The sequence below is a fragment of the Streptomyces achromogenes subsp. achromogenes genome, from assembly GCF_000720835.1.
GTDB lineage: Bacteria > Actinomycetota > Actinomycetes > Streptomycetales > Streptomycetaceae > Streptomyces > Streptomyces achromogenes.
This window is the reverse complement of record NZ_JODT01000025.1, coordinates 1-57,671: the sequence shown is the minus strand read 5'-3', so window position 1 is coordinate 57,671 and position 57,671 is coordinate 1. Positions and strand designations below refer to the sequence as shown.

Below are 57,671 nucleotides of genomic sequence, written 5' to 3'. Positions count from 1 at the left end.
GCTGTCGGGGTGCGGCGGCGACGACGATCCCGACGCCGGGACCAACGGGGTCGGCAAGCTGCCCCCCGACCGGATCCAGGCGAAGACGCGGGCCGCGGCGGACGCGGCGAGCGCGGTACGGCTGTCCGGGACCGTGGTCACCAGCGGCCGTACGTACCGGCTGGACATGCGGCTCAAGGCCGACGGCGGCACCGGGTCGGTGACCGCGCAGGGGACGACCTTCCAGCTGCTGCGGGCCGGCGAGAACCTGTATCTCAAGGCCGGCGCGGACTTCTGGAACCACGCCGACGGCGGCGACGGCGCCTCCGGCAAGCTGGACGGCAAGTACGTGAAGGTGCCGCAGCGGGATCCGGCGTACAAGAAGTTCAGCGGCTTCACGGACAAGGACGTCCTCCTCGACGGTCTGCTGACGCTGCACGGCACGCTGGCGACGGACGGCCGGCACGCCGACGGATCGGGTACCCGCACGATCCGCATCACCGGCGACCACGGTTCCGGCGGCACGCTGGACGTGTCCCTCCAGGGCACGCCGTACCCGCTGCGCCTGGTCCGGGCCGGGCAGGCGGGGACGCTCAGCTTCTCCGACTGGGGCAGGGACTTCACCGTCGAGGAACCGGCGAAGTCGGAGACGGTGGACTACGGCAGACAGCTGCCGACCTCGTAGGGGGACCGCCGCGAGGCGCCGGGCCCCGTTACTTCTTCTTCCCGCGCCTCGTCAGCAGCTTCGGCAGGCCCGCCGGTACCGGTGAGCGCGTCGTCACCGGAGTCGGCACCGGGCGCTCCGCCAGGTTCCCGTCCGGCAGCGGGGTCACCGCACCCGTCGGCACCAGGCGCAGCACCCGGCACTCGCGGGCCCAGCGGGCCGGCATCTCCTCGCCGTCGGGGGCGTTCAGCCGCTTGCCCTTCAGCTCGGCGACCGCCGCCTCCCACTCCTCGGACCCGGACGCCAGTTCGCTCACGGTGGCCGGGAACGTCACCAGCCGGCCGCCCTTGTCCTTGCTGCGCACGCTCACCTCGGCGAGGCTCCCGTCGGCGAGCCCCGCCAGCGGCTGCTCACCCGGCCCGTCGCCGACCACGCACACCGCGCCCTCGTGCCACACATGCCACAGCGCCCGCGCGGCCGGGGCACCGGCGCCCCTGACCCAGATGAGGCCGGACTTCTTCACGGCCTCCTCGATGAGGGCCCGGTCGAGCAGCTCGCTTGTCATGGGCCCCAGCCTAACCAGGCCGCACCGGCCCGCCGACCGGCCCGCACCGGCCGCTCACAGCCAGCCGTTGCGCTTCAGCGTGCGGTGGATGCCCAGACAGATCGCGGCGGTGACGCCCATGATCACCGGGTAGCCGTACCGCCAGTGCAGCTCGGGCATGTGCTCGAAGTTCATGCCGTACACCCCGCACACCATCGTCGGTACGGCGATGATGGCCGCCCACGCCGTGATCTTGCGCATGTCCTCGTTCTGCGCGACGGACGCCTGGGCGAGATTGGCCTGGAGGATGGAGTTGAGCAGTTCGTCGAAGCCCATGACCTGCTCCTGGACCCGGGCCAGGTGGTCGGCCACGTCCCGGAAGTACTTCTGGATGTCCGGGTCGATCAGCCGCATCGGCCGCTCGCTCAGCAGCTGCATGGGCCGCAGCAGCGGCGCCACCGCGCGCTTGAACTCCAGTACCTCGCGCTTGAGTTGGTAGATCCGGGCGGAGTCCACACCGCGCGAGACCCCGCCCTTGCGGCCGGGTGAGAAGACCTCGGTCTCCACGTCGTCGATGTCGTCCTGCACCGCGTGGGCGACCGCGATATAGCCGTCCACCACATGGTCGGCGATGGCGTGCAGCACGGCCGAGGGGCCCTTGGCCAGCAGCTCCGGGTCGTCCTGGAGGCGGTGGCGCAGGGCGCGCAGCGAGCCCTGGCCGCCGTGCCGGACGGTGATGAAGAAGTCCCGTCCGGTGAAGCACATGACCTCGCCGGTCTCCACGACCTCGCTGTTGGCGGTCAGCCGGTCGTGCTCGACGTAGTGGATGGTCTTGAACACCGTGAACAGCGAGTCGTCGTAGCGCTCCAGCTTGGGCCGCTGGTGCGCCTGCACGGCGTCCTCCACGGCCAGCGGGTGCAGCCCGAACTCGCTGGCGATACCGGCGAATTCCGCCTCGGTCGGCTCGTGCAGGCCGATCCAGACGAACCCGCCGTCGCGGCGCACCTGCCGCATCGCCTCCTGCGGGCTCAGCGGCCCCGCGCTGGGCACACGCGCGCCGTCGCGGTAGACGGCGCAGTCGACGACGGCCGAGGGCGACGCGGGGTCGCGCGTGGTGTCGTACGACGTCCCGGGGTCCTTGCGCAGCGAGACGCGGGACGAGGGGCGGACCACGGCACGCAGGTCGCGGATCATCGACATGGGCAGGCTCCTTCGCGGGCGGGCGGCGAAAACGCGCGCGGCGACGGGTGGAACTACCCGGAATGGGGACGTCCTGGCTGTGTGTGTGGGGCACGTCCACAAAGCGGGGAGCACCGCACCGTCGCGGTGGCGGCTTCACTGCCGATGCAGAACTGATTCAGATCAGACAGATCAGGCAAAGCGAAACGAGATGCTCTTCCGGACGACGATGCGCAAAGGAAGACGGCGGCCAGCCGGTGACCGGATTCAGCGGCCGGAAGAGCGAGTGGTACTGCACGGTCGACTTCGATCCATGGCAGCCCCACCTCCTCCGGCCGGTCCCTCGTAAGGGAGTCTCAACGGTGTCGGGACTTGACAACGACGCATGCGCCTGTCGCCCCGAACCACCGGCTCAGAGTACCAGCCGCCGCTACTGTCAAGGCGCCGCTTTGCCCGCTGCTGACGAGTTCTATGCTCGCCGCATGGCTGATGTTCTTCCTCTGGTCGAGGCCCGGTTGACCACCGCGCTGGGCGAGCCGGACGCGCGCGCCGCCGTCACCTTCCTCGGCACGGACCGCATCGAGGTGCTCCGCTTCCACGAGGGGGACGTCGTCCGGTACGCCACCCTCGGGATGTCCCGGCAGCCCATGACGGACCCCACGGCGGTGCTCGCCGACCCGGTGAAGGGACCCCGCGCCGAACTGGTGCTGACCGTCCGCGCGGGCCTCGCCGACACCGACAAGCTGCTCCGCCCGCTCGCCGTCCTGGCCGCGAGCCCGCAGGTGGAGGGCCTGGTGGTGGCCCCCGGCGCCTCGCTGGACGTGGGGGAGCCGCTGTGGCCCGGCGCCCCCTTCACCTCGGTCCTGGTGGGCGAGCCCGGCGGGCTGGTCGAGGACCTGGAGCTGGACGCCCCGCTGGACCCCGTACGGTTCCTGCCGCTGCTGCCGATGACCCCGAACGAGGCCGCCTGGAAGCGGGTGCACGGCGCCCAGGCCCTCCAGGAGCGCTGGCTGGCGAACGGGACGGACCTCAGGGACCCGTCCCGCACGTCAGTCCCGCTGGACTGACCGGCAACCGGCCACCGGCCACCGCTCGCCGGGAGTGACCGAACTCACCAACGCAAGGCCGGATCCGGTCAGTTGGCGAAGACGCCGACACCGTCCTCGGTCGCGTGCCCCGGCTCGAGCTCCTCGGCTTCGTGTACGAGGGCCCGGCGCCGGACGAGGACCACGAGCGCGCCCAGCACCGCCGTGACGGCCGCCACCACGAACGGGACGTGGATGTCGGTCCACTCCTCGATCTTGGGAGCGAAGTACGGCGCCGCGGCGGCGGCGAACCAGCGCACGAAGTTGTAGCCCGCGCTCGCCACCGGGCGCGGGGCGTCCGACACGCCGAGGGCCAGCTCGGTGTAGACGGTGTTGTTCACGCCGATGAAAGCGCCGGACAGGATGGTGCAGACGATGGCCGCGGTGTGGTTGCCGTAGCCGAGCACGAGCACGTCCGCGGCGAGCAGCACCAGCGAGCCGCCGAGCACCTTCAGCGAGCCGAACCGCTCCTGCGCGCGCGGGGCCACGATCACCGAGAAGACGGCGAGCAGCAGACCCCAGGCGAAGAACACCGCGCCCGACCGGTACGGCGTCATGTCCAGCACGAACGGCGTGAAGGCCAGCACGGTGAAGAACGTGTAGTTGTAGAAGAACGCGGAGACCGCCGCCGAGGCCAGACCGCCGTGGCCGAGCGCCTTGAGCGGGTCCAGGACCGAGGTCTTGCGGGCCGGCCTGGGCTGCTCCTTCAGGAACGCCGTGATGCACAGGAAGCCGATCGCCATCAGCGTGGCCGTGCCGAAGAACGGGTAGCGCCAGCTGGCGTTGCCGAGGACCGCGCCGAGCAGCGGGCCGCAGGCCATGCCGAGGCCGAGCGCGGACTCGTAGAGCAGGATCGCCGCCGCGCTGCCGCCGGCCGCCGCGCCGACGATGACCGCGAGGGCGGTGGAGACGAACAGCGCGTTGCCGAGGCCCCAGCCGGCCCGGTAGCCCACGAGCTGGCCGACCGAGCCGGAGGTGCCGGCCAGGCCGGCGAACACCACCACGAACGCGAGGCCGAGCAGCAGCGTCTTCTTCCCGCCGATCCGGCTGGAGACGAAGCCGGTCAGCAGCATCGCCACGGCCGTGATCAGGAAGTACGAGGTGAAGAGCAGGGACACCTGGCTGGGGGTGGCGTCGAGGCCCCGGGCGATCGAGGGCAGGATCGGGTCGACGAGGCCGATGCCCATGAAGGCGACGACGGAGGCGCCGGCCGTGGCCCAGACCGCCTTGGGCTGCCGCAGGATGCCGCCGGCTCCCGCGTCTAGGGGGTCCATGTGCTTCTCCCGTCCTCACTAGGTAGTTGGGTTATGCACATAGTAAGTTAGCCCACCTAATTAATGCAACATACATCTATCATGGCCGGTCGGGCATATGGTCGGCTCTTCCGTCCGGACGGGTGATCATCCTTGACGTGGGCGGTCGGGGGTAGGACCGTGGAGCCCTATGAGGGGCGAACCCAGTTGCCCGAGATGCGGTGGCCGGGTCAGGGCTCCCGGACTCTTCGCCGATGCGTGGCAGTGCGATGTGCACGGCACGGTGTATCCGCTGCAGCCCGTGATCCCGCCCAGCGTCGAGGCGCTCAACGTCGTCGTGCACCGCACGCAGGTACCGGTGTGGATGCCGTGGCCGCTGCCGGTCGGCTGGCTGTTCACGGGGGTGGCGTACGCCGGGGACGACCGCAGCGGCGGCCGTGCGACCGCGGTGGCCTGCTCGGGCCCCGGACCGCTCGGCGGCCCCGGCGAGCTGATCCTGATCGCCGAGGAACTGGGCGTCGGCCTCGGCGCGCGCTACGCCGGCATCGACGGCCCGGACCCCGGCTCGTACATGAACGTGGAGAAGCCGCCGCAGACCAAGGTGCTGGCCGCCGGCCGCCCGACCCCGCTCTGGCACGTCTACCGCACCCCCGACGACCGCGCCGTCTTCGCCGGGGAGGCGCTCGGCATGTGGCTGTGGGCGGTGATCTGGCCCGAGCAGTCCGGGCTGCTGATGTACGACGAGCTGGTGCTGACGGATCTGCGGGACGCGGGGGCGGAGATAGACCTGGTGCCGTGCGGAGCGCTGTCGCCGCGCTTGCTTCGGCCGTAGCGCCTGCTGGGGTGCCGGGTTCCGTGCGTCGGCGGGTGCGGGTTCGTCGTGGCTGGTCGCGCAGTTCCCCGCGCCCCTTCGGGGGCGCTGAAGTAAAGGTCGCTCCGGTGGTTCAAGTGTGACGGCCGAGGGCGAAAACCCGGCTATCCTTAGGTGTCCGTGTCCCTTACGTCCGTCCGGCTGGAGTTGTCGTGCGCATCGATCTGCACTGCCACTCCACGGCCTCCGACGGTACGGACACCCCGGCCGGGCTGGTGCGGAACGCCGCCGCGGCCGGACTGGACGTCGTCGCGCTGACCGATCACGACACCACCCGGGGCTACGCCGAGGCCATCGCCGCGCTGCCCGAGGGGCTGACCCTGGTCACCGGTGCCGAGCTGTCCTGCCGGATCGACGGCATCTCGATGCACCTGCTGGCCTACCTCTTCGACCCCGAGGACCCCGCCCTGCTCGCCGAGCGCGAGCTGGTCCGGGACGACCGGGTGCCGCGGGCCAAGGGCATGATCGCCAAGCTGAACGCGCTGGGCGTGCCGGTCACCTGGGAGCAGGTCGAGCGGATCGCCGCCGGCGGCTCCGTCGGGCGCCCGCACATCGCCAGCGCGCTGGTGGAGCTGGGGGTCGTGCCGACGGTGAGCGACGCGTTCACCGAGGAGTGGCTGGCCGATGGCGGGCGGGCCTTCGTGGAGAAGCACGAGACCGACCCCTTCGAGGCGATCCGGCTGGTCAAGGCCGCGGGCGGGGTCTGTGTGTTCGCCCACCCGGCCGCGGCCAAGCGGGGCCGCACCGTGCCGGACTCCCGGATCGCCCAGCTGGCGGAGGCCGGACTGGACGGCCTCGAGGTCGACCACACGGACCACGACCCCGACGCCCGGGCCCGGCTGCGCGACCTGGCGAAGGAGCTGGGTCTGCTGGTCACGGGCTCCTCGGACTACCACGGCAGCCGCAAGACCGTGACGCTGGGCGCGTACACGACCGACCCCGAGGTGTACGGGGAGATCACCCGGCGGGCGACGGGCGCGTTCCCGGTGCCGGGCACCGGCGGAGCCTGAGGCCCTCCGGGGCCGGTCCGCCGTACCCCCTCACGCCCGTACTTCCTCTTCCCGCAAGGCCTGCACTTCCCTCATGTTCGACATCGCCGTCTTCGGCTCCCTGTTCCTGACCCTTTTTGTCATCATGGATCCCCCTGGGATCACCCCGATCTTCCTCGCCCTGACCGCCGGACGGCCGGCCAAGGTGCAGAAGCGGATGGCCTTCCAGGCCGTCTGCGTGGCGGGCGGGGTCATCGCCGTCTTCGGCGTCCTGGGTCACCAGATCCTGAACTACCTGCACGTCTCCGTGCCCGCGCTGATGATCGCGGGCGGACTGCTGCTCCTGCTGATCGCGCTGGACCTGCTCACCGGCAAGACCGACGAGCCGAAGCAGACCAAGGACGTCAACGTGGCCCTCGTACCGCTGGGCATGCCGCTGCTGGCGGGGCCCGGCGCCATCGTGTCCGTCATCCTGGCCGTGCAGAAGGCCGACAGCGTGACCACGCAGATCTCGGTGTGGTCCGCGATCCTCGCGATCCACGTCGTGCTGTGGCTCGTGATGCGCTACTCGCTGCTGATCATCCGGGTCATCAAGGACGGCGGCGTCGTGCTGGTGACGCGGCTCGCGGGCATGATGCTCTCCGCGATCGCCGTCCAGCAGATCATCAACGGTGTCACTCAGGTGATCCGGGGGAGCTGACCCGAACCGGCTCGGCTCCCCCGGAAAGCTTGAGTGGCGAACGCCCGCGCGCGGGCTACGAGGCCTGGGCCTCGGCCGGGCGGATCCACAGGCGCTGCCCGACGGCGGCGGCCTGCTGAACGATCCGGTTGACGGAGGCGGCGTCCACGACGGTGCTGTCCACGGCGGTGCCGTCGACCTCGTCGAGTCGCATGATTTCGAAGCGCATGGGCTTCTCCCTTCGTCTGGTCATCCTCCTGCGGAGAACTACTGGTGTGACTGCCGGTGCTCCCGGTGTCGTACCTAGTCAACGCTCCCTTTGTTACGAACATTCCCTACGCTAAAGAAATTTTTCGAACAACTAATAACTGACCGGTAAGCAGAGCGGAAGGGACCGACCGGGACCGGTTGTGTCCGTACGGTGACCGCCGGGACAATGAAGGCAATGAACGACGACCTGGCCGCCGCCCTGACGGCCCGCATCGACCGCACGAACGAGCTGCTGGAACGCATGCTCGCCGAGGTGGCGAAGACACCCTCGACCCACGCCATCTTCGTGGACGCCGGCTATCTGTACGCCGCCGCCGGCCGCCTGGTCGCCGGAACCGAGGACCGCCGGGCCTTCGACCTGGACGCCGAGGGCCTGATCGATGCGCTGATCGACCGGGCCCGCGCGCTCTTCGCGGACAGCCGGCTGCTGCGCGTCTACTGGTACGACGGCGCCCGGCGCCGCATCCACACCGCCGAACAGCAGGCCATCGCCGAACTGCCCGACGTCAAGGTCCGCCTCGGCAACCTCAACGCCAGCAACCAGCAGAAGGGCGTCGACTCACTGATCCGCACGGACCTGGAGTCACTGGCGAGACACCGCGCGATCAGCGACGCGGCCCTCCTGGGCGGCGACGAGGACCTGGTCTCCGCGGTCGAGGCGGCCCAGGGCTACGGCGCCCGCGTCCACCTCTGGGGCGTCGAGGCACCCGAGGGCCGCAACCAGGCCGAACCGCTGCTCTGGGAGGTCGACAGCCAGCGCACCTTCGACCTGGACTTCTTCAAGCCGTACGTCTCCCGGCACACGACCGCCGCGTACGACGCCACCGGCACCGCCCGCCCCACCCGCGAGGACGTCCGCTTCGTCGGCGCCCGGATCGCGGCCGAGTGGCTCGCCTCCCGGGGCCGCGAAGCCCTCGTGGAACTGCTCCCCGGCCACCCCTACCTGCCCGGTTCCGTCGACCAGGACCTGCTGGTCGAGGCCGAGGGACTGCTCCAGTACTCCCTGCGCGGCCAGGCGGAGCTGCGCCGCGCGCTCAGGGACGGGTTCTGGGAACACCTGGGGACCCAGTACTAGGACCGGTTCCGGCGGGCGTCCGCGCCGTCGTCCCAGAAAGCGGCGAGCGCCCGGGCCGTCTCCAGGGGGCGGTCGGTGTTCGGGGAGTGCTCGGCACCCTCGACGACCGTGCGCCGGGCCCGCAGCCGTACGGCCATGTCGTCCAGGAGCGGCAGCGGCCAGGTGTCGTCCCGCTCGCCCGACAGCACATGGAACGGCAGCGGCACGGCCGCCAGCTCGGCGACCCGGTCCGGCTCCGTGCACAGCTGGCGGCCGGTGGCCAGCAGCTGGGCCGGCTTGGTGCCCAGCCAGCGGCGCCGTAGGTCGGCCCGGTCGTCCAGCCCGGCGTCGAGCGCCGGCGCCTCCGTCTCCTCCGGCGGCTCCATCGCCTGGAGCGCCTCCCACACCTCGGCCATGCTCAGCACCGCCAGCGCGTCCCGGAGCAGCTTCACCCGCTCCCGCTGGGGCGCCGAGATCTGCGCCGGGCCCGAGGCCATCAGGGTGAGCGAGAGAAACGGCGAGCGGTCGAGCAGCACGGCCGCGCGCGCGATCTGGCCGCCCAGGGAGTGGCCCAGCAGATGCACCGGGCCGCCGATCGCCTCCGCCTGCGCGAGGACGTCCCGCGCGAGCTCCTCCTGCGCGTAGGCCGACTCGTCCGTCACCGGGCCGTCCGACTCGAACTGGCCCCGGCCGTCGACGGCGACGGTCCGGTAGCCGCGCTCGGCCAGCGGCACGTGCAGCGGATTGAAGTCCTCCTTGCTCCCGGTGAACCCCGGCAGCAGCAGCGCGACCCCCCTGGGCTCGACACCGGCGGCCACCGGGGCGTCGACCACGGCGAACTCCCCGCGCGCCGTCCGAAGGGGATAGGCGCGGGCACCGGGCGGCGGGACGAAGGTGGCGGGCCTGCTCATGAGGAGAGGCTATCGGGAGGGGGCGGGGGCGGCGGCGCACGGGTTCCGGCCGGGCGGAAGGCTTGGGGGCCGGGCTCCGCCGGGAATCGGGGTGGGGCGGGGAGGGGCGCGGTGTGCGGGCGGCTCCGGTCGGGCGGAAACGCCGATGGCCGGGTCCACTGTCGTGGACCCGGCCATCGGACCGGAGCTGTTGCCCTGCCGTCACCGCGTGTGCGGCGCCGGCTCAGGCCTCGGGCGTCTCCGCGGCAGCGGCCGTCTTGCGGGTACGGCGCGGCTTGGGCGTCGTCGTACCGGCGCTCTCACCGGCCGCCTCGGCAGCGGGCTCCGCCGCCTTGCGGGTCCGGCGCCGCGGCTTGACCTCCGGCTCCTCGGTGGACTGCGCCGGAATCTCCGGAGCAGCCGCCTCGGCGACCGTGGTCTTACGGGCCCGCCGCGCCTTCGGAGCGGCGACCGCTTCCCCGTCACCGGCTTCGGCGGCAGCGGCCGTCTTGCGGGTGCGGCGGGGCTTGGCCTCGGTCTCGACGACTTCCGGCGCCGCAGCCGCGGTCTTGCGGGTGCGGCGCGGCTTGGCGTCAGCCTCGGCCTCGGGGGCTTCGGCGGCGGCCGTCGTCTTCCGGGTGCGGCGCGGCTTGGCCTCGGCCTCCGCCTCGGGGGCTTCGGCGGCAGCGGCGGTCTTGCGGGTCCGGCGCGGCTTGGCCTCCGCCTCGGCCTCGGGAGCTTCGGCAGCGGCGGTGGTCTTCCGGGTGCGACGCGGCTTGGCCTCTGCTTCGGCCTCGGGGGCTTCGGCGGCAGCCGTCGTCTTCCGGGTACGGCGCGGCTTGGTCTCCGCCTCCGCCTTCGCCTCGGGAGCGTCGGGCGTGGCCGGCTCCGCGGCCTTGCGGGTGCGGCGACGGGGCTTGGATTCCTCCGGGGCCTCGGTCGCGTCCACGGCCGCTTCCGCCTCGGGGGCAGGCTCGGCCGTCTTCCGCGTCCGGCGGCGCGGCTTGGTCTCCGTCGCCGGAGCGGCCTCGGGCGCGGGCTCCGTCACCGGAGTGGCCGCGACCACGGGCTCGGTCACCGGCTCGGCCACCGGGGCCGTGGTCTCAGCGGACTCCGTCGTCACCGGTTCGGTCGCCGCCGACTTCCGCGTGCGGCGGCGGCGCGGCTTCTCCGGCGCCTCCTCCACGGCGACGGGAGCGTCCACCGAGGCGACCGGCTCGACGGCGGGAACCGCCACGGCGGCCACCGGCTCGGCGGCGGGCGTCTGCTCGGTCGCCGTGGCCGCGGTCGCGGCCGGCACCGGCTGCGTGGCCGCTCCACCGCGGGTACGGCGACGGCGGCGCGGGGTACGGGTGGCGGCCTGGGCCTCCTCCGCCTCCACGGCCTCGGCGGCCGGCGCCGACGCGGCGGGGGCCGCGTCCACCGGCGCTCCGCCGCGCGTACGGCGGCGCCGGCGCGGCGTACGGGCCGGACGCTCGGCCTCGGCCGCCGGCGCGCGGTCGGCCACCGGGGCACGGTCGCCCTTGCCACCGCGGCCACGGCCGCGCGCACCCCGCCCGCCGGTCTCGCCCAGGTCCTCCAGCTCTTCCGCGTCCAGACCGGCGCGGGTCCGCTCGGAGCGCGGCAGGATGCCCTTGGTGCCCGCGGGGATGCCCAGGTCGGTGAAGAGGTGCGGGGAGCTGGAGTACGTCTCCACCGGCTCGTGGAAGTCCAGCTGCAGCGCCTTGTTGATCAGCTGCCAGCGCGGGATGTCGTCCCAGTCGACGAACGTGATCGCCGTACCCTTGGCGCCCGCCCGGCCCGTACGGCCGACGCGGTGCAGGTAGGTCTTCTCGTCCTCGGGGGACTGGTAGTTGATGACGTGGGTGACGCCCTCGACGTCGATGCCGCGCGCGGCGACGTCGGTGCAGACGAGGACGTCGACCTTGCCGTTGCGGAAGGCGCGCAGCGCCTGCTCGCGGGCGCCCTGGCCGAGGTCGCCGTGGACCGCGCCGGAGGCGAACCCGCGCCGCTGGAGCTGCTCGGCGATGTCGGCGGCCGTGCGCTTGGTACGGCAGAAGATCATCGCCAGTCCGCGGCCCTCGGCCTGCAGGATGCGGGCGACCATCTCCGGCTTGTCCATGTTGTGCGCGCGGTAGACGAACTGCTTGATGTTCGCGACCGTCACGCCCTCGTCGTCCGGCGCGGTGGCACGGATGTGGACGGGCTGCGACATGTAGCGGCGCGCGAGGCCGATGACCGCGCCCGGCATGGTCGCCGAGAACAGCATGGTCTGGCGCTTGGCCGGCAGCATGTCGATGATCTTCTCGACGTCGGGCAGGAAGCCCAGGTCGAGCATCTCGTCGGCCTCGTCGAGGACCAGGCTCCTGACGTGCTTCAGGTCCAGCTTCTTCTGGCCCGCGAGGTCCAGCAGCCGGCCCGGGGTGCCGACGACCACGTCGACGCCCTTCTTCAGGGCCTCGACCTGCGGCTCGTACGCCCGGCCGCCGTAGATCGCGAGCACCCGGACGTTACGGACCTTGCCCGCCGTCAGCAGGTCGTTGGTGACCTGGGTGCACAGCTCGCGCGTGGGGACGACGACGAGGGCCTGCGGGGCGTCGGTGAGGTCCTCGGGGGTGGCGCGTCCGGCCTCCACGTCGGCGGGGACGGTCACGCGCTCCAGGAGCGGGAGGCCGAAGCCCAGCGTCTTGCCGGTGCCGGTCTTGGCCTGGCCGATGACGTCCGTGCCGGACAGGGCTACGGGGAGCGTCATCTCCTGGATGGGGAAGGGGTTGATGATGCCGACGGCTTCCAGGGCTTCGGCGGTCTCGGGAAGGATCCCGAGGTCTCGGAACGTCGTAGTCAGGGTGCTGCCTCTTCTGTGTGTGCGGTGCGAGGCGAGCGCGGGGGGTCATGTCTGACCGTGCCGGGGACGTCGGCTGCCGTACGGACGAACCACTCGGGCAAGCCGTAAGACACGGGACCTCTGCCGACGCTCTAGCGCTCGTACCGCTGAGGGTCTCTCCCGTTGTCGTACGGTCTGAGCCGTACGGTCGTGGAGAGCTGTCGGGTCGGAGCCGATCGGGCCACCGACCGGGCATCCTCATGCGTGCGGCCTGTCGGGACACGTCGAACACCGTCGACGCACTCAGCAGGCGCATTACCACCATACCCCGGATCGACGCACATGCGATGGCCGATTCGGTCACGTAGTGGTCGTCACATTGATCGGCCGGGGTTTCACCGTGATCGGGCGAGGGCTTGAGCGAGCCGCCGAGCGGGCTATTGTGCGCCTCATGACTAGCTCTGACAAGCCTGAGAACGCGTCCGCCGCACCTTCCGGCCCCACCGGTGTCGCCGCCCAGGACTGGGCGCAGGCGTCCGCCGACCCGCAGTACCGCGCCGCCGTCGTGGACCTGCTCGGCGCGCTCGCCTACGGAGAGCTGGCGGCGTTCGAGCGGCTCGCGGAGGACGCCAAGCTGGCGCCGACCCTCGCGGACAAGGCGGAGCTGGCGAAGATGGCCTCGGCCGAGTTCCACCACTTCGAGCGGCTGCGGGACCGGCTGACCGAGATCGGCGAGGAGCCCACGGCCGCCATGGACCCGTTCGTGGCCGCGCTCGACGGCTTCCACCGGCAGACCGCCCCCTCAGACTGGCTGGAGGGCCTGGTCAAGGCGTACGTCGGCGACTCGATCGCCAGCGACTTCTACCGGGAGGTCGCCGCGCGCCTCGACTCCGACACGCGCGAGCTGGTGCTCGCCGTGCTGGACGACACCGGGCACGCCGGGTTCGCGGTGGAGAAGGTGCGGGCCGCCATCGACGCCGACCCGCGGGTGGGCGGCCGACTGGCGCTGTGGGCGCGGCGGCTGATGGGCGAGGCGCTGTCGCAGTCGCAGCGGGTGGTCGCCGAGCGGGACGCGCTGTCCACGATGCTCGTCGGGGGTGTGGCCGACGGCTTCGACCTCGCCGAGGTCGGCAGGATGTTCTCGCGGATCACCGAGGCGCACACGAAGCGGATGTCCGCGCTGGGCCTCGCGGCCTGAGCCACAAGAGCCGACCTGAGCCCACAAGAGCCTTGGCAGAGCACTGGCAGCGCCCTGGACCGCGGTCCGGGCGCCGGGCCCTCAGGCCGGTGCCGACCGGCGGTGCATGCGGCCCGCCGGGCGCAGCAGCAGGGACAGCGACGCCACCGAGATGACCGCGGCGCCCAGCAGGCTGAGCAGGGCGGTGCCGGGCCCCAGCGCGGTACGGGTGACGAAGTCGCCGAACAGGGCTCCGGCGATGCCTGTCGAGTACACCAGGGGGCGGGCCGGCAGCCGGTGGGCGAGCCGGTGTGCCCCCGCCCAGGCGAGGATCACACCGAGCACGGCGGAGCCGAGTGCTTCGAAGATCATGTCGGGGTCCCTCCCACGGCCGGTCCGGCTCGACGGTTGTAGCCCGTCATACCCGTGACCTGCGGATTGCAATCCTGGGCTGTGGAGAAGTTGTGCTCCGTATGTGTGTGCGAACGGGCGTGCGGAGCATGCGGAAGGGCCCGGCGGCAACGGCCGCCGGGCCCTTCCGACGACTTCGGGCTCGCAGCGCGAAGTCCTCCGCTCGCGTTCAGGCGCGAGGCTGCGCGCTCAGAGCGCGCCGAAACCCACCTTGCGCACGGTCGGCTCGCCGATCTCCACGTACGCCAGCCGGTCCGTCGGCACCAGGACCTTGCGGCCCTTCTCGTCCTGGAGGCTGAGCAGCCCCGTCTTGCCGGCCAGCGCCTCGGCCACGATGCCCTCGACTTCCTCGACGCTCTGACCGCTCTCCAGAACGATCTCGCGGGGCGCGTGCTGCACGCCGATCTTGACCTCCACGGCTATGTCCCTCCGACGGTCAGTGATGTGCGCGATCAACCGCGCCGTACCCAGCACACATTAGCCCGGTGAGGGGATCCGCACGCCGCCGGACGGCACGCCAGGAGCGAACACCGGGCGGGAACAAACCGGGACCGGACCTCGAAGGACCGGGAAGGTCCCCAAAAGGGGCGTCCTCAGTGGTGCTCGGTGCCGTGCAGCGGGAAGCCGGCGATGCCCCGCCAGGCCAGCGAGGCCAGCAGCTGCACCGCCTGGTCGCGCGGGACGCTGCGGTCGCTGTGCAGCCAGGAGCGGGCCACCACCTGGGCGAGGCCGCCGAGGCCGGAGGCGAGCAGCATCGACTCCGCGCGCGACAGACCGGTGTCCTCGGCGATCACGTCGCAGATCGCCTCGGCGCACTCGTTGGTGACCTTGTCCACGCGCTCGCGCACCGCGGGCTCGTTGGTCAGGTCGGACTCGAAGACCAGCCGGAACGCCCCGCCGTCGTCCTCCACATAGGCGAAGTAGGCGTCCATGGTCGCCCGGACGCGCTGCTTGTTGTCGGTGGTCGACGCCAGCGCGCCGCGCACGGACTGGATCAGCGACTCGCAGTGCTGGTCCAGCAGCGCCAGATAGAGGTCGAGCTTGCCGGGGAAGTGCTGGTAGAGCACCGGCTTGCTCACCCCGGCCCGCTCGGCGATGTCGTCCATCGCCGCCGCGTGGTAGCCCTGCGCGACGAAAACCTCCTGAGCGGCGCCCAGCAGCTGGTTCCGCCGGGCTCGGCGCGGCAGACGGGTGCCGCGCGGGCGTGCCGCCTCAGTTTGCTCGATGGCTGTCACGCCGCCTCCCAAAGTCGTCCACATGCGGTCTCGGCCGCGCGGCCATCGTACTTTTCGGTAACCGTGGTGTGCGCGGTGCGAGCGCAGAATTTCACGTACCGGACGGCGGCGAAAGCCGTGCGGCGCCCCGAGGCGGTCGGCCGGGGTCCCGCGAGGTCAGCGGTAGTCGTCCTCGTCGAGCGCAACGACGCGTGCCTGCTCCATGAGATCGGCCTCGTTCCCGAGGGCCGGGTCCAGCCCCGTCAGGGGGTCGTCGCGGTCCGGCGCGATGTCCGCCTGCTGTTCGGCGGCGTCCCCTTCGGGCGCCTCGACGCCGAACTCCGCGACCGCGTCGGCCTCCAGCTCGTCGATGTCCTCGATCGCGTCGGGCTCTGTGGGGTCATAGGCCATGGTGGGCTCCCTTCCCTATGAACGTCCCTGGAAACAGCAGGGGCCACACGCGGGTGCCCTCTGTACGAGCCTAGGAGACTGCTGATCCGGACGCCATGCCATCAGGCCCGTCGGCTGACCGGTTTTCCGTCCGGATACGGTTCAGTCTGTGATGGCGAACACATGAATCCGGACGTGATCACCTCGTAACATTGCCGCATGTCTTCGACCGAGTCGCCGTCCGTGCCGGCCGCCAGTGTTCTCCCCCGCGTGGCGCCCGTCCGGGTCGGTGAGGGCGAGCGACTGCGGTCCGTGGGGCTGCCCGGCGTCACGCTGACGATCCGTTCCCGCCGGCCCGCGCGCGAGGGCCTGCCGCCCGCGCTCTACGTCCACGGGCTCGGCGGTTCCTCGCAGAACTGGTCGTCGCTGATGGCCGAACTGGCCGACGAGGTGGACAGCGAGGCGGTCGACCTGCCGGGCTTCGGCGACTCCCCGCCCCCGGACGACGGCGACTATTCCGTCACCGGACACGCGCGCGCGGTCATCCGCTATCTCGACGCCGCCGGCCGCGGCCCGGTGCACCTCTTCGGCAACTCGCTCGGCGGCGCGGTCGCCACCCGCGTGGCCGCCGTGCGCCCCGACCTCGTCCGTACGCTCACGCTCGTCTCGCCCGCCCTGCCGGAGCTGCGCATCCAGCGCACGGCGGTGCCGACCGGGCTGCTCGGCGTGCCCGGGATCGCCGCCCTGTTCACCCGGCTCACCAAGGAGTGGACCGCCGAGCAGCGGGTGCGTGGGGTCATGGGGCTCTGCTACGGCGACCCGGGCCGGGTCGCGCCGGAGGCGTTCCAGCACGCCGTGGAGGAGCTGGAGCGGCGGCTGCGGCTGCCGTACTTCTGGGACGCGATGGCCCGCTCGGCGCGCGGCATCGTCAACGCCTACACGCTCGGCGGCCAGCACGGACTGTGGCGCCAGGCCGAACGAGTGCTGGCCCCCACCCTGCTGGTCTACGGCGGCCGGGACCAGCTCGTCGGCTTCCGCATGGCCGCCAAGGCGGCCCGCGCCTTCCGCCACTCCCGGCTGGTGACCCTGCCGGACGCCGGGCACGTGGCGATGATGGAGTACCCCGACGTGGTCGCCGGCGCGGTCCGAGAGCTGCTCGCGCAGCCGGCCGGCGCCGACGGCACCGCCCCGGACGCGAGGAGCTGAGGGCCAGGGTGGGACGCCACAGCCGCCGCGGACCGGCCCCCAGGACCGAGACGACGGACATAACACCGGAACGCACCGGCAGACACGGCAACCGCGCCGACGGCCGGCAGCCCGCCGCCCCCGGCGCCCCGGCCGACGGCACGCCCGGGCCGGGGGCCGCGGGGCCGCCCGACGGCACTCCGGCCAGGGGCGCCCGAAGGCGCGCGGAGGACGCCCGGGCCCAGGGCGCGCCGGGATACCCCGGCGCCGGCTCCGCGCAGGGCCTGCCGGGGGCTTCCGGCGCCGCCTGGTCACCCGACGGATCCCGGCAGCCCGACGGCACTGCGGCGCGGGGCACGACTGGGTTTCCCGCCGCTGCCTCAGCGCATGGTTCCGCTTCCGTGCCCGGCGGGCCCGGGGGCGTCGACGGCACCCCCGCGCGCGGTGTGCCGCGTGCTCCCGAGGGCGGTTCCGCGCGGGGCGGACACCCCGAGCAGCGGGAAGCCGGGGGCGGCTGGGGCGAGTTGGGCGGCCGTCCGGCCGGGGGCGGCGGGCCCGGTGTGGTGCTGCCGCGGCAGCGGCGGGCGGAGCCGGGCGGTGCCCGGCGCGGCTCCGGGCCGGGGCCCCGCCAGGAGTACCTCGAAGCCTTCGACGGCGATGGCCGGGGCGGCCGGCGTGGTGCCGGACCCGCGAGCACCGGCGGCTCCGCGTCCGGCGGCGGTGCCGGTACCGGGGACGCCACCGGTGCCGGCAACGGCTCCGGTACCGGCCCCGGGCCCCGTACGACCGGACAGCCGGCCGGGGCGCCGCAGGCGTCCGGTGCCGCTGTGCCCGCACCGCGCGGCGGTGGCAAGGGGCGGGCCTTCACCGGCATCGCGGCGGCCGCCGTCACCACCGTGCTCGCGGTGATGGTCGCCGGCCAGGTGACCAAGGCGCGGGACGACGGCGACGCACGGTCGCAGTCCGCCACCGACCACGCCCACGACACCCGGACCTCCGGCGGGTCGGCGCCGTCCGCCGTGCCGAGCGCGGCGCCGCTGACGTACGACCAGAAGATGAGCCGTACGTATCCGCTCGGCGCCACGCTGAGCGGATCGGGCAAGTTCGACGTCGTCCCCGGGTTCGACAAGGCGCCCGGCACCGGGCGGAAGTACCGCTACCGCGTCGATGTCGAGCAGGGGCTGGGGCTGGACGGCGCGCTGTTCGCCGAGGCCGTGCAGAAGACGCTCAACGACCAGCGCAGCTGGGCCCACGGCGGTGCCCGCACCTTCGAGCGCGTCTCCTCCGGCACGCCCGACTTCGTGATCACACTGGCCAGCCCCGGCACCACCGCCAAGTGGTGCGCCAAGTCGGGTCTGGACACCACCGAGGACAACGTTTCCTGCGACTCGGCCGCGACCGAACGCGTCATGATCAATGCGTACCGGTGGGCTCAAGGCAGCACGACATACGGTGACCGGATCCATGCGTACCGGCAAATGTTGATCAACCATGAGGTCGGCCACCGGCTCGGTCACGGACACGTCACCTGCCAGAAGGACGGCGAACTGGCGCCGGTGATGCAGCAGCAGACCAAGTTCCTGGACCACGACGGGATCCACTGCCGGGCCAACGCCTGGCCGTACCCGGGGAGTTGACATGCGGCGCTTATGTCACATTGACATAAGCCCGTATGGTCATCCATATTGCTGCGCATGTGGTCTAGTCATGCCGTCCCCGCGAGCGCCGCCATCGAGCTGGCGCTCATCGGCGTGACCGCACTCTGCGTGGCCGACATCCACTGTCGCTGACGCCGCCTGCCTGGCGTTCGCGTCGCGATAGTTCACCCCTTTTCTCTCCGTGGCCGTGTCACGGATTCTTCGACGACCCGACGCCGGGGCCGACGTCTGTCCGCAGTCGTCTCACTCCTCGTCCACATGTCTCACCTGTCGAGAGACTCCTCGATCCATCCGTCGAGAACACGTTGATCAGCCCTTGATCAACTCTTGATCAACCCTGGATCCACTCGACTCTTTCCGACTCGTCATCCCGAGAGGTCGTCATTCCGATGCGTCAACCGTCCGTCAGAGCGCGCCGCGTGGCAGCGGCATCCGTCAGCCTGGTCGTGGCAGCGGGCGTCGCCGCCTGCGGCCCCGAGGACAGCGATGCCAAGGGCTCCGGTGGCGACTCCGCGCCCCACAAGGGCGGCACGCTCACGATCCTGAACTCCCAGCCGCAGGAGGACTTCGACCCCGCGCGCCTGTACACCTCGGGCGGCGGGAACGTCCCTTCGCTGGTCTTCCGCACCCTCACCACGCGCAACCGCGAGAACGGCGAGGCCGGCGCGAAGGTCGTCCCGGACCTCGCCACCGACACCGGGCGCCCCAACAAGGACGCGACCGTGTGGACGTACACCTTGAAGAAGGGCCTCAAGTACGAGGACGGCACGCCGATCACCTCGGCCGACATCAAGTACGGCATCGAGCGCTCCTTCGCCCCCGAACTCTCCGGTGGCGCCCCCTACCTGCGGGACTGGCTGGCCGGCGCCGCCGACTACCAGGGGCCGTACAAGGACAAGAAGGGCCTCGCCGCGATCGAGACGCCGGACGAGCGGACCATCGTCTTCCATCTGAACAAGCCCGAGGGCGAGTTCCCGTACCTCGCCACGCAGACGCAGTTCGCCCCGGTGCCCAAGAGCAAGGACACCGGCACCACGTACGAGTCCCACCCGGTCTCCTCCGGCCCGTACAAGGTCGTCAAGAACGAGAACGACGGTGAGCACCTCGTCCTGGAGCGCAACCCGAACTGGTCGGCGCAGACCGACGCCGAGCGCAAGGCGTACCCGGACACCATCGACGTGCGCTCCGGCCTCGACTCCTCGGTGATCAACCAGCGGCTGTCCGCGTCCCAGGGCGCGGACGCCGCCGCCGTCACCACGGACACCAACCTCGGCCCGGCCGAACTCGCCAAGGTGAGCGGCGACAGGAAACTGGCCGCCCGCGTGGGCACCGGCCACTTCGGCTACACCAACTACCTCGCGTTCAACCCGAAGGTGAAGCCGTTCGACGACCCGAAGGTGCGCCAGGCGATCGCGTACGCCGTGGACCGCTCCTCCGTGGTCAACGCGGCCGGCGGCAGCGCCCTCGCCGAGCCCGCCACCACCTTCCTGCCGAACCAGAAGTCCTTCGGCTACACGCCGTACGACCCGTTCCCGGCCGGCCAGGCCGGCAACCCGGCGAAGGCCAAGGAGCTGCTCGCGCAGGCCGGATACAAGAACGGTCTGACTCTTACGCTGACCCACTCCAACAGCAAGGACTTCGAGACCAGCCCGGAGATCGCCACCGCCGTCCAGGACGCGCTCAAGAAGGCCGGCATCACGGTCAAGCTCCAGGGCCTGGAGGAGAACGACTACAAGGACAAGATCCACAGCGTGAAGTCCGAGCCGGGCCTCTTCCTCGCCCACTGGGGCGCGGACTGGCCGTCCGGCGGACCCTTCCTCGCGCCCATCTTCGACGGCCGGCAGATCGTCAAGGATGGAGCGAACTTCAACACGGGCCTGCTGAACGACAAGTCGGTCAATGACGAGATTGACGCGATCAACAAGTTGACCGACCTTGACGCCGCCGCCCGGCGCTGGGGCGCACTGGACAAGAAGATCGGCGACAAGGCCCTCGTCGTGCCGCTGTTCCACCCGGTCTACAAGCGCCTGTACGGCTCGGACGTCAAGAACATCGTCATCAGCGACTGGACCGGTGTCCTGGACGTCTCCCAGGTCGCGGTGAAGTAGCACCGTGAGCGAGGCACTTGCCGCCGTCGGGACCGCCGGGACGGACACCACCGTCCCGGCGGTCCCGGGGGCCCGTCAGTTCTGGCGGCGGCTGCGGCAGCGGCGCGCCGCCCTCGTCGCCGCCGTCGTGGTCGCGCTGCTCGTCCTGGTCGCGCTCGCCGCGCCGCTGCTCACCGCCCTGGAGGGGCAGGACCCCACCACCTACCACCCCACCCTGATCGACTCCGCCCGCGGAGGCGTGCCCATCGGCTCCTTCGGCGGCGTGAGCGCCGACCACTGGCTGGGCGTCGAGCCGCAGACCGGACGCGACATGTTCGCCCGCCTGGTCTACGGCGCGCGGGTCTCCCTGGGCGTGTCGCTGGGCGCCACGCTGGTCCAGGTCCTCGTCGGCGTCGCCATGGGGGTGGCCGCCGGTCTCGGCAACCGCTGGGTCGACCTGGTCCTGAGCCGGATCACCGACATCTTCCTGTCGCTCCCGCTGATGATCATGGCGCTGGCCCTGCTGGCCGTCGTACCCGACGGCTTCCCGCGGCCGGTCCTGGTCGCGCTGATCCTCGCCCTGGTCGCCGGATGGTCCACGATGGCGAAGATGGTGCGCGCGCAGACGCTGGCCCTGAAGAACCTGGACTACGTCTCCGCCTCCCGGCTCAGCGGCTGGAGCACCTGGCGGACCGCCGTGCGCGAACTCCTCCCGGGCCTCGCCGCGCCGGTCATCACCTACGCGGCGCTGCTGGTCCCGTCGAACATCAGCGCCGAGGCGGCCCTGTCCTTCCTCGGCGTCGGCGTGAAGCCGCCCACCCCCTCCTGGGGCCAGATGCTCACCAGCGCCGACGTCTGGTACCAGGCGGCCCCGCAGTACCTGCTGCTGCCCGCCCTCGCCCTGTTCGTCACCGTGTTCGCGATGACCGTCCTCGGCGACGGCGTCCGCGTCGCCCTCGACCCGCGCGCCGCCTCCCGGCTGCGCGTCGGCACCGGCCGCAAACGGGAGGCCCGCGCCCGGACGGCCGTGGCGGCGAGCGCGCCGCAGACCGTGTCGAAGAAGGAGGAGGGGGCGTGAACGGCTTCCCCGGTTTCGTCCTGCGCCGGCTCGCCGGTGCCCTGGTCACCCTGTTCGTGCTCTCGGTGATCATCTACGTCGTCTTCTACGTCACCCCCGGCAACGTCGCCCAGATCACCTGCGGCCCGCGCTGCTCCCCGGCCCAGGTCCACCAGGTGGCCCAGCAGCTCCACCTCGACGACCCGCTGTACGTGCGCTACTGGCACTTCCTCCAGGGCGTCCTCGTGGGCCAGGACTACTCCACGGGCACCTCCGTGGAGCACTGCGCGGCGCCCTGCCTGGGCCAGTCGTACCAGACCGGCCGGGAGGTCACCGACATCATCTGGGCCAAGCTGCCGGTGAGCTTCTCGCTGGTGCTCGGCGCGATGGTGATCTGGCTGCTGCTCGGCGTCGGCACCGGCGTGCTGTCCGCCTGGCGGCGCGGCCGGCTCTCCGAGCGCGTGCTGACCGCGGTCACCCTCGCGGGCGTCGCCACCCCCGTCTTCGTCATCGGGCTGGTCCTGATGATCGTCGTCTGCGGCGAACTCCAGCTGCTGCCCTTCCCGCAGTACGTGAACTTCACCGACGACCCCGAACAGTGGGCGTGGAACCTGCTGCTGCCCTGGCTGTCCCTCGCCCTCATCGAGGCGGCCGGCTTCGCCCGGCTGACCCGGGCCTCGATGCTGGAGACGCTGGCCGAGGACCACATCCGCACCTTCCGCGCCTACGGCGTGAGCGAACGCGCGGTGATCACCCGGCACGCGCTGCGCGGCGCGACCGCCTCCGTCATCGCGCTCAACGCGGTCACCGTCGGCTCGGCCGTCGGCGGCGCCGTCCTCACCGAGACCCTGTTCGGCCTGCCCGGCATCGGCCAGGAACTGGTGCGCGCGGTCAAGGTCGTCGATCTGCCGGTGGTCGTCGGCATGGTCCTGGTGACCGGCTTCTTCGTGATCCTCGCCAACGCCGTCGCGGACGTCCTGTACGCGGCGGCCGACCGACGGGTGGTGCTCGCATGAGCCTGGTGGAAGTGACGGACCTGACCGTCGAGTTCGGGACCCTGCGCGCCGTCGACGGGCTCTCCTTCAGCCTCGCGCAGGGCGCCGCCCTCGCCCTGGTCGGCGAGTCCGGCTCCGGCAAGTCCACGGTCGCGGGCGCCCTGCTGGGCCTGCACCGGGGCACCGGCGCCCGGGTCGGCGGCTCGGTCCGGGTGGCCGGCACCGACGTCCAGACGGCCTCCGACGAGGAGCTGCGCCGGCTGCGCGGCGCCAAGGCGGCCATGGTCTTCCAGGACCCGCTGTCCTCGCTCGACCCGTACTACGCGATCGGCGACCAGATCGCCGAGGTCTACCGCGTCCACGCGCGCGTGACGCGCCGCGCCGCACGCGCGCGTGCCGTCGACGTACTGGACCGCGTCGGCATCCCGGACGCGGCCCGGCGCGCCCGGTCCCGGCCGCACGAGTTCAGCGGCGGCATGCGCCAGCGCGCCCTCCTCGCCATGGCCCTGGCCGGCGAGCCGGACCTGCTGATCGCCGACGAGCCGACCACCGCCCTCGACGTCACCGTCCAGGCCCAGATCCTCGACCTGGTGCACGCCCTGCGCACGGAGACCGGCATGGGCCTGCTGCTCGTCACCCACGACGTGGGCGTGGCCGCCGAGAGCGTGGACGACATCCTCGTCATGCGGCACGGCAGGGCCGTCGAGCGCGGCCCGGTCGGCGCCGTCCTCGCCGCGCCCGCCGAGCCGTACACCCGCGAGCTGCTCGACGCCGTCCCGCGCGTGGACGCCCGCCGGACCGCTTCCCCGGCCACCGGCGAGGTCGTGCTGGAGGCGACGGGCGTACGGCGCGAGTTCGGGCGCGGCAGGCGGGCGTTCGCGGCCGTGGACGACGTCTCGGTGACCGTCCGGCGCGGGGAGACCCTCGGCGTGGTCGGCGAGAGCGGCAGCGGCAAGACCACGCTCGGCCGCATGCTGGTCGGGCTGCTGGAGCCGACCGTCGGCGAGATCCGCTACGAGGGGCGCCCGCACACCGGGGTGAACCCGGCCGTCCAGATGGTCTTCCAGGACCCCGTCTCCTCCCTCAACCCCCGCCGCAGCGTCGGCGAGTCCATCGCCGACCCGCTCCGCGCGCGGGGCGAACGCGACGAGGAGCGCATCCGGGGGCGCGTGGCGGAACTGCTGGAGCGCGTGGGGCTCGACCGGGCGCACTACGACCGCTACCCGCACGAGTTCAGCGGCGGCCAGCGCCAGCGCGTCGGCATCGCACGCGCGCTCGCCGCCGAGCCGCGCGCCCTGGTCTGCGACGAGCCGGTCTCCGCGCTCGACGTCACCACCCAGGCCCAGGTGGTCGCCCTGCTCGGCGAACTCCAGCGGGAACTCGGCCTGGCGCTGGTCTTCATCGCGCACGACCTCGCCGTGGTCCGCCAGGTCAGCGACCGGGTCGCGGTGATGCGGCGCGGCCGGCTCGTCGAGTACGGGCCCGCCGACGAGGTCTACGACAGCCCGCGCGAGCCGTACACCAAGCAGCTCCTGGCCGCCGTACCCGCACTCGACCCGGAGTCGGCGGCCCGTCGGCGCGCCGCCCGGCGCGAACCGGCGGCGGCCTAGCAGGGACCGGCTCGGCGCCCGCCAGACGCCGTAACGTTTCGCGCTCGCGCGTTCACCCTGTGCCGCATTAGCGCGGTCGAACGTGACCCGCACGCGAAAGTTACGAGCGTTCACCCCTTTTGGTGGTGCGACGGACAACCGTCCGTCGCACCACCGCCTCGTCCCCTTACGTTCATCCCGCTGCGAGCCGCCGGCCCGACGGCGGCTCCCCAGACGGGAGACCGGGGGTGTACACGTGCGCATAGGACTGCTGACCGAGGGTGGCTATCCGTATGTGAGCGGTGACGCCGCACTCTGGTGCGAACGGCTGGTGCGCGGGCTGGAGCAGCACGAGTTCGACGTCTACGCGCTCGGCCCCGGCCCGCACCAGGAGGCCGGCGGTCCCCGTGTCCCGCTGCCGTCGCAGGTCCGCCGGGTGCGTACGGCGCCGCCGTGGACGACCGAGGAACCCGCCTACGGCCGGCGGGCCCGCCGGCGCTTCGCCGAGTGCTACGAGGAGCTGGCCGGGGCGGTGTGTACGCGTGCCGGAGCCACCGGGGGCGTGCCCGGGGCTAAGGCGCCGGAGGAGCCCGGGGGCCTGGCGGACCGTTTCGGCAGCGCGCTGTACGGACTCGCCGAACTCGCCCGCGAGCAGGGCGGACTGGTCGGCGCCCTGCGCTCGGACATCGCCGTACGCGCCCTGGAGCGAGCCTGCCGCGCTCCCCGCGCGCTGTGCGCGGCGCATGAGGCGCGGGTATCCGACCTGCTCACCATCGCCGCACACCTCGAACGCGCCCTGCGCCCCCTCTCGCTCGACTGGTACGACGACGACGCCCTCGGCGCCGCCGACCTCTGCCACGCCACCACGGGCGGCCCCCCCGCCCTCTGCGGGCTGCTCGCCCGGCACCTCTGCGGGGTGCCGCTGCTCGTCACCGAGTACGCCGTGCACCTGCGCACGCACTACCTGACGTCCGGCCCGCACACCGCCGCCCCCGCCGTACGCGCCGTCCTCGCCGCCTTCCACGGCCGGCTGACGGCCGAGGTCTACCGCGCGGCCGAACTCCTCACCGCGGGCGACGCGCACGCGCGCCGCTGGCAGGAGCGGTGCGGCGCCGACCGCGCCCGCATCCGCGTGGTGTACCCCGGCACGGCGGCCGAAAGGTTCGCGGAGGCGGGCGAGCCGACGCTCCGGACCGACCCGGACACGCTGGTCTGGGCCGGGCCGGTCGACCCGGGCAAGGACCTGGGAACCCTGGAGACCCTGCTGTACGCCTTCGCCGAGGTCCGCCGGGAGGAGCCCAAGACCCGCCTGCGCGTCCTGGGCACGCCGGACGGCACCGAGGGCGCCGCCTACCTCGGCCATTGCCGCACGCTGGCCGCGCGGCTCTTCCCGGACGCGGCGGAGGGCGACCATCCCGTCTCCTTCGAGGAGACCGCCGGCTCCTCCGAGGAGACGGGGGTGTCCGACGCGTACGCCGCCGGCGCGGTCGTCGTCCTCTCCGGTGGCGCGGAGGGTTTCCCGGCCGGCCTCGTCGAGGCCATGCTCAGCGGCCGGGCCACGGTGTCCGCGGACGTGGGCGCGGTGGCGGAGGTCATCGGCGGCACGGGACTGGTCGTACCGCCGCACGACCCCGGGGCGCTCGCGGAGGCGTGCGTGGCGCTGCTGCGCGACCCGGGGCGCCGTGCGCGCCTTGGTGCCGCCGCGCGCGCCCGGGCGCTGGAACTGTTCACCGCCGAGCGCAACACCATGGCTTTTCACGGCATCTACCTGGAGATCGCCTCCCGCTGCCCGGTCCGCCGGTCCGCGCGGGACGAGCCCCGCCCCTTCGCGGCCCCCGCCGAGTCCCTCGTCCCCGGCCACCTAACCGGTCCTGAGGACCGCTCCATGCCCCGCGGTGTTCCCGCGTGGGCCGCGGACAGCACCCAGCCACCGGTGGAGGAGGCACGATGAGAGACCCGGAGGGCCGCAGGCCCGGCGACGGGAGGGGACCGGGGTCGGGCCTGACCGGCGAGTCCACGGCCGGGCCCCAGGCGGGGGGCGGCGAGCCGAGTACGTCCCCGACCTCCGCGATGGCGGGCGATGGTGGCGGTGGGGGCGATGCCGGCGAGGGCGGCCTGGCCGGGAGAGGCCCGGCGTGGGGAGGTCCGGCCTGGATGGGCCCAGTCGCGGCGGACCGCCCGGGGATGCCGAGCGGCGCGGTTCCGTGGGACGCGCGGTCGGGGGAGTGGGTGCCGGGGGAGCGGTCGCCGTGGGAGCGGCTGTCTGCGGGGCCGCAATCGGTTGGCTCGCTGCCTGCGGGGCCGTTGGCTGTGGGGCCGGCGTCCGCTGATCCGCTGTCCGCCGGCCCGTTGGCCGCCGGCCCGTTGGCCGCCGGCCCGTTGGCCGTCGGTCCGTCGTATGGCGGTCCGTCGTATGGCGGTCCGCAGGGGTCGGGGCCCGCCTTCGACCCGTTGGCCGGTCCGGCCGGGCTCGGTCCTGGGAGCGGTCCCTCGCTGATGGCCGGGCTCGGCGGGCAGTCGCGGGGCGGGGCCGTTCCGTACGCGTCCGGGGATCCGGTGAAAGCCCTGCTGCACCGGCACCGGGAGCTGTGCGAGCGAGCCGTGGACCCGTTGGAGATCGCCGTGGGGCTGGAGGTACACGGTGCCACCGACCGGACCGCCGCCCGCTACCGCCACCGTGACGTCTTCTCGCTCGCCGAGGAACTGCACGCGCGCGTGCCGCACAACACCGAGCGGCCCTCCCCGGAGCCCAGGCCCCTGCCCGTGCCCCGCTTCCGCGCCGGCCGGCTCCTGCTCACCCTCGTGCCCGGAGCGCTCGGCGCTGCCACGGTGACCGGACTGCGCCTCGCCCAGGGAACCCCGCGCCTGCCGGTGGCACTCGGCGGCCTCCTAGCCGTCGCCCTCGCCACCCGCGCGGCGCTGCGCCACAGCCCCCTCGCCGGCCCACCCGGCACGCGCGCGGGGCGTACCGTCTCCGGCACGCGCGCGGGGCGCCCCACGCCCGGCGCACGCGCGGGGCGCACCACCATCGGCACGCGCGTCGGCGCACTCGGAACACTCTGTACGCTCTGGCTGCTGGGATACGCGCTCCTCGGCGACGGCCTCCTCCACGCCGTGCTGACGGGCGGCCCCGACGCCCCGCCCACCGGCACCCCGGAAGGCCCCTGGCCCACGGCCACCGCGCCCGCCCTGGCCCTCCTGCTGGCCTGCGCCCCCGCGGCCTGGTGCGCCCACCTCCTCGCCGCCGCCGCCCACCGCGGGCTCACCGACAGCCGGACCCTGAGGCAGTTCACGGCCGCCATGACACCCCGGCTGCTCGGCACGTACGCCCTCTTCCTGGCCGCCCTCGCCGCACTGGCCGTACTCTGCGGCACCGCCCTGCACCAGCCCGCGGCCTACCCGCAGGCCCTCACCCTGGGCGCCCTGCTGCTGCCCGCCCGCCTGCTCACCGTGCGCCACCACCGGCGCGCCCCCGCCCGCGCGCTGGGGGCCGCCGCGCTCGTGGAGGCGCTGGCCCTGGCGCTGCCGACGGCCGGCCGGCTGCCCGGCTGCGCCTTCCTGGCGGCCCCGGTCCAGACCCTCGTAGACGCCGGGGGCGAGGCCGCCGTACCGGTCCTCGCCTGCGGCATCGCGGCCCTGGCCCTGCTCCGGCACGCCGGCCGCACCCTCACCCGGGCCTCGGCCCACGCTCCCGCGGGAGCACCCGAGTGAACCTCCGCCCGCCGGCCCGTCCCACTCGCCGCAGGCATTCGCACCATCCCTCTGAAGGAGAACACCAGATGACCACCTCCCGACCCGGAGCGTCCGGAGCCACCGGAGCCGCCGGAGCGTCCGGAGCAGCCGTACAAGCCGTCGAAACGACCGGTACCACCGGCGCGCACACCCCGGGAGCCGCCCGATGAGGGTCCTGCTGATCGGAGCCAACGGATTCATCGGCCGCTTCGTCGCCGACCGCCTGCTCGCCGACCCGGCCGTCCAGCTCACCGCGCTGGGCCGCGGCGACGACGCCGACGTCCGCTTCGACCTCGCCACCGGCAGCCCGGGCGCGCTCACCCGCTTCCTGGACGCGGTGCACCCCGGAGTCGTCATCAACTGCGCCGGCGCGACCCGCGGCGGCGCCCGCGAACTCACCCGGCACAACACGGTCGCCGTGGCCACCGTCTGCGAGGCGCTGCGCCGCAGCGGCTGCGGCGCCCGCCTGGTGCAGATCGGCTGCGGCTCCGAGTACGGCCCCAGCCAGCCCGGCTCCTCCACGCCCGAGGACGCCGTACCGCGCCCCGGCGGCCCCTACGGGGTCAGCAAGCTGGCCGCGACCGAACTGGTCCTGGGTTCCGGCCTGGACGCGGTCGTGCTGCGCGTCTTCTCGCCGGCCGGGCCCGGTACGCCGGCAGGCTCCCCGCTCGGCCGGCTCGCCGAGGCCATGCGCCGCGCCATGCAGTCGGGCGACGGTGAGCTCAAGCTCGGCGGCCTCGGTGTCCAGCGCGACTTCGTCGACGTACGGGATGTCGCACGGGCCGTGCACGCCGCCTCGCTCTCCGCCGCGCAAGGCGTCATCAACATCGGCTCCGGCCGCGCCGTCCGCCTCAGAGACGCCGCCGCCGTGCTCGCGCGCGTGGCCGGATACGGCGGTGCCCTCCACGAACTGGACGCCCCGCCCGGGCCGCTGCGCGCCGCCCTCGGGCACCCCCGCGCCGACACCGACCACACGCCTCCGGTGGCCTACCCGTACCCGGACGGCTGCGGCAGCTGGCAGCAGGCCGACGTACGCACCGCCCGCGACCGCCTTGGCTGGCGGCCCCGCATCAATCTCGAGGAGTCCCTGGCCGACATCTGGATGGAAGCGGCCTGCCGCATCTGACCACGGCGGGCGCCCGGGCGAACCGGCCCCGGGGGACGGTGCCCGGCTGCTGGGACGACTCCGTCTCGCGCATCGGAACGGGTGTCTCGGAATGAAGAAGGGCGTGGCAGTGTTACGTGGAGAACAACTGTAGTGATTGACCGACCAACGGAGTCCCCGTGTCGCTGCCACCCCTGGTCGAGCCGGCTTCCGAGCTCACCGTAGACGAGGTTCGCAGGTACTCCCGCCACCTGATCATTCCCGATGTGGGCATGGACGGGCAGAAGCGGCTGAAGAACGCCAAGGTGCTCTGCGTGGGCGCCGGCGGCCTGGGCTCGCCGGCGCTGATGTACCTGGCCGCCGCGGGCGTGGGCACCCTCGGCATCGTGGAGTTCGACGAGGTCGACGAGTCGAACCTGCAGCGCCAGATCATCCACAGCCAGTCCGACATCGGGCGTTCCAAGGCCGAGTCGGCCCGTGACACCGTCAAGGGCATCAACCCGTACGTGAACGTGGTCCTTCACGAGGAGCGGCTCGAAGCCGACAACGTGATGGACATCTTCAGCCAGTACGACCTGATCATCGACGGCACCGACAACTTCGCGACCCGCTACCTGGTCAACGACGCGTGCGTGCTGCTGAACAAGCCGTACGTATGGGGCTCGATCTACCGCTTCGACGGCCAGGCGTCGGTCTTCTGGTCCGAGCACGGCCCCTGCTACCGCTGCCTGTACCCGGAGCCGCCGCCCCCCGGCATGGTCCCCTCCTGCGCCGAGGGCGGCGTACTGGGCGTGCTGTGCGCGTCCGTCGGCTCCATCCAGGTCAACGAGGCGATCAAGCTCCTCGCCGGCATCGGCGACCCGCTGGTCGGCCGTCTGATGATCTACGACGCCCTGGAGATGCAGTACCGCCAGGTCAAGGTCCGCAAGGACCCGAACTGCGCGGTCTGCGGCGAGAACCCGACCGTCACCGAGCTGATCGACTACGAGGCCTTCTGCGGCGTCGTCTCCGAGGAGGCCCAGGCGGCGGCGATCGACTCCACGATCACTCCCAAGCAGCTCAAGGAGTGGATCGACGACGGCGAGAACATCCAGATCATCGACGTCCGCGAGCCGAACGAGTTCGAGATCGTCTCCATTCCGGGCGCCACGCTGATCCCGAAGAACGAGTTCCTCATGGGCACCGCCCTGGAGAGCCTCCCGCAGGACAAGAAGATCGTCTTGAACTGCAAGACGGGTGTCCGCAGTGCGGAAGTCCTCGCGGTCCTGAAGTCCGCCGGCTTCGCCGACGCGGTCCACGTCGGCGGCGGCGTCATCGGCTGGGTCAACCAAATCGAACCGCACAAGCCGGTCTACTGACCCCTGCTCCCGCCCCCAGCAAGACTGAGGAAGCCCACGGCTCTGAACTGCTCAGACGCCGTGGGCTTCCCTCCGTTCTCGGTCGCCGTTGGGTGACTTGAGACGACATCAAGTGGTGCTGCCTCGGTCCGTCTCTGGGCAGGGTGCTGCCTTGGGCTGCCCGCGTCTCACCTGCGCTGATGGGCCACAGACGGTCGCGCTCGTTCGCCGATGGGCATCGGGGTTGCCACGCGATTAGGCACTCACTCGTGGCTGCGGCTCACTTCTTGCGGCGCTTGCTCGCCCTCTTCTTCAACTCGTCCTGGCCGCGCTTTCTAGATGGAGACTGAGACGGCCAGGACGAAGCCGCGCCGCCTATTCGTTCTGCAGCTGATTGATCCATAGCTCCAGGCAGACCGGTCAACACCGGCCATACCGACCATTTCAACGGGCTGCGTGGCCACGCTCAGTCATGCGCGGTTTGAAGTGGCTGCGGTGCGCCGCTGCTGTGCAAAGGCCCGTCAGTGCAGATGTCAGAGCAAGGGCACTCGTGTAAGCGTCAGCGATCTGTGCGGCCGGGCGCGAGAGCACCAGCACGATGACGATTACTCCGACGACCCACGGCCTACGCATGGGGTTTGACAGCGTACCGGGGATTAGGATGACACTCATGTGAGCCTCCAAAGGCTTAAGCCCTCGATCGCACGCACCGCCAAGCACTGGCGATCGGGGGCGCTTTCTTGCCTCTGGACCGTAGCAAGGTCTTGGCCGTCGAAAGGTGGGGCAGCGACGCCACCGGCAACTCTCAGCTGTAAACTATAGTTTACAGCTACGTTGAGTTATGAAACGATGGGAATTCGGTCCCAACTCATCCTGCTTTCCTAGGGAGTAGTGGAAGGAAGGCCTAACTGACTTACGCACCGTAAGTTTCCAAGATGGCCGATAATCAACCCCGCCTAACCTGCCCTACCCTTAACTTCCATCCGGTCTGCTGATGACCCACGCACCGTGGGGAAGGCGCGATGTCAGGCGACCAGGTGGAGCGGCCACCTATGAACGACCGGGGGATTTCCCCACCGCGACACCCCGCCAGCCGGCACCCGTCCGCAGGCCCCTCTATCCCGGTCCGTGATCTCGGGTTTTGTGTTGGGTGGGCGAATTGTATTTGCGCTCTCAGATTGGGAAGCTTGGGTCCATTGGCGGCGATTGTCGTACTGACCTGTGCCGGGGTGGTGAGCGCACGCGGCCGGGGTGGTCCATGTATGCTCGACGCGTCGTCAGTTGAGACTAGGGGCAGGAGTTTGGGGTTCGATTCCCCTTGCGTCCTTCCTCGTACTCGCTTCGGCCGCGTTGGTACTGAGGTTCGTTGCACTGGTCCTAGGAAGCACTAAGTCAGGTAACGCAACTGCCCGCGCTACTCGAAGGGAGAGCACCATGAGCAAAATGCGAAAGTCACTTGAGGCCGTTCTGATGGTGGCCGCGGCGATCGCAGAAGGTTCCGCGGCTGGCCTGCTGCTTCCTGTCTGAGTTGACGACTGCCAGGGCCTTGATGCCGACCGCCGGCATCAAGGCCCCTGCAGCTTTCAATAGAAGTTCGATCCCTCGGGCTACCTTCGGCCTTGGGTGGTGCGGTATGGCGTTATGCGCAGACCTTGCCGTCCTTCGGCACCGTTCCCTTCAGCAGGTAGGTGTTCACCGTCGTGTCGACGCAGTCGCTGCCGCTGGCGTAGGCGCCGTGGCCCTCGCCCTTCCAGGTGAGTTGGATGCCTACTCCGCGGCCCAGTTCGTCGGCCATCTCGCGGGTGCCCTCGTAGGGGGTGGCCGGATCGCCGGTGTTGCCGATCAGCAGGATGGGGGCCGCGCCCGGGGCGGCGACCTCCGGGGTGTCGTACTGGCCCGGCACCGGCCAGTCGTGGCACCAGCCGGCCGTGTCCCAGCCGAGGTAGTCCCCGAACACCGGGGAGATCCGCTCGAACCGGGCCAGTCGGCGTTTCGTCTCGGCGGGTGTCGGCCGCTGCTTGTCGTCCAGGCACGAGATGACGCGCTGGGAGTGGGACGTGGTGCCGTAGTGCCCGGAGGTGTCCCGCTCGTTGTAGTCGTCGGCGAGTGCCAGCAGTGGTGAACCGTCGCCCTGCCGCGCCGACTTGAGTGCGCTGGTCAGTCTGGGCCAGCTCGGCTCGCTGTACAGCGGGAGGATGATCCCGGTGGTCGCGAGGGTCTGGGTCAGCTTCCGCCCGGACGAGGCCGGCAGGGGCTCGGCGTCGAGCCGCCTCAGCAGGTCGGCTATCTCCCGCGAACCCTGAACCGGGTCCTGGCCGGTGGACTTCAGGTAGTCGTCCAAGGCTCGCTGGAAGCCGCGGGCTTGGTTCTCGGCGTGCCCGACCATGTCGGCGGCCGGGTCGACCACCGCGTCCAGCACCAGCCGTCCCACCCGCTTCGGGAACAGGTGGGCGTAGACACCGCCCAGTTCGGTGCCGTAGGACATGCCGAAGTAGTGCAGTGTGTCGTCGCCGAGGACCTGGCGCATCAGGTCCATGTCGCGTGCCGTGTCGGTGGTGGACACATGGGCCAGCAGGGGGCCGGCGGCCTTCTGGCAGCCCTTGGCGAAGTCGGCGGCATCCTGGAAGTACGCCTGCTCTTCGGCCGGGGTGTCCGGCGTGGCGTCCACGGTCTCGGCGGCCCGGGTCTTCCGGTCGTCGCGGCAGCGCACGCCCGCGCTCGCGCCCACGCCGCGCGGATCCCAGCTCACCAGGTCGTAGCGCTCGTGGAGTTCGGAGACGGCGGAGGCGAAGTACGGCATCGCCGACACGCCCGAGCCGCCGGGGCCGCCGAAGTTGAACAGCAGCGAGCCGATGCGGTCGCCGCCGGTCGCCCGGGAGCGGATGAGGGAGACGCCGATCGTCTTGCCGTCGGGAGCGGACCAGTCCAGTGGCACCTTGAGCGTCGCGCACCGCCAGGTGCCGCCTGGCGCGGGGGAGTTTCCGGTGGCCTCGCACCGGTGCCAGTCGAGCCGCTGGGAGGTGAGCGAGGTGGGAAGGGTCGTGGCGGACGGGGCGGCCGGGTTCCCCGGCGTCGACGGGGGAGCGGAGCCGGTCCTCTTGCCCCCGTCGCTCCTGCCGTCCCCCTCGCCCTTGCCGTCCCCGCCGGACGCGCCGCCGCAGCCGGCCAGCAGCAGTCCTGCCGCCACCGCGGCCGTCCACCGTAGAAATCGCATCATGCCCCCCGTAACAGGCCCGCCGCGTCGTGCCGCGCCGGTCGTCCAAGCCATGGTAGGCGTCTTCGGCCCGGCCCGTGGAAGCCTGTGGATAACCGTCTGACCTGCGGTTTCTTGCAGGGTCGCGAGCATGTCAGGAGCAGACCAGGCCGGCCTTCGGCACCTTTCCGTTCAGCAGGTAGCCGTTCACCGCGCTCTGCACGCACTTGTTCTTGCTGTCGTAGGCCCCGTGTCCCTGGCCCTTGTACGTCAGCTCCACACCGACCCCCTTGCCGAGCGCGTTCACCATCTTCCTCGCGCCCTCGTAGGGGGTGGCCGGGTCGCCGGTGTTGCCGATGACGAGGATGGGCGCCGATCCCCGCGCGCTCACGTCGGGATGGTCGGCGGCGCCGGGCACCGCCCAGTCCGTACAGCTGATCATGCCCCAGGCCAGGTAGTCCCCGAACAGGTCGGACGCGGCGCGGAAGCGGGGGAGCCGCCGCTGCACGTAGTCCGCGGTGTACCGCGCCTTGTCGTCGGAGCAGTTGATGGCGGCGTTCGCCGCGGTCAGATTGCTGTACTCCCCGTTCTCGCTGCGGCCGTTCATCGAGTCGGACAACAGCATGAGGATCTTGCCGTCGCCGTCGTAGGCCTCCTCCAGCCCCTCGGTCAGGAACTCCCAGAAGTCCTTCGAGTACAGGGACTGCGCGATGCCGTTGGTGGCGGCGGTCTGGGTCAGCTCGCGCGGGGAGATGCCCGGGATGGGCTTCTGCTCCAGGTCGGCGAGCAGTTTCGCGATGCGCTCCTTCACCTCCTGCGGGGTGTCGCCGATCGGGCACTCCGTGGTCTTGGAGGTGCAGTCCTTCGCGAAATTGTCCAGGGCGAGCTGGAAGCCCTTCGCCTGGCCCAGCGCGCTCTGTTCGGCGTTCTGGGTGGGGTCGACGACGGCGTCGAAGACGGCCCGGCCGACGTTCTTGGGGAACAGATGGGCGTAGACGCCGCCGAGTTCGGTGCCGTAGGAGATGCCGAAGTAGTACAGCTTCCGGTCGCCGAGGACCTGGCGCATCAGGTCCATGTCGCGGGCCGCGTCGGTGGTGCGCACATGCGGGAGGACCTTCCGGGAGTTCTTCTCGCAGGCTGCGTTGAACTGCCGGGTGCGCCGCAGCAGATCGGCGCGTTCGGCGCCGTCGTCCGGGGTGGCGTCCTGCTGGAAGAACTCGTCCAGCCGGGCGTCGCTCTCGCACTTCACCGGCGCGCTGCGGCCGACCCCGCGCGGGTCGAAGCTGACCAGGTCGTAGCGGGTGCCCAGGGCCGCGTAATCCGGGCCGAACGCAGGCAGTGTGGTGACGCCACTGCCGCCCGGGCCGCCGAAGTTGAACACCAGCGAGCCGATCCTGCGGTCCGCGGGACCGTCGGCCCGGGCGCGGATCAGGGCGATGCCGATCGTGTCGCCCTCGGGATCGGCCCAGTCCAAAGGCGCCTTCATGGTGGCGCACTGCCATTCGGTGCCGTTCGGCAGCGGCGAGGGGGCGCTGCCGCCGCCCTCCGCTTCGGACGGGGCCGGGCAGTCCTTCCAGTCCAGCCGTTGGTGGGTGAGATCCCCGTCCTCGGAGTCGCCGCCGCAGCCGGTCAGCGCGGCGAAGAGCAGCACAGCGGAGGTGGTCAGCGCGGTGGCGCGCAGCCGGGAGGGGTTCGCCATGCTCCCCATCGTGAGCGTGCGCACGCCGGCTCGCGCGGGGCGCGGGCCGTCCGGGCTACATCACCGCGCGCTCAGAGCGCTCCCTTGCGGGTGAGGTGGTTGAAGGCCAGCCAGCCCGGCAGCACCGGCAGCCACAGGGTCAGCAGCCGGAACAGCAGGACGGCCGGGGCGGCCACCTCCTTGGGCAGGCCCACGGCGATCAGGCCGACCGTCAGGGTCGCCTCGACCGCGCCCACGCCACCGGGGGTGGGGGCCGCTGAACCGAGCGCGTTGCCGGCGAGGAAGACGACGGCGACGCTGGCGATGCTCAGTGACACCGAGCCGTCGCCGAAGGCCCGGATGGAGGCGTCCAGACACATCACGAAGCAGGCGGTCAGCAACAGCATGCCGCCGATGCCGGTGATGAGCTTCTGGGGCCGCTGGAGCACGTCGAGCATGCGCGGTACGACACCGGCGAACAGCGACCTCACGCGCGTGACGACGAATTTCCGCAGGAACGGCACCGAGGTGACCACGAGGACCAGGACGGCCACGGTCAGCAGGCCCGCGATGACCGTACGGGACGGCGATAGCGACGGCGTCTTCTCGGTGCCGGTCAGATAGCCGAAGGACAGCAGCATCAGGATGTGGCAGCCGAGCCCGAACAGCTGCGAGGCGCCGACACTCGCCACCGCGAGCCCCGGGCGCACGCCGGCGCGCTGGAGGAAGCGCGTGTTGAGGGCCACCCCGCCGACCGCGGCCGGTGCCACGATCTTCACGAACGACCCGGCGACCTGCGCGGCCACGGTCCGCGGGAACGGCACGCGCTCCGGTACGAACCCCAGCAGCGCCATCGCCGCGGCGACGTAACTGAGCGCGGAGAACAGCACCGCGGCGGCCACCCACCCCCACTGGGCCTGCGCGAACAGCGTGCCGAACTCGATATGGGTCAGCTGCGTCAGCAGGTAGTACGCGCCGATCGCACCGGCGATGAAGCTGATCAGCGTGCGCGGCCGGACCCGCTCCAGACGGGCCGGTTCCACGGGGGCCTGGGGCCTGATCCGCAGCACCTGGTGCCGGATCTGGGTGAGCAGATCCTCCTCGCGGGCTTCCTCGAGGGCCTCGTCGATGGCGCGTTTCTCCGCGCGCTGCTCGGCGCGTACGGCCTTCTTGTCGGGCTTTCCGGCGGCTGCCCCAGCCGTCCCGGACACCTCTTCCAGACGGGCCTGCTTGGCCTGCCGGGAGGCTTCGAGCACCGCCTCGCGCTCGCGCTGGGCCCGCTCCCGGGCCAGCCGGCGCAGCGTCGCGCGCGTGGAGCGCGTCAGCGCGATCGGCTGGAGCATCGGCAGGCAGTCGGCGACCGCGTCCGGCCCGAGCACCCCGACCGCCGAGGCCACGGCGCGCTCGGCGCCGACCCGCAGGCCGAGCGTGGTGACCAGCTGGGCGACGTCCATGCGGAGCAGCAGTTCCCCGGCCGCGATCTCGCCACCGCGCAGCTCGGTGAGGATCACCCTGCCGGAACGATCCACCAGAATCGCGTCACCGGCCAGCCTGCGGTGCGCGATGCGCCGGGACTGCAGCGCTCGCACCTGGTGCCAGGTGCTGCGCAGCAGCTCGTCGGTGATCTCCTCGTCGGCGAGCGAGTCCAGGGTGCGGCCCCCGGTGTGCTCGTAGACGAGCATCACCGCGTCGGGGCCGAGTTCGGAGGTCGCGATCAGCTTGGGCGCGTTTGCGCCGGCCGCGATCGCCGCGTACGCCAGCAGCGCCTCCTGCTCCAGCGCCTGGCGCAGCGACTGGAGGCTGGAGCGGGTGGCGAAGCCGCGAAGGGTCAGATTGCGCCACGCGCGGTAGAAGAACCCCTGTGCCTGCTGTTCCCGGTCGACGACCGTGACGTCCAGCGGCGGGCCGTCCTCCAGGGCGACGAAATAGCGCCGGCCCCGGTCGCCGCTCTCGGACTCCGAGGCGTCCTCCCGGGCGGCGCTGACGGGGTGGAAGCCGACGTGCCTGAGGCCCGCCATCAGGGTCTGGCCGGTGGGGCGGACATTGGGGGAGCCGACCGCGTAGAGGGTGCCGTAGGCGACGGACCAGCCGATCAGCACCGTGAGGATGATCGAGAAGGGGGTCGTGTAGCCGGTGACCAACATCGAGAACGCGTCGAGCAGCAGCACGATCCACAGCACCGCGCGCCATCGGGGTCTGCGGGACATGCCGACGGCCGTCATATAGGCGATCACGGGCGCCAGATAACCGTGCACCGGGTCGGTCAGGGCGTGGATATCACCCGGCGAGGGCTGGGTGAGCGCCTCCTGGATCGAGTCCGGGGCGGCCTGGGCCACCCAGAGATCGGTGGCGAGCGTCACTCCGTGGGCCAGGACGGCGGCCAGGACGCCGTCGGCGATGCGCAGCCCGTCCCGTTTGACCAGCCGCTCGATGGCGAAGGCGACCGGCACCAGCAGGATCGCGATGCTGGAGGCCAGCCCCGCGATCTTGATCAGCAGATCCGGGGCCTGCCCGGTGCCCTTGTTGATGTCCTGTTCGAAGCCCGAGGTGGTGCCGTGCGCGAACGCGGCGATCGCGAGGAGCACCACGATGGCCAGGACGCCCACCAGGAGCCGCATGAGGTCGGAGGGGCGGTGCACGCGCGCGGGGAGCAGCGGCTCGTCGACCGCCACCCGCTCGGCGTGCGGGTCGTCGTCGTACGGCGGGCGGTCCGGGCGGGGGTTCTCCGCGCCGGGGGCCTTCTCGGGGGCCGCGTCAACGCCACGCGCGCGCGTGCCCTCGTCCTCGCCAGGGGCGTCGTCGCGCGCGCTGTCGTCCTTACGCGCGCTGTCGTCCTCGGGCGGGCCGGTGTCCTCGGCCGCGCTGTCGTCCTCACGTACGGCGTCGTTCTCGGGCGGACCGGTGTTGTCCCGCCGCGCGCCGGTGCCGGTCTCGCCCGCGCGGGGGGTGTCCGGGTGCGCGGAGGCGGCAGGGGTGCCCGCCGCTCTGTCGGGGTGCGCGCCCTGCTCGTCCATGGTCTCTTCTTGGTCTCGTATCACCAGTCACCGCCCGCACGATGGTGGCATGCCCCACCGACACACCGGGGCATCAGGGTGCGGATGCGCGGGCGCACAGTCTGCCCGAAGCGCCGCCCGGGGGCGAGAGCGCCGTCGCCCCGGCACCCCGCCGGGTTGCCGGCGCGGTGCGGCAGGATGGGGTGGATGAGCGAGCAGAGCCCACCCGAAGACGCCCGCACGGGGCACCCGGACGCGCTGCCGGAGTACGCCGAGCGGGTGCTGGAGGTCGCCGAGCGGATCCCGCCGGGCCGGGTCATGACCTACGGCGACGTCGCCGAGTGGCTGGAGGAGGGCGGCCCACGCCAGGTCGGCCGGGTGATGGCCCTCTACGGGGGCGCCGTTCCGTGGTGGCGGGTCGTACGTGCCGACGGCGCGCTGCTGCCCGGACACGAGCTGAGCGCGCTGGCGCACTACCGCGCGGAGGGCACCCCGCTGAAGCAGGCGGGCCGGACGGCACAGGGTCATCTGCCGCGGCTCGACATGCGACGGGCCCGCTGGGACGGCGGTGCGGACGCGGAGGGTCACACCTGACAGCTTCCGCCATCGGATGCAGCCAGGGCAGACCCGTGGCCCGTTCGGGTGACATCGGGGACGTCCGTGGCATGCCGTACGTTCGTGAGGGGTGGGATACGCGTGGCCCGAGCGTCCAGCAGGACGACTCGAACACCCGGCCGGACGACCCGAGCGCCCGACGAGACGGATCGGAAGCCCTGCTTCCGCCCGGAGCGTCGGCGTAGCGTCGGCGGCTCGTGTCCCCCTCACCCCGCGGTCACCGCCTCGCGCGCGTGACCGCCCGCCCGCCAGCACAACCACCAGGACCGGCCGATCACGTGAGCTCCTCTTCGTCCACCAGGCGCCTGTCGCACCCCTCGGTGCGACAGGGGAGGCGTGGCGCCTACCGACTGGTCCGTACCCCGCCGCCCGCCGCGGATCCCCCTCGTCTGGACGCGGCGCAGCGCGCCGTGGTTGACCACGGAAGCGGCCCGCTGCTCGTCCTGGCCGGCCCCGGCACCGGCAAGACCACCACCCTCGTGGAGTCCGTGGCCGCCCGGATCGCCCGGGGCGGCGACCCCGCGCGGATCCTGGTGCTCACGTTCAGCCGCAAGGCCGCCGTCGACCTGCGCGACCGCATGGCCCTGCGCATGGGCGCCGCCCGCGCGCCCAGGGCGACCACGTTCCACTCCTACTGCTACGCCCTGGTCCGAGCCCACCAGGACAGCGACCGGTTCACCACGCCGCTGCGCCTGCTGTCCGGCCCCGAGCAGGACGTCACCGTCCGCGAGCTGCTCGCTGGCCAGCCGGAACTGGAGCGGCTCGGCCTGACCCATGTGCGCTGGCCGGACGAACTGCGCGCCTGCCTGACCACGCGGGGCTTCGCCGACGAGGTCCGCGCCGTCCTCGCCCGCACCCGCGAGCTGGGACTCGGCCCGGAGGCCCTGGACGCCTTCGCGGGCCGCATCGGCCGCCCCGACTGGCGGGCCGCCGCCGCGTTCCTCGCCGAGTACCTCGACACCCTCGACCTCCAGGGCGTGATCGACTACGCCGAACTGGTCCACCGCGCGGTCCTGCTCGCCCGGCACCCGGAGACCGCCGCCCGGCTCGCGGCCCAGTACGACGCCGTGTACGTCGACGAGTACCAGGACACCGACCCCGCCCAGGTCCGGCTCCTGCACGCCCTGGCCGGCCAAGGGCGCACCCTGGTCGCGTTCGGCGACCCCGACCAGTCGATCTACGCCTTCCGGGGCGCCGACGTGAACGGCATCCTCGACTTCCCGGCCGCCTTCCCGCGCGCGGACGGCCGTCCCGCCCCTGTCGAGGTGCTGCGCACCGCCCGCCGCTCCGGCGCCGCCCTGCTGGCCGCTACCCGCCTGATCACCCGGCGCATGCCGCTGACCCGGCTGCCCGCGGACAAGGTCCGCGCACACCGTGACCCGGCCCCCGTACGGGAGGGCGGCCGGGTCGAGGTCCACACGTACCCGACGGCGGGCGCCGAACTGGACAACATCGCCGACATCCTGCGCCGCGCGCACCTGGAGGACGGTCTCCCCTGGAGTGACATGGCCGTCCTGGTACGTGCCGGTTCCCGCACCCTGCCGAGCCTGCGCCGCGCCCTCACCGCGGCCGGTGTCCCCGTGGACATCGACGGCGACGATCTGCCGCTGCGGCACGAGCCGGCGGTGGCGCCGCTGCTCACGGCGCTGCGCGCGGTCGCCACGGCGGAGGCGCGGCGGCGGGCCGAGCGGCCGGCCGACGGCTCGGAGGCGGGTGGGCGTACCGACGAGAGCGCGCCGTCTCCAGGTGAAGGCGCGCGTACGGGGGACAGCGCGTCGTCCGCTGAGGAGACCGCGCGTGCCGTGGAGGTCGAACCCGCCGGGGAAGCCGGGCGTGCCGGGGACGTTGAAGCCGCCGGGGAAGCCGAGGGTGCCGAGGAGGTTGAACCCACCGGGGAAGCCGGGCGTACCAAGGGGACCGGGCGTCTGGAGCAGGCCGGGTCGGCAGCCGAGGAAGAGCAGGCCACCGCGACCGGACCGGCCGCCGGAGGCACCGGCGAGCCGCGTACCGACGCCGCCGAACCGGGTCCGGACGCCCCCTGGCTCGACACCGAGACGGCCCTCACCCTGCTCACCTCCCCGCTGGGCGGCATGGACGCGGCCGATCTGCGCCGCCTCGGCCGGGCGCTGCGCGAGGAGGAGCGCGCCGCCGGGAACCCGCTGCCGCCGCCCTCCGACGAGCTGCTCACGCGGGCGCTCGCCGAGCCCGAGCGCCTGGCCGTGCACGATCCGGCGTACGCGCGCGGGGCGCAGCGACTCGGCGCGCTGCTGCGCAAGGCCCGTGAACGCCTCGCGGGCGGCGGCACCGCCGAGGAGGCGCTGTGGGACCTGTGGGAGGGCACACCGTGGCCGGGGCGCCTGGAGCGGGCCGCCCGGCGTGGCGGCGCGGCCGGCCGCAACGCCGACCGGGACCTGGACGCCGTGTGCGCGCTGTTCGCCACCGCCGCGCGCGCGGAGGAGCGCACCGGCGGCCGGGGCGCCCTGAACTTCCTGGCGGAGATCGAGGCCGAGGACATCGCCGCCGACACGCTCACGCGCCGCGCGATACGCCCCGACGCCGTCCGCGTGATGACCGCGCACCGCTCCAAGGGCCTGGAGTGGCGGCTGGTCGTCGTCGCCGGCGTCCAGGAGGGCCTGTGGCCCGACCTGCGGCGCCGCGGCTCGCTGCTGGAAGCCGACCGCATCGGCCGCGACGGCCTCGCCGAGCCGCTGCCCCCGGGCGCGCTGCTCGCCGAGGAACGCCGGCTGTTCTACGTCGCCGCCACGCGCGCGCGTGACCGGCTCGTCGTCACCGCCGTGAAGGCCCCGGCCGACGACGGCGACCAGCCGTCCCGGTTCCTGACCGAGCTGGGCGTCGAGCCCCAGGACGTCACCGGGCGCCCCCGCCGCCCGCTGTCCGTCGCCGCGCTCGTCGCCGAGCTGCGCGCCACCACGGTCGACCCGCGCGTGTCCGCCGCGCTGCGCGAGGCCGCCGCCCGCCGGCTGGCCCGGCTCGCCGCGCTCGCCGACGAGGACGGCCGCCCGCTGGTGCCGTCCGCGCACCCCTATCGCTGGTGGGGCATGTACGAGCCGACCGAGAGCAAGGTGCCGCTGCGCCACCGGGACCAGCCCGTGGTGCTCTCCGGCAGCGCCCTCGACCAGCTCGCCAACACCTGTGCGCTCCAGTGGTTCCTCGGCCGCGAGGTGAAGGCCGACGCCCCCGCCACCACCGCGCAGGGCTTCGGCAACGTCATGCACGTCCTCGCCGACGAGGTCGCCTCCGGCCGTACCCCCGCCGACCTCGACGTCCTCATGGAGCGCCTGGACTCGGTGTGGAACGCGCTCGCCTTCGACGCGCCCTGGAAGTCGCGGCAGGAGAAGGAGCACGCGCGCGTGGCGCTCGAACGCTTCCTGAACTGGCATGTGCTGGACCGGGCCGGCCGTACCCCGGTGGCCAGCGAGCAGGACTTCGACGTCACCCTCGAAGCGGGCGAATACCAGGTGCGCATCCGCGGCCAGATGGACCGCGTGGAGAAGGACACCGCGGGCCGGGCCTACGTCGTCGACTTCAAGACCGGCAAGCAGGCGCCCACCGCGCGCGAGGTGGAGCGCCACCCCCAGCTCGCCGTCTACCAGCTCGCCATCCGGGAAGGCGCCGTCGACACCGCCTTCGACGGCGCCCGTCCCGAACCGGGCGGCGCCGAACTGGTCCACCTCCGCCAGGGCGCCGCCAAGCGCGACGGAGGAGACAGCCTGCCCAAGGTCCAGACGCAGGAGCCGACGGCGCAGGAGTGGGTCGGGGAGCTGCTGGCCACGGCCGCCGGCAAGGTCCTCGACGAGCGGTTCACCCCCAGCGCCGGCCAGCACTGCGCACACTGCGCCTTCCGCGCCTCGTGCAGCGCGCGTCCGGAGGGCCGGCACGTCGTGGAATGAGCACCTCGCGGTGGAATGAGCGCCTCGCGGCGAGCGTGACGCACCCCACCACTCGCGCTGACCTGCGAGTTTCCCATCCCGGGTCACCGGGCGGCGCCCGATTGTCAGTCCCCGCCGCTAGCCTCTTTCGACATGTCCGCCCATATCACCGACCCCGAGCAGCTCAAGGAGCTCCTCGGCATCCCGTTCACCCCGGAGCAGACGGCCTGCATCACCGCGCCGCCCGCCCCGCAGGTGATCGTGGCCGGAGCCGGGTCGGGCAAGACCACGGTGATGGCGGCCCGCGTGGTCTGGCTGGTCGGCACCGGACAGGTCGCCCCCGAGCAGGTCCTCGGCCTGACCTTCACCAACAAGGCCGCGGGCGAGCTGGCCGAGCGCGTCCGCAAGGCGCTGATCAAGGCCGGGGTCACCGACGCCGACTCCCTGGACCCCGACAACCCGCCGGGCGAGCCGGTCATCTCGACGTACCACGCCTTCGCCGGCCGCCTGCTCACCGATCACGGCCTGCGCATCGGCCTGGAACCCAGCTCCCGGCTGCTCGCCGACGCCACCCGCTACCAGCTCGCCGCGCGCGTCCTGCGCGAGGCCCCGGGACCGTACCCGGCGCTGACCCGCTCCTTCGCCGACCTGGTCAGCGACCTGCTCGCCCTCGACTCCGAACTCGCCGAACACCTCGTCGACCCCGAGGAACTGCGCGCCTGGGACGCCGGCCTGCTGCGCACCCTGGAGGGCGCCAAGCTCACCAACGCCGACCTGCGCAAGGTGCCGGAGACGGCCGCCGCCCGCCGGGAACTCGCCGAGCTCGTCCAGCGCTACCGAGCCGAGAAACGACGGCGGGACCTGCTCGACTTCGGCGACCAGATCGCCCTGTCGGCCCGCCTCGCCCGCATCCCCGAGGTGGGCCGCCTGCTGCGCGAGGAGTTCCGCGTGGTCCTCCTGGACGAGTACCAGGACACCTCCGTGGCCCAGCGCGTGCTGTTGGCCGGCCTGTTCGGCGGCGGCACCGGCCACCCGGTGACCGCTGTCGGCGACCCCTGCCAGGCCATCTACGGCTGGCGCGGCGCCTCCGTCGCCAACCTGGACGACTTCCCCGACCACTTCCCGGGCGCCGACGGACGGCCCGCCGCCCGGCAGGCGCTCAGCGAGAACCGCCGCAGCGGCGGGCGCCTGCTCGACCTCGCCAACGGCCTCGCCGCGCCCCTGCGCGCGATGCACGCGGGCGTGGAGGCCCTCCGCCCGGCGCCCGGCGCCGAGTACGACGGCACGGTCCGCTGCGCCCTGCTGCCCACCCACGCCGAGGAGATCGACTGGATCGCCGACTCCCTGGCCCACCTCGTGCGCACCGGCACGCCACCCGGCGAGATCGCCGTCCTGTGCCGGACCGCGACCGACTTCGCCGAGATCCAGGGCGCCCTGGTCGCCCGGGACATCCCCGTCGAGGTGGTCGGCCTGTCCGGGCTGCTGCACCTGCCCGAGATCGCCGACCTCGTCGCCGTCTGCGAGGTGCTGCAGGACCCCGGCGCCAACGCCGCCCTGGTGCGGCTGCTGACCGGACCACGCTGGCGCATCGGCCCCCGCGACCTCGCCCTGCTGGGCCGCCGGGCCCGCCTGCTGGTCGCCCACGCGCGCGTGGACGCCACCGACGACCCCGACCGGAGGCTCGCGGCGGCCGTCGAGGGCGTCGACCCGGCCGAGGTGATATCGCTCGCCGACGCCCTGGACACCTTCCTGGAAACGCCGGCCGAGGGCGACGGGGACGACGACGGGCTGCCGTTCTCGGCGGACGCGCGCGTGCGCTTCGCCCATCTCGCCGCCGAGCTGCGCGACCTGCGCCGCTCGCTGTCCGATCCGCTGATGGACGTCCTGCACCGCGTGCTCGCCGTCACCGGCCTGGAGGTGGAGCTGTCGGCGTCCCCGCACGCGCTGGCCGCCCGGCGCCGCGAGACCCTGTCCAACTTCCTGGACATCGCCGCGTCCTTCGCCGCGAGCGACGGCGAGGCCACCCTGCTGGCCTTCCTCGGCTTCCTGCGCACCGCCGCCCAGTACGAGAAGGGTCTCGACAACGCGCTGCCCGGCGGCGAGAACACCGTCAAGGTGCTCACCGCGCACAAGTCCAAGGGCCTGGAGTGGGACGTCGTGGCCGTCCCCGGCCTCGTCACCGGCACCTTCCCCAGCGCCCAGGGCCGGGAGAAGTGGACCGCCCAGGCCAAGGTGCTGCCGCACGCCCTGCGCGGCGACACCGACACCCTGCCCGACGTCGGCAGCTGGGACGCGCGCGGCGTGAAGTCCTTCCACGAGGCCATGAAGGACCACCAGCACACCGAGGAACTGCGTCTCGGCTACGTCACCTTCACCCGCCCCCGCTCGCTCCTGCTCGGCTCCGGCCATTGGTGGGGACCCAGCCAGAAGAAGAAGCGCGGCCCCTCCGACTTCCTGACCGCCCTGTACGACCACTGCGCCGCCGGGTACGGCGAGATCGAGGCGTGGGCGGAGGAGCCCGCCGAGGACGCGGAGAACCCCGCCCTGCGCACGGCCGACGCCGACCAGGTGTGGCCGCTCCCGCTGGACGCCGGCGCGTTGGCCCGCCGCCGCGCCGCCGCCCGGACCGTCCTCGCCCACCTGGACGCCCTCGCCGCCCGCCCCGAGGGCCCCGGCCCCGCCCTGCACGACCCCGCCGGCGACGAACACCCGGACTGGCCCGCACCACCGGACGACGGCCCGTACGAGGGGCCTTACGGCGAGGAGCCGTACGACGCCCCGTACGACGAAGAGCCGTACGAAGACCCCTACGACCCCTACGGCGACCCGTACGACGGCGACTACGACGGCGACCCGTACGAGGACATCCCCCGCGAGGACAACCCGCCGCCCTACGGCCACGAGCCCGACGGCGACGCGCACGACGGCCGGACGCGCGAGACCCTCCCGGCCGGCACCCCCGCCCCCGTCGACACCTCCGCCCCGGACGGCCCCACCGGCCTGGTCCCGCACCAGGCGTCCGCCCCGCAGGACCGCCCCCGGACCGCCGCCCCGCGGCCCGGCACCGGCCTCACCCCGGAGGAGGCCCGCACCATCGCCTCCTGGGACCGTGACCTGGACGCGCTCACCGGAGAGCTGCTGCGCGCCCGGCAGGCCGTCACCGAGGTCCCCCTGCCCGTCACGCTCACCGCGTCCCAGCTGCTGCGGCTCGCCGAGGACCCCGACGGGCTCGCACAGGAACTCGCGCGCCCCATGCCGCGCCCCCCGCAGCCGGCCGCACGCCGGGGCACCCGGTTCCACGCCTGGGTCGAGGCCCGCTTCGAGGAGCTGACCCTGCCCCTGCTGGAGCCGGACGAGCTGCCCGGCGGCGACGCCGAGATCGCCGACGAACACGACCTCGAAGCCTTGAAGGAGGCTTTCGAACGCACCGAGTACGCCCGGCGCACGCCCTACCGGGTGGAGGCACCCTTCCAGATCTCCCTGGCCGGCCGTGTCATCCGGGGCCGCATCGACGCCGTCTACAGAAACGGCGACGGCGACGAGACGACGTACGAGATCCTCGACTGGAAGACCGGCCGCACCCGCACCGCCGACCCGCTCCAGCTCGCCGTGTACCGCCTCGGCTGGGCCGAGCAGCAGGGCGTCCCGCCGGAGTCGGTCACGGCCGCCTTCCTGTACGTGCGCACCGGCGAGGTCGTACGCCCCGAGGGCCTGCCGGGCCGGGCCGCGCTGGAGCGGCTGCTGACGGGTGAGACGGAGAGCACACGGGAGGCGAGCTGAGTGTGACGAACCGCCCGCCGAGGTTGTCGGTGCGGGCCGATAGGCTCGGAGCATGAGCCAGACCCCGGACAGCGCCGTCCGCACGTACATCGAGCAGCACCGCGCCGCCTTCCTCGACGACCTCGCCGCGTGGCTGCGCATTCCCTCCGTGTCGGCCCGGCCCGACCACGCGCCCGACGTACGGCGCAGCGCCGAGTGGCTCGCCGGCAAGCTCAAGGACACCGGCTTCCCCACCGTGGAGGTCTGGCAGACCCCGGGCGCCCCCGCCGTCTTCGCCGAGTGGCCCTCGGACGACCCGCAGGCCCCCACGGTTCTGGTCTACGGCCACCACGACGTCCAGCCCGCCGCCCGCGAGGACGGCTGGGACAGCGACCCCTTCGAGCCGGTCGTGCGCGACGGCCGCCTCTACGCGCGCGGGGCGGCCGACGACAAGGGCCAGGTGTTCTTCCACACACTCGGCGTCCGCGCCCACCTCGCCGCGACCGGCCGCACCACGCCGGCCGTCGGCCTCAAGCTGCTGATCGAGGGCGAGGAGGAGTCCGGCTCCCCGCACTTCCGGGCGCTGGTGGAGGAGCGGGCCGACCGGCTCGCCGCCGATGCCGTGATCGTCTCCGACACCGGCATGTGGGCCGAGGACACCCCGACCGTGTGCACCGGCATGCGCGGCCTGGCCGAGTGCGAGATCCGGTTCCACGGACCGGACCAGGACATCCACTCCGGCTCCTTCGGCGGTGCCGTGCCCAACCCGGCCACCGCCGCCGCCCGCCTGGTCGCCGCCCTGCACGACGAGCACGGGCGCGTGGCGGTACCCGGCTTCTACGACGGCGTCGTGGAGCTGACCGACCGCGAGCGCGAGCTGTTCGCCGAGCTGCCCTTCGACGAGGAGCGCTGGCTGCGCACCGCCAAGTCGTACGCCGCGCACGGCGAGGCCGGCTACACCACCCTGGAGCGCGTCTGGGCCCGGCCCACCGCCGAGGTCAACGGCATCGGCGGCGGCTACCAGGGCCCCGGCAGCAAGACGATCATCCCGGCCACGGCCATGGTGAAGCTGTCGTTCCGGCTGGTCGCCGGCCAGGACCGCGACCACATCGAGAAGGCGGTCCGCGCGTGGGTCGCCGAGCAGGTGCCCGCCGGGATCCGGTGCGAGACCGTCTTCGGCTCGGCCACGCGCCCGTGCCTGACCCCGCTCGACCACCCCGCGCTGCGGTCCGTGGTCCGCGCCATGGGCCGCGCCTTCGACAAGCCGGTCCGCTTCACGCGCGAGGGCGGCTCCGGACCCGCCGCCGACCTCCAGGAAGTCCTCGGCGCGCCGGTGCTCTTCCTGGGCATCTCCGTCCCGTCCGACGGCTGGCACGCCCCCAACGAGAAGGTCGAGCTGGACCTCCTCCTCAAGGGCGTCGAGACCAGCGCCTACCTATGGGACGACCTGGCCCGGAACTGGCGTACCGCGCCCTGACCGGCCGGCGCCGTACGGAGGGGCACCGCGCGCGGGGCACACTGGAGGAACCGTCCCGCCCCGCCCGCGCCCGACCCGGTGCCCTCCCGCCCACGTCCCGCCCCGCCGAACCGCCCGCCGCAAACCGCTGTACTGGGGGAGTTGGAAGCACACGTGACCACCTGGACCGACCACACAGCCGACCGACCCATCTCGCTGACCGCCCCGAGCGGCATCGACCGCGCCGCCCACCACCGGCTGGACGAGGCCTGGCTGGCGGCGGCGTGGAGCCACCCCACGACCCGCTGTTTCGTGGTCTCCGGCGGCCAGGTGCTCATCGACGAGACGCCGGACGGCCGGACCGAACTCGTCATGACGCCGTCCTTCGAGGCGCCGCTCACCGAGGCACACCGCTATTTCCTCGGCATCGACGAGGAGGGCGTCAGCTACTTCGCGCTCCAGAAGGACTCGCTGCCCGGCCGGATCGACCAGTCCGCGCGCCCGGCGGGGCTGCGGGAGGCCGGACTGCTGCTGTCGCCGCGCGACGCCGGGCTCATGGTGCACGCCGTCGGCCTGGAGAACTGGCAGCGCACCCACCGCTTCTGCTCCCGCTGCGGTGAGCGCACGGTCATCGCGGCGGCCGGTCACATCCGCCGCTGCCCGGCCTGCGGCGCCGAGCACTACCCGCGCACCGACCCGGCCGTGATCATGGCGGTGACGGACGAGGAGGACCGCATCCTGCTCGGCCGGCAGGTGCACTGGCCCGAGGGCCGCTTCTCCACGCTCGCCGGGTTCGTCGAGCCGGGCGAGTCCATCGAGCAGGCGGTGCGCCGTGAGGTGTCCGAGGAGGTCGGCGTCACCGTCGGCCCGGTGGAGTACGTCGCCAGCCAGCCCTGGCCCTTCCCGTCCAGCCTGATGCTGGGCTTCATGGCCCGCGCCACGTCCACCGAGATCGACGTCGACGGCGACGAGATCCACGAGGCCCGCTGGTTCTCCCGGGAGGAACTGCACGCGGCCTTCGAGTCCGGCGAGGTGCTGCCGCCCTACGGCATCTCCATCGCGGCCCGGCTGATCGAGATGTGGTACGGCAAGCCCCTGCCGACCCGCGGCTTCGTGTGACACGTGAAGGGCGGCCCCGGACCTGCCGGGGCCGCCCTTCACGCGCGACGCGGCGCGAGCCGCGGAGCGTTACGCGGCGAGCTTCTGCTTCACCTGGGCCAGCGACGGGTTCGTCAGCGTGGAGCCGTCCGGGAAGAGCACGGTCGGAACCGTCTGGTTGCCGCCGTTCGCCTTCTCCACGAAAGCGGCGGACTCGGGGTCCTGCTCGATGTTGATCTCGCTGTACGCGATGCCCTCCCGGTCCAGCTGGCTCTTCAGCCGCCGGCAGTAGCCGCACCACGTCGTGCTGTACATCGTCACAGTGCCCTGCATATCTCTCGCTCTCCTCGCACGGCTCGGAAAATCTCGTCGCGAAGGAGAACACGGGCGAGCGGAGCCTCATTCCCGGCCGGGGTATGCCCCCCCGCCCCCCTTCGGCGCGTTCGGTGTGATGCCCGCCGCATCAGTACGACGATCAGCCTGTAATCAGTACGACTACGAGCTCCCGCCTGTGGACAACTCGCACAGCCGTCCCTGGCGACCTGGCAGCATGGCGGTGTGACAGCAGCAACGCATTCCACCCTCTTCCCGCGGGTACCGGAGTCGCCCGACGCGGTGCTCGAAGGGCTCGACCCCGAGCAGCGCGAGGTGGCCACCGCCCTGCACGGTCCGGTGTGCGTGCTGGCCGGAGCGGGCACGGGCAAGACCCGGGCGATCACCCACCGCATCGCCTACGGGGTGCGCGCCGGCATCCTGCAGCCGTCCAGCGTGCTCGCCGTCACCTTCACCAACCGCGCCGCCGGAGAGATGCGCGGCCGGCTGCGCCAGCTGGGCGCCCAGGGGGTCCAGGCCCGCACCTTCCACTCCGCCGCCCTGCGCCAGCTCCAGTACTTCTGGCCGAAAGCGATCGGTGGCTCCATGCCCCGGCTGGTGGACCGCAAGATCCAGCTGGTGGCCGACGCCGCCGCCTCCCTGGGCACCCGCCTCGACCGCAACGAGCTGCGGGACGTGACCGCCGAGATCGAATGGTCCAAGGTCACCCAGACCGTCCCCGCCGACTATCCGTACGCGGCTGCGAAGGCCGGTCGGGAGGCGCCCCGCGACCCGGCCGAGATCGCCCACCTCTACGCCGCCTACGAGGACCTCAAGCGCGCCCGCGCCGTGATCGACTTCGAGGACGTCCTGCTGCTGACCGTCGCCGTCCTCCAGGACCGGCACGACATCGCCGAACAGGTCCGCGCGCAGTACCAGCACTTCGTCGTGGACGAGTACCAGGACGTCAGCCCCCTCCAGCAGCGGCTGCTGGACCTGTGGCTCGGCGACCGGGAGAACCTGTGTGTCGTCGGCGACGCCAGCCAGACGATCTATTCGTTCACGGGAGCAACCCCCGATCATCTGCTCGACTTCCGTGTCCGGCACCCCGGGGCCACGGTCGTGAAGCTGGTCCGTGACTACCGCTCGACCCCCCAGGTGGTGCGCCTCGCCAACGGCCTGCTCGCCCAGGCGAAGGGCCGCGCCGCCGGACACCGGCTGGAACTCGTCTCCCAGCGCCCCCCGGGACCCGAGCCCGTCTACACCGAGTACACCGACGAGCCCGCCGAGGCCGAGGGCGCCGCCCGGCGCATCCGCGAGCTGATCGACGCCGGCGTCCCCGCCGCCGAGATCGCCGTGCTGTTCCGCACGAACTCCCAGTCCGAGACCTACGAGCAGGCGCTCGCCGACGCCGGGGTCCCCTACCAGCTGCGCGGGGCCGAGCGCTTCTTCGACCGGCCCGAGGTCCGCAAGGCCGGCGTCGCCCTGCGCGGCGCGGCCCGCTTCGGCGGCAACGACTCCCTGTTGGACGACGCCGTGGACCTGCCCTCGCAGGTGCGGGCGGTGCTGTCCGGCGAGGGCTGGACCACCGAGCCACCGGCCGGCTCCGGTGCCGTCCGGGAGCGCTGGGAATCCCTGGCCGCCCTGGTCGGTCTCGCCCACGACCTCGCCGCCGCCCGGCCCAAGGCCACCCTCGCCGACTTCGTCGCCGAACTGGACGAGCGGGCGAGCGCCCAGCACGCCCCGACCGTCCAGGGCGTCACCCTCGCCTCCCTGCACGCCGCCAAGGGCCTGGAGTGGGACGTCGTCTTCCTGGTCGGCGTCGCCGAGGGCATGATGCCCATCACCTACGCCCGCACGGACGAGCAGATCGAGGAGGAGCGCCGGCTGCTCTACGTCGGCGTCACCCGCGCCCGGGAACGCCTCCATGTCTCCTGGGCTCTCTCCCGCTCGCCCGGCGGTCGCCCCAACCGCAGACCGAGCCGCTTCCTGGACGGCCTGCGCCCCGGGACCACCCCCACCGTCGGGCACACCGGCTCCGGCACGGGCGGCGGAGTCGAGCGCGGGTTCACCGCCGGTGCCGTCGCCGCCCCCCGGCGCACCCAGCGCACCCCCGCCCGCTGCCGGGTCTGCGGGCGCACGCTCACCGACGCGGGCGAGATGAAGCTGATGCGCTGCGCGGACTGCCCCTCGGACATGGACGAAGGGCTCTACGAGCGGCTGCGCGAATGGCGGGCGGTCCAGGCCGAGCGCAGCGGCCAGCCGGACTTCTGCGTCTTCACGGACCGGACGCTCATGGCCATCGCGGAAGCGTGCCCGGAGACCTCCGCCGAACTCGCCCGCATCCCTGGTGTCCTCAGCCGCAAGCTGCGCAGCTACGGCGCCGATGTTCTGGCCATCTGCGCAGGTCAAGAGCCTGGTGAAGCCGACGCGGACGACTGAGGGGAACTCGTCGAAAAAATAGTTTGCGCATGCCCCGGCAATCCCCATAGGTTCTAGGCACGGAAGCAGCGGCCTTCTCTAAGGCCCCGGTTCCGTGTTGTACTTGCATATCCGAGCGGACTGGTTCACTCCAGTCCCTGAGACGCCGAGAGGAGGCGAGCCCAGTGATCAGCATCAACTTCAGCACCATCAGCGCGGCCAAACTGACCGATCGCTCGGCCGTCTCCGCGTGCATGCTCGGCGCCTCGAACCAGGGCACCGGTCTGTCCGGCATCTCTGCCGTGCGTCCGGCGTCCTCCGTTGCCCTCGCGGGTCTTCCCATCCGTGAGCGCGACGAGCGACCGAGCAAGGCACTGGAAGCGGCAGTGGCACAGGCGCACGCCTATGCCTTTGCGGCGGCCGGTGCCGGATTCCGGAAGCAGACGACGCAGCACCACCTGATGTGGGCCTTCCGTGGGCCAGAACCCTGGAGTGATCCAGCCTGATCGCCGATCAGGCCGGCGCCTTCAGGGCCGCGGAACCCCATCCGGGATCCGCGGCCCTTCTGTTTGTCCCGAACGGGACGACGGAGCGAAGGGGCCTCGGGACAAGAAAAGAACCCGGTACCAAGCCGCCACCCGGTCAACCGGCCGGAACGAACAGACGAGGAAGACCAATCGTGCAACTCGAAGCGCACGCCCCGTCCGTACCGCCTTCGCAAACGATCCCCCCGCCCGGCCTCACGGAGGACTCCGCCTTGACCCCCCTCACCACGCTCACCGCGCTCGACGACGCCATCGAGAACCTCGGCGTAGCCGTCCCCTGCCGCTCCTACGACCCGGAGGTCTTCTTCGCCGAGTCGCCCGCGGACGTGGAGTACGCCAAGTCCCTGTGCCGCACCTGCCCGCTCGTCGAGGCCTGCCTCGCCGGAGCGAAGGAGCGGCGCGAGCCCTGGGGCGTCTGGGGTGGCGAGCTGTTCGTCCAGGGAGTCGTCGTCGCCCGGAAGCGGCCGCGTGGCCGCCCGCGGAAGAACCCGGTCACGGCATGAACACCGCAGGAACAATCGATCGCCCCCTCACGCACGACCCCAAGAAGCAGGCCCCGATGAAGCCGTCCACCAGCGAGCCCGCCGGCTCCGCGACCCCAGACTCCACCACCACCGGCGCGACCGAAGCGCGCCAGAACAGGAACCGTGAGATGCAACTCATGCAAGAAGCCCTGGCACGTGCGCATATGCACGACCGGCTTCATGACGCCGTACGGGAACGCCGGGCCATGCGCCTGGCGGTCGCCCAGCGGATGCAGCGCCGGGCCGAGCGCGCCTCGCTGCGCGCGCGCCGCGCGCTCGCCATGGCCGTCATGCAGTGATCAACACCTGAGTAGCGGTGGCCTCCCGGATCCGGGAGGCGAAGCTCCCCGCGGGGGCCGGTCCGGCCGAACGGACCGGCCCCCGCGGCGCGTCGCGCCCCGACGGGAGCCCGTTCCGAACCCCCCCCGAAGGGCGCCGGATCACGCCCCCGCCGCGGTTTCCTCCTCGTCCGGGCCGGCCTCGGCCGCGCCGGTCACGAAGCCCGGCAGCCATTCCTCCAGTTCGTCCCGCAGCCGTACCGTGGCACCCAGCTGGCACAGGACCCCGATGGTGCTGAGGGTCACCCGGTGTATCAGCAGATAGGCCGGCGGCAGATTGAGCCGCTTGCCGAGCTGGTAGGCGGGGGAGCGGGGGTCGGCGATGCGGGCGGCCTGGCCGCGCATCCAGGACCGGGTGAAGGTGAACGCGTCCACCCGGGCCGGCTCGATGATCGGCAGCAGATAGTCCAGGACCGCCTCCGGGTCCAGGTCGATGGTCTCCTTCACGAACCCCTCCGCGCAGAGCAGTTCGTAGACCGTCTCCGCCTCCCCGTCCAGGGTCATCCGCAGGGAGACGCCGATCGGGGTCGGCAGGCCGCCGGGGAGCCGGTCGACCGTGCCGAAGTCCAGCACGCCCAGGCGCCAGTCGTCCTCCCCGCCGGGGCCGCCGGGCAGCAGCCGGAAGTTGCCCGGATGCGGATCGGCGTGCAGCAGGCCGGTGCGCGCCGGGCCCGAGAAGAGGAAGCGGGCCAGCAGCTGACCGGCCCGGTCGCGCTGTTCCTCGGTGCCGTCCGCGATGATCTCCGACAGCGGGATGCCGTCGATCCACTCCGTCACCAGCACCTGCTCGCACTGGTGCACCACCGCGGGGACGACCACGTCCGGGTCACCGGCGAACTCCTCCGCGTGCACGGCCTGGGCCTCGGCCTCCAGGGCGTAGTCCAGTTCCTCGGAGACCCGGTCCCGCAACTCCGCGATCAGCGGCTTGATGTCCATGCCCGGGATGAGCGGGCCCAACAGCCGGGCGAACCGGCTCAGTTGACCGAGATCGGACAGGAGCGCCTCACCGGCGCCCGGGTACTGCACCTTGACGGCCACCTCGCGGCCGTCGTGCCACACCGCCCGGTGCACCTGGCCGATCGAGGCGGCGGCGGCCGGCTTGTCCTCGAACTCCTCGAACAGCTCCCGCCAGTCAGGCCCCAGCCGCTCCTCGAGCACCGCGTGCACCGTGCGGGTCGGCATGGGCGGGGCCGCCTCCTGGAGCTTGGTCAGGGCCGCCCGATAGGGGCCGGCGACCTCCTCCGGCAGCGCCGACTCGAAGACGGACAGGGCCTGCCCGAACTTCATCGCGCCGCCCTTCAGCTCGCCGAGCACCTTGAACAGCTGCTCCGCCGTGCGCTGTTGCAGCTCACGGCCGACCAGCTCCGCGGACTCGCCCACGATCCGCTTGCCCAGCCCCCAGGTCGCCCGGCCGGCGAAGCCGAGCGGGAGCGCGGCGAGCTTGGCGGTACGGGTGACCGCCTTCCGGGGAAGATCAGACATACGCCCTCCAGGTCCCAGTCGGCCGTGCCGCGCCTGCTTCGCGTTGTCGCTCCGTCGACGGCCGTTGCACCGCCATTGTCTCGCGCTGCCCGCCATCGGTTGAGGAGCGCTCCCCTTTACTTCTCCTCACCGCCCCGCAGCCGCACTCCGGATGCGGCCGGACCGGGCGGGCACGCCACTCCAGGCCCGGCAGACAGACCTCCCAGCGGGTGCCCGCACCGGCCGGTGACCGCCCGTCGAGGAAGGCCAGGGCATGGGCCGCCGCGAGACCGGCCACCGTCGTGGCCAGGGCCAGGTCGCAGGCCTCGACCCGGCGGACCCGGCCGGAACGCCACTGGGTGACCAGCCGGGGCCAGACCGGGTCCCGGTCCCGGCGGTCGAGGTCCAGACATCCGGCGCAGCCCGACTCGCCGGGCAGGACCAGCGGCCCGACGACGCCCGTGCCCTCCACCACACCGGCGTACAGATGGGGCGTGCCGGAGGCCAGGAGCTCTTCGGTGGCGCGCGGGTCCGGGGCGTGCACGGCGATGTCCTCCCGGGGCGCGAGGATGACCAGGGAGAGACCCGGATCCCCGGTGCCCGACCCCGGGCGGTGGGCATGGCGGGGCGGGCGCTCGGGTGCGGCGCGGCGGACGGCGGCCCGCGCCGCCGCGTCCCGGCGGTCGCCGAGCGACTCGGCGGTCAGCCCGCCCGGCGCCAGGTCCCACGGCTCCACACGGCCCACGTCCTGCACATCGACCTCGCCCACGCCGGCGCCCGCCAGCACCGACGCCAGCAGAGCGCCGACCCGGCCCGCACCCCGCACCCGGACCCGCAGCGCGCGCCGGGCGGCGAGCCGGGCCGGTGCGCCGCCCGGCTCGGGTGTGACGAGGGACAGCGAGGCCAGGTCGGGGCGCAGCCGGTCGAGGACGTCCGGCCGCTCCCGCAGCGCGTCCGCGGCCGGACCGCCGCCACGGGCGTCGTCGACGAGTCCCGCCCGGGCCAGCCGGGCCACCAGGGTGTCGACCCGGGCGGCCGGCACGCCCGCCCGGCTGCTCTCCGCGCGCAGCGAGGCCAGCCCGCGGGTGCCGTCGAGCAGCTTCAGCAGGCCCTCCGTCGCCGGGTCCACCGGACCCAGCGTCACCGCGTGCGCCGGGGTCATCCCGAACTGCACGGTGCCGCGGTCGCGCCAGCCGCGCCGCAGCGCGGGCTTCACCCTCGGATGCATGCCAGACCCCCGTACCCGTTGAGAAAACTCACAGTGGAAGAAGCGGGAAAGAGCGGAAGGGAGACCCGGACCGCGCCTTCGCCTGCGGAACCGGTCACGATCCGCCGACGCCTGCCAGCATGCCCGGGCCCGCCGCCGGGCGCCGAAAGTTATCCACAGGCCGGCGGGTTAGTCGTACGAATGAGGCGCGTCACCGCCCCCACATCAGGCGCGTCACCGCCCGCACATCAGGCGCGTCACCGCCCGGCACATCAGGCGTGTCACCGTCCGCGCGTCAGGAGCGTCACCGCCCGACGGCGGGATGAACATGGGCCAACAAGATCGGCGGAGCGATCGTACGAATCAAACACATGGTGGGGGATCGGCGGCGAACCCTCCCGGAGCCGGGACTTTGCCCGCGCCCACCGGGTAACGTCGGGGCGTGCCCGCCGACCCTCTGTACCGCGCCGGTGAACCACAGCGCAGCACGACGAGCCAGCCGCCCGGCGGCTCGCGAGCGAGCGCGATCGAGGTTCGCAGGAGCGCCCGGCGCCGTCGCACGGTCTCCGCGTACCGCGAGGGCGATCGCACCGTCGTACTGATCCCCGCCCGGATGTCCGAGGCGGAGGAGCAGCGCTGGGTGACCGTGATGCTCGACAAGCTCGCCGCCCAGGAGAGCAGGAAGATGCTGGGCGACGCCGAGCTGGCCGAGCGCGCCGAGCGGCTGTCGGCCCAGTACTTCGCCGGCCGCGCCCGGCCCGCCTCCGTGCGCTGGGTCACCAACCAGAACACCCGCTGGGGTTCGTGCACCCCCGCCGAGGGCAGCATCCGGCTCTCGCACCGCCTCCAGGGCATGCCCGAGTACGTCGTGGACTACGTGCTCTGCCACGAGCTGGCGCATCTGCTGGTCCCCGGGCACGGCCCCGACTTCTGGCGGTTGCTGGAGTCCTATCCGCGCACCGAGCGGGCCCGCGGCTACCTCGAAGGGGTCGTCGCGGCGGCACGATTGCCGCACGTGCCGGGCGCGCGCGGCGAACGGGACACCTGACGCCCTGTCCGCCGACGCCCCCGACGTGACCGGGACCTCGCGGGGTCCGCGCCTTTCGCCCCCTCCGCGCACCCGCGTGTCCGTGGCCGGGTGTGATTGTGTACCGGCTCTGTACCGACCAGGCCCCTTCGGCGGTGCTGTCGGTCTTTGCCGTTAGCCTGGCGCGACGCACTCACACTCGGGATGGGGGACGGTCGTAACGCATGGCCAGGCAATTCCAACGCGGCCACAAGGCCAGGATCAGTGACCTCACGCCGGGCACGGATCTGTACGTAGGCGTGCAGATCTCGGCTCCCGGTCTGACCTTCGACATCAGCTGCTTCGGCCTGGACGCCGACGAACGGCTCTCGGACGACCGGTACTTCGTCTTCTTCAACCAGCCGAAGTCGCCCGAGGAATCGATCCAGCTGCTGGGCGCGCAGGCGGGCGACACCGAGTCCTTCCGGGTCACGCTCGACAAGATCCCCTCCCGGATCCGCAAGCTGTCCTTCACGGCGACCATCGACGGCGCCGGCCAGATGTCGCAGGTAGCCCCCGGGTACCTGCGCATCGTGGCGGGCGGCGAGGAGGTCGCGCGGTACTCCTTCGACGGTTCGGAGTTCTCCACCGAGCGGGCCGTGATGCTCGGTGACTTCTACTTCAAGGACGGATGGCGGTTCGCCGCGGTCGGACAGGGCTTCGACGGCGGCCTGGAGGCGCTGCTGAAGAACTTCGGCGGCGAGGTGGAGGAGGAGACCCCCGCCGCCCCGCAGCAGCCGCAGCCCGGCGCGGTCCCCGGCTTCGCCCCGCCCGCCCAGGCCACGCCCCCCGCGTTCGCCGCACCGCCGGCCCAGGCAACCCCGCAGCCCGCCCCGGCCCCGCAACCTGCCCCCGCCCCCGCCCCGCAGGGCTTCGCCCCGCCGCCCGGCCACACCC

45 protein-coding genes (1 of these 45 running past the window's edge) are annotated in these 57,671 nt (G+C 72.6%); 29 read left to right on the top strand and 16 right to left on the bottom strand.

What is annotated here, in order from left to right:
* Positions 1-664, top strand: the 3' portion of a protein-coding gene (locus IH25_RS0124980) for a hypothetical protein (RefSeq protein ID WP_030614791.1). Its footprint begins 83 nt before the window's first position; only the last 664 of its 747 coding nucleotides appear in the window; its start codon lies off the left edge, out of view; it ends in the stop codon at positions 662-664.
* Between the two features lie 28 nt (positions 665-692).
* Here IH25_RS0124980 and IH25_RS0124975 read toward each other — a convergent pair whose 3' ends face one another.
* Positions 693-1,208, bottom strand: a complete 516-nt coding sequence (locus tag IH25_RS0124975; RefSeq protein ID WP_030614787.1) for a hypothetical protein — start codon at positions 1,206-1,208, stop codon at positions 693-695.
* 54 nt (positions 1,209-1,262) lie between these two features.
* Positions 1,263-2,387, bottom strand: coding sequence for a magnesium and cobalt transport protein CorA (locus tag IH25_RS0124970; RefSeq protein ID WP_030614784.1), 1,125 nt, complete (start codon positions 2,385-2,387; stop codon positions 1,263-1,265).
* A 461-nt stretch (positions 2,388-2,848) separates the two neighbouring features.
* Here IH25_RS0124970 and IH25_RS0124965 point away from each other — a divergent pair, with 461 nt between their 5' ends.
* Positions 2,849-3,433 carry a suppressor of fused domain protein gene (locus tag IH25_RS0124965; RefSeq protein ID WP_030614781.1) on the top strand — a complete coding sequence of 195 codons (585 nt, stop codon included), beginning with the start codon at positions 2,849-2,851 and terminating at the stop codon, positions 3,431-3,433.
* A gap of 68 nt (positions 3,434-3,501) precedes the next feature.
* On the opposite strand, the gene IH25_RS0124960 is transcribed toward IH25_RS0124965, so the two are convergent.
* On the bottom strand, positions 3,502-4,725 hold the full coding sequence (locus tag IH25_RS0124960; protein ID WP_030614775.1) for an MFS transporter: 1,224 nt from the start codon (positions 4,723-4,725) through the stop codon (positions 3,502-3,504).
* Positions 4,726-4,894: 169 nt separating this feature from the next.
* Here IH25_RS0124960 and IH25_RS0124955 point away from each other — a divergent pair, with 169 nt between their 5' ends.
* From IH25_RS0124955 to IH25_RS0124945, 3 genes are all read left to right on the top strand, one after another.
* Positions 4,895-5,536 (top strand): DUF6758 family protein, encoded by a 642-nt coding sequence (locus IH25_RS0124955; RefSeq protein WP_030614772.1) that lies wholly within the window; start codon positions 4,895-4,897, stop codon positions 5,534-5,536.
* Between the two features lie 191 nt (positions 5,537-5,727).
* On the top strand, positions 5,728-6,585 hold the full coding sequence (locus IH25_RS0124950; protein ID WP_030614769.1) for a PHP domain-containing protein: 858 nt from the start codon (positions 5,728-5,730) through the stop codon (positions 6,583-6,585).
* A 73-nt stretch (positions 6,586-6,658) separates the two neighbouring features.
* The gene (locus IH25_RS0124945) at positions 6,659-7,264 is read left to right on the top strand and encodes a MarC family protein (protein ID WP_030614765.1); all 606 of its coding nucleotides are present in this window, start codon (positions 6,659-6,661) and stop codon (positions 7,262-7,264) included.
* Positions 7,265-7,319: 55 nt separating this feature from the next.
* On the opposite strand, the gene IH25_RS41745 is transcribed toward IH25_RS0124945, so the two are convergent.
* A complete protein-coding gene (locus IH25_RS41745) occupies positions 7,320-7,472 on the bottom strand; it encodes a hypothetical protein (RefSeq protein WP_167346048.1) in 153 nt (50 codons plus the stop codon).
* A 207-nt stretch (positions 7,473-7,679) separates the two neighbouring features.
* Here IH25_RS41745 and IH25_RS0124935 point away from each other — a divergent pair, with 207 nt between their 5' ends.
* A complete protein-coding gene (locus tag IH25_RS0124935; RefSeq protein WP_107058455.1) occupies positions 7,680-8,588 on the top strand; it encodes an NYN domain-containing protein in 909 nt (302 codons plus the stop codon).
* Here IH25_RS0124935 and IH25_RS0124930 read toward each other — a convergent pair.
* Both IH25_RS0124930 and IH25_RS0124925 read right to left on the bottom strand, forming a co-directional pair.
* Positions 8,585-9,478, bottom strand: a complete 894-nt coding sequence (locus tag IH25_RS0124930; protein WP_030614759.1) for an alpha/beta fold hydrolase — start codon at positions 9,476-9,478, stop codon at positions 8,585-8,587. The genes IH25_RS0124935 and IH25_RS0124930 overlap by 4 nt on opposite strands.
* A 223-nt stretch (positions 9,479-9,701) precedes the next feature.
* Positions 9,702-12,209 (bottom strand): DEAD/DEAH box helicase, encoded by a 2,508-nt coding sequence (locus IH25_RS0124925; protein ID WP_030614756.1) that lies wholly within the window; start codon positions 12,207-12,209, stop codon positions 9,702-9,704.
* 523 nt (positions 12,210-12,732) lie between these two features.
* Between IH25_RS0124925 and IH25_RS0124920 the strand changes: the two genes are divergently transcribed.
* The gene (locus IH25_RS0124920; RefSeq protein WP_030614753.1) at positions 12,733-13,479 is read left to right on the top strand and encodes a ferritin-like fold-containing protein; all 747 of its coding nucleotides are present in this window, start codon (positions 12,733-12,735) and stop codon (positions 13,477-13,479) included.
* A gap of 81 nt (positions 13,480-13,560) precedes the next feature.
* On the opposite strand, the gene IH25_RS0124915 is transcribed toward IH25_RS0124920, so the two are convergent.
* The 4 genes from IH25_RS0124915 to IH25_RS0124900 all read right to left on the bottom strand — a co-directional run bounded on the left by IH25_RS0124915 (position 13,561) and on the right by IH25_RS0124900 (position 15,494).
* A complete protein-coding gene (locus tag IH25_RS0124915) occupies positions 13,561-13,830 on the bottom strand; it encodes a hypothetical protein (protein WP_030614750.1) in 270 nt (89 codons plus the stop codon).
* A 228-nt stretch (positions 13,831-14,058) separates the two neighbouring features.
* Positions 14,059-14,286 (bottom strand): DUF3107 domain-containing protein, encoded by a 228-nt coding sequence (locus IH25_RS0124910; RefSeq protein ID WP_030614747.1) that lies wholly within the window; start codon positions 14,284-14,286, stop codon positions 14,059-14,061.
* Between the two features lie 176 nt (positions 14,287-14,462).
* A complete protein-coding gene (locus IH25_RS0124905) occupies positions 14,463-15,104 on the bottom strand; it encodes a TetR/AcrR family transcriptional regulator (protein WP_030614744.1) in 642 nt (213 codons plus the stop codon).
* Between the two features lie 156 nt (positions 15,105-15,260).
* Positions 15,261-15,494, bottom strand: coding sequence for a hypothetical protein (locus tag IH25_RS0124900; protein ID WP_030614742.1), 234 nt, complete (start codon positions 15,492-15,494; stop codon positions 15,261-15,263).
* A gap of 198 nt (positions 15,495-15,692) precedes the next feature.
* Here IH25_RS0124900 and IH25_RS0124895 point away from each other — a divergent pair, with 198 nt between their 5' ends.
* The 11 genes from IH25_RS0124895 to moeZ all read left to right on the top strand — a co-directional run bounded on the left by IH25_RS0124895 (position 15,693) and on the right by moeZ (position 30,239).
* The gene (locus tag IH25_RS0124895) at positions 15,693-16,679 is read left to right on the top strand and encodes an alpha/beta fold hydrolase (protein WP_030614739.1); all 987 of its coding nucleotides are present in this window, start codon (positions 15,693-15,695) and stop codon (positions 16,677-16,679) included.
* A gap of 380 nt (positions 16,680-17,059) precedes the next feature.
* Positions 17,060-18,295 carry a DUF3152 domain-containing protein gene (locus IH25_RS0124890; protein ID WP_394298449.1) on the top strand — a complete coding sequence of 412 codons (1,236 nt, stop codon included), beginning with the start codon at positions 17,060-17,062 and terminating at the stop codon, positions 18,293-18,295.
* Between the two features lie 57 nt (positions 18,296-18,352).
* Positions 18,353-18,448, top strand: coding sequence for an Ms4533A family Cys-rich leader peptide (locus IH25_RS43000; RefSeq protein ID WP_309485553.1), 96 nt, complete (start codon positions 18,353-18,355; stop codon positions 18,446-18,448).
* A 257-nt stretch (positions 18,449-18,705) separates the two neighbouring features.
* Positions 18,706-20,424 carry an ABC transporter substrate-binding protein gene (locus tag IH25_RS0124885; protein WP_030614734.1) on the top strand — a complete coding sequence of 573 codons (1,719 nt, stop codon included), beginning with the start codon at positions 18,706-18,708 and terminating at the stop codon, positions 20,422-20,424.
* A gap of 4 nt (positions 20,425-20,428) precedes the next feature.
* Positions 20,429-21,481: an ABC transporter permease gene (locus tag IH25_RS0124880; protein WP_030614731.1), complete on the top strand. Its 1,053-nt coding sequence runs from the start codon at positions 20,429-20,431 to the stop codon at positions 21,479-21,481.
* Positions 21,478-22,476, top strand: coding sequence for an ABC transporter permease (locus IH25_RS0124875; protein WP_030614728.1), 999 nt, complete (start codon positions 21,478-21,480; stop codon positions 22,474-22,476). The genes IH25_RS0124880 and IH25_RS0124875 overlap by 4 nt, the downstream gene beginning before the upstream one ends.
* Complete coding sequence (locus IH25_RS0124870; protein WP_030614725.1) at positions 22,473-24,065, top strand: dipeptide ABC transporter ATP-binding protein; 1,593 nt, start codon at positions 22,473-22,475, stop codon at positions 24,063-24,065. The genes IH25_RS0124875 and IH25_RS0124870 overlap by 4 nt, the downstream gene beginning before the upstream one ends.
* Positions 24,066-24,300: 235 nt before the next feature.
* A complete protein-coding gene (locus tag IH25_RS0124865) occupies positions 24,301-25,995 on the top strand; it encodes a DUF3492 domain-containing protein (RefSeq protein WP_030614722.1) in 1,695 nt (564 codons plus the stop codon).
* A gap of 605 nt (positions 25,996-26,600) precedes the next feature.
* On the top strand, positions 26,601-27,755 hold the full coding sequence (locus IH25_RS0124860; protein ID WP_030614720.1) for a hypothetical protein: 1,155 nt from the start codon (positions 26,601-26,603) through the stop codon (positions 27,753-27,755).
* 187 nt (positions 27,756-27,942) lie between these two features.
* Entirely contained in the window at positions 27,943-28,902 is a 960-nt protein-coding gene (locus tag IH25_RS0124855; RefSeq protein ID WP_030614717.1) for an NAD-dependent epimerase/dehydratase family protein, read from the top strand.
* A gap of 158 nt (positions 28,903-29,060) precedes the next feature.
* Positions 29,061-30,239 (top strand): adenylyltransferase/sulfurtransferase MoeZ, encoded by a 1,179-nt coding sequence (gene moeZ / locus IH25_RS0124850; protein WP_030614714.1) that lies wholly within the window; start codon positions 29,061-29,063, stop codon positions 30,237-30,239.
* Between the two features lie 1,618 nt (positions 30,240-31,857).
* Here moeZ and IH25_RS0124845 read toward each other — a convergent pair.
* From IH25_RS0124845 to IH25_RS0124835, 3 genes are all read right to left on the bottom strand, one after another.
* Positions 31,858-33,435 (bottom strand): alpha/beta hydrolase, encoded by a 1,578-nt coding sequence (locus tag IH25_RS0124845; RefSeq protein WP_030614712.1) that lies wholly within the window; start codon positions 33,433-33,435, stop codon positions 31,858-31,860.
* 130 nt (positions 33,436-33,565) lie between these two features.
* A complete protein-coding gene (locus IH25_RS0124840; RefSeq protein ID WP_030614710.1) occupies positions 33,566-35,110 on the bottom strand; it encodes an alpha/beta hydrolase in 1,545 nt (514 codons plus the stop codon).
* Positions 35,111-35,181: 71 nt separating this feature from the next.
* On the bottom strand, positions 35,182-38,103 hold the full coding sequence (locus IH25_RS0124835) for a lysylphosphatidylglycerol synthase domain-containing protein (protein WP_030614706.1): 2,922 nt from the start codon (positions 38,101-38,103) through the stop codon (positions 35,182-35,184).
* Between the two features lie 186 nt (positions 38,104-38,289).
* Here IH25_RS0124835 and IH25_RS0124830 point away from each other — a divergent pair, with 186 nt between their 5' ends.
* The 5 genes from IH25_RS0124830 (at position 38,290) to nudC (ending at position 48,921) form a co-directional block, all read left to right on the top strand.
* Positions 38,290-38,676 (top strand): MGMT family protein, encoded by a 387-nt coding sequence (locus tag IH25_RS0124830; protein WP_030614702.1) that lies wholly within the window; start codon positions 38,290-38,292, stop codon positions 38,674-38,676.
* A 299-nt stretch (positions 38,677-38,975) separates the two neighbouring features.
* Positions 38,976-42,608 carry an ATP-dependent DNA helicase gene (locus IH25_RS0124825; protein WP_030614698.1) on the top strand — a complete coding sequence of 1,211 codons (3,633 nt, stop codon included), beginning with the start codon at positions 38,976-38,978 and terminating at the stop codon, positions 42,606-42,608.
* Positions 42,609-42,740: 132 nt separating this feature from the next.
* The gene (locus IH25_RS0124820) at positions 42,741-46,367 is read left to right on the top strand and encodes a UvrD-helicase domain-containing protein (RefSeq protein ID WP_030614695.1); all 3,627 of its coding nucleotides are present in this window, start codon (positions 42,741-42,743) and stop codon (positions 46,365-46,367) included.
* 52 nt (positions 46,368-46,419) lie between these two features.
* A complete protein-coding gene (locus tag IH25_RS0124815) occupies positions 46,420-47,823 on the top strand; it encodes a dipeptidase (protein WP_030614693.1) in 1,404 nt (467 codons plus the stop codon).
* A 153-nt stretch (positions 47,824-47,976) separates the two neighbouring features.
* Positions 47,977-48,921 carry an NAD(+) diphosphatase gene (gene nudC, locus IH25_RS0124810; RefSeq protein ID WP_030614690.1) on the top strand — a complete coding sequence of 315 codons (945 nt, stop codon included), beginning with the start codon at positions 47,977-47,979 and terminating at the stop codon, positions 48,919-48,921.
* 69 nt (positions 48,922-48,990) lie between these two features.
* On the opposite strand, the gene IH25_RS0124805 is transcribed toward nudC, so the two are convergent.
* Positions 48,991-49,233, bottom strand: a complete 243-nt coding sequence (locus tag IH25_RS0124805; protein ID WP_030614688.1) for a mycoredoxin — start codon at positions 49,231-49,233, stop codon at positions 48,991-48,993.
* A gap of 225 nt (positions 49,234-49,458) precedes the next feature.
* Between IH25_RS0124805 and IH25_RS0124800 the strand changes: the two genes are divergently transcribed.
* The 4 genes from IH25_RS0124800 (at position 49,459) to IH25_RS0124785 (ending at position 53,001) form a co-directional block, all read left to right on the top strand.
* Positions 49,459-51,654 carry an ATP-dependent DNA helicase UvrD2 gene (locus tag IH25_RS0124800; protein WP_209445367.1) on the top strand — a complete coding sequence of 732 codons (2,196 nt, stop codon included), beginning with the start codon at positions 49,459-49,461 and terminating at the stop codon, positions 51,652-51,654.
* 164 nt (positions 51,655-51,818) lie between these two features.
* Positions 51,819-52,139 (top strand): hypothetical protein, encoded by a 321-nt coding sequence (locus IH25_RS0124795; protein WP_030614682.1) that lies wholly within the window; start codon positions 51,819-51,821, stop codon positions 52,137-52,139.
* A 173-nt stretch (positions 52,140-52,312) separates the two neighbouring features.
* Positions 52,313-52,681, top strand: a complete 369-nt coding sequence (locus tag IH25_RS0124790) for a WhiB family transcriptional regulator (protein ID WP_030614679.1) — start codon at positions 52,313-52,315, stop codon at positions 52,679-52,681.
* The gene (locus IH25_RS0124785; protein ID WP_030614676.1) at positions 52,678-53,001 is read left to right on the top strand and encodes a hypothetical protein; all 324 of its coding nucleotides are present in this window, start codon (positions 52,678-52,680) and stop codon (positions 52,999-53,001) included. The genes IH25_RS0124790 and IH25_RS0124785 overlap by 4 nt, the downstream gene beginning before the upstream one ends.
* A 141-nt stretch (positions 53,002-53,142) precedes the next feature.
* On the opposite strand, the gene IH25_RS0124780 is transcribed toward IH25_RS0124785, so the two are convergent.
* Together IH25_RS0124780 and IH25_RS0124775 are read right to left on the bottom strand one after the other, a co-directional pair.
* The gene (locus IH25_RS0124780; protein WP_030614674.1) at positions 53,143-54,522 is read right to left on the bottom strand and encodes an ABC1 kinase family protein; all 1,380 of its coding nucleotides are present in this window, start codon (positions 54,520-54,522) and stop codon (positions 53,143-53,145) included.
* On the bottom strand, positions 54,515-55,729 hold the full coding sequence (locus tag IH25_RS0124775; protein ID WP_030614671.1) for a TOMM precursor leader peptide-binding protein: 1,215 nt from the start codon (positions 55,727-55,729) through the stop codon (positions 54,515-54,517). Before IH25_RS0124775 ends, IH25_RS0124780 begins: the two co-directional genes overlap by 8 nt.
* Before the next feature lie 421 nt (positions 55,730-56,150).
* Here IH25_RS0124775 and IH25_RS0124770 point away from each other — a divergent pair, with 421 nt between their 5' ends.
* Together IH25_RS0124770 and IH25_RS0124765 are read left to right on the top strand one after the other, a co-directional pair.
* Entirely contained in the window at positions 56,151-56,756 is a 606-nt protein-coding gene (locus IH25_RS0124770) for a M48 metallopeptidase family protein (protein ID WP_078844392.1), read from the top strand.
* 203 nt (positions 56,757-56,959) lie between these two features.
* Positions 56,960-57,671, top strand: a 712-nt coding sequence (locus IH25_RS0124765) for a TerD family protein (RefSeq protein ID WP_030614665.1), incomplete at its 3' end; no start/stop codon positions are given.

Excerpts from the sequence above, each read along its gene's own strand:
- IH25_RS0124840 (WP_030614710.1), bottom strand. The coding sequence starts at position 35,110 with ATGGCGAACCCCTCCCGGCTGCGCGCCACCGCGCTGACCACCTCCGCT.
- IH25_RS0124955 (WP_030614772.1), top strand. The coding sequence starts at position 4,895 with ATGAGGGGCGAACCCAGTTGCCCGAGATGCGGTGGCCGGGTCAGGGCT.
- IH25_RS0124815 (WP_030614693.1), top strand. The coding sequence starts at position 46,420 with ATGAGCCAGACCCCGGACAGCGCCGTCCGCACGTACATCGAGCAGCAC.
- IH25_RS0124915 (WP_030614750.1), bottom strand. The coding sequence starts at position 13,830 with ATGATCTTCGAAGCACTCGGCTCCGCCGTGCTCGGTGTGATCCTCGCC.
- IH25_RS0124830 (WP_030614702.1), top strand. The coding sequence starts at position 38,290 with ATGAGCGAGCAGAGCCCACCCGAAGACGCCCGCACGGGGCACCCGGAC.
- IH25_RS0124935 (WP_107058455.1), top strand. The coding sequence starts at position 7,680 with ATGAAGGCAATGAACGACGACCTGGCCGCCGCCCTGACGGCCCGCATC.
- IH25_RS0124970 (WP_030614784.1), bottom strand. The coding sequence starts at position 2,387 with ATGTCGATGATCCGCGACCTGCGTGCCGTGGTCCGCCCCTCGTCCCGC.
- IH25_RS43000 (WP_309485553.1), top strand. The coding sequence starts at position 18,353 with ATGTGGTCTAGTCATGCCGTCCCCGCGAGCGCCGCCATCGAGCTGGCG.
- IH25_RS0124900 (WP_030614742.1), bottom strand. The coding sequence starts at position 15,494 with ATGGCCTATGACCCCACAGAGCCCGACGCGATCGAGGACATCGACGAG.
- IH25_RS0124780 (WP_030614674.1), bottom strand. The coding sequence starts at position 54,522 with ATGTCTGATCTTCCCCGGAAGGCGGTCACCCGTACCGCCAAGCTCGCC.
- IH25_RS0124930 (WP_030614759.1), bottom strand. The coding sequence starts at position 9,478 with ATGAGCAGGCCCGCCACCTTCGTCCCGCCGCCCGGTGCCCGCGCCTAT.
- IH25_RS0124975 (WP_030614787.1), bottom strand. The coding sequence starts at position 1,208 with ATGACAAGCGAGCTGCTCGACCGGGCCCTCATCGAGGAGGCCGTGAAG.
- IH25_RS0124925 (WP_030614756.1), bottom strand. The coding sequence starts at position 12,209 with ATGACGCTCCCCGTAGCCCTGTCCGGCACGGACGTCATCGGCCAGGCC.
- IH25_RS0124835 (WP_030614706.1), bottom strand. The coding sequence starts at position 38,103 with ATGGACGAGCAGGGCGCGCACCCCGACAGAGCGGCGGGCACCCCTGCC.
- IH25_RS0124870 (WP_030614725.1), top strand. The coding sequence starts at position 22,473 with ATGAGCCTGGTGGAAGTGACGGACCTGACCGTCGAGTTCGGGACCCTG.
- IH25_RS0124845 (WP_030614712.1), bottom strand. The coding sequence starts at position 33,435 with ATGATGCGATTTCTACGGTGGACGGCCGCGGTGGCGGCAGGACTGCTG.
- IH25_RS41745 (WP_167346048.1), bottom strand. The coding sequence starts at position 7,472 with ATGCGCTTCGAAATCATGCGACTCGACGAGGTCGACGGCACCGCCGTG.
- IH25_RS0124820 (WP_030614695.1), top strand. The coding sequence starts at position 42,741 with ATGTCCGCCCATATCACCGACCCCGAGCAGCTCAAGGAGCTCCTCGGC.
- IH25_RS0124945 (WP_030614765.1), top strand. The coding sequence starts at position 6,659 with ATGTTCGACATCGCCGTCTTCGGCTCCCTGTTCCTGACCCTTTTTGTC.
- IH25_RS0124965 (WP_030614781.1), top strand. The coding sequence starts at position 2,849 with ATGGCTGATGTTCTTCCTCTGGTCGAGGCCCGGTTGACCACCGCGCTG.
- IH25_RS0124785 (WP_030614676.1), top strand. The coding sequence starts at position 52,678 with ATGAACACCGCAGGAACAATCGATCGCCCCCTCACGCACGACCCCAAG.
- IH25_RS0124920 (WP_030614753.1), top strand. The coding sequence starts at position 12,733 with ATGACTAGCTCTGACAAGCCTGAGAACGCGTCCGCCGCACCTTCCGGC.
- IH25_RS0124855 (WP_030614717.1), top strand. The coding sequence starts at position 27,943 with ATGAGGGTCCTGCTGATCGGAGCCAACGGATTCATCGGCCGCTTCGTC.
- IH25_RS0124960 (WP_030614775.1), bottom strand. The coding sequence starts at position 4,725 with ATGGACCCCCTAGACGCGGGAGCCGGCGGCATCCTGCGGCAGCCCAAG.
- IH25_RS0124885 (WP_030614734.1), top strand. The coding sequence starts at position 18,706 with ATGCGTCAACCGTCCGTCAGAGCGCGCCGCGTGGCAGCGGCATCCGTC.
- IH25_RS0124895 (WP_030614739.1), top strand. The coding sequence starts at position 15,693 with ATGTCTTCGACCGAGTCGCCGTCCGTGCCGGCCGCCAGTGTTCTCCCC.
- IH25_RS0124805 (WP_030614688.1), bottom strand. The coding sequence starts at position 49,233 with ATGCAGGGCACTGTGACGATGTACAGCACGACGTGGTGCGGCTACTGC.
- IH25_RS0124775 (WP_030614671.1), bottom strand. The coding sequence starts at position 55,729 with ATGCATCCGAGGGTGAAGCCCGCGCTGCGGCGCGGCTGGCGCGACCGC.